This is a genomic window from Pseudomonas sp. Irchel s3f10 (assembly GCF_900187515.1).
Lineage (GTDB): Bacteria > Pseudomonadota > Gammaproteobacteria > Pseudomonadales > Pseudomonadaceae > Aquipseudomonas > Aquipseudomonas tensinigenes.
Genome location: NZ_FYDZ01000010.1, coordinates 56888 through 114558, shown reverse-complemented (window position 1 = coordinate 114558; position 57671 = coordinate 56888). Strand labels below are relative to the sequence as shown.

General features: G+C 59.5%; 48 protein-coding genes and 2 pseudogenes (2 of these 50 running past the window's edge). 26 read left to right on the top strand and 24 right to left on the bottom strand.

Annotated features, from left to right (window positions below; genetic code table 11):
• The 8 genes from gcvP to arcD (CKW17_RS20595) all read right to left on the bottom strand — a co-directional run.
• A protein-coding gene (gene gcvP, locus CKW17_RS20630) for an aminomethyl-transferring glycine dehydrogenase (protein ID WP_095121308.1) crosses the window boundary here: on the bottom strand, window positions 1-2729 show its 5' portion. Its footprint begins 124 nt before the window's first position; 2729 of the gene's 2853 nt are visible here — the first part of the coding sequence; it begins with the start codon at window positions 2727-2729; its stop codon lies off the left edge, out of view.
• Between the two features lie 11 nt (window positions 2730-2740).
• Window positions 2741-3124 (bottom strand): glycine cleavage system protein GcvH, encoded by a 384-nt coding sequence (gene gcvH, locus CKW17_RS20625; protein ID WP_095121307.1) that lies wholly within the window; start codon window positions 3122-3124, stop codon window positions 2741-2743.
• 439 nt (window positions 3125-3563) lie between these two features.
• The gene (locus CKW17_RS20620) at window positions 3564-5072 is read right to left on the bottom strand and encodes a sigma-54-dependent transcriptional regulator (RefSeq protein ID WP_095121305.1); all 1509 of its coding nucleotides are present in this window, start codon (window positions 5070-5072) and stop codon (window positions 3564-3566) included.
• A gap of 245 nt (window positions 5073-5317) precedes the next feature.
• Complete coding sequence (locus CKW17_RS20615; protein WP_095121303.1) at window positions 5318-5680, bottom strand: DUF5064 family protein; 363 nt, start codon at window positions 5678-5680, stop codon at window positions 5318-5320.
• A 62-nt stretch (window positions 5681-5742) separates the two neighbouring features.
• Window positions 5743-6672, bottom strand: a complete 930-nt coding sequence (arcC, locus tag CKW17_RS20610; RefSeq protein ID WP_034153407.1) for a carbamate kinase — start codon at window positions 6670-6672, stop codon at window positions 5743-5745.
• 142 nt (window positions 6673-6814) lie between these two features.
• Window positions 6815-7825 (bottom strand): ornithine carbamoyltransferase, encoded by a 1011-nt coding sequence (locus tag CKW17_RS20605; protein ID WP_008086805.1) that lies wholly within the window; start codon window positions 7823-7825, stop codon window positions 6815-6817.
• A 69-nt stretch (window positions 7826-7894) separates the two neighbouring features.
• Window positions 7895-9151, bottom strand: coding sequence for an arginine deiminase (arcA, locus tag CKW17_RS20600; RefSeq protein ID WP_095121301.1), 1257 nt, complete (start codon window positions 9149-9151; stop codon window positions 7895-7897).
• Between the two features lie 33 nt (window positions 9152-9184).
• Window positions 9185-10612 (bottom strand): arginine-ornithine antiporter, encoded by a 1428-nt coding sequence (arcD, locus tag CKW17_RS20595; RefSeq protein ID WP_095121300.1) that lies wholly within the window; start codon window positions 10610-10612, stop codon window positions 9185-9187.
• A 438-nt stretch (window positions 10613-11050) separates the two neighbouring features.
• Between arcD (CKW17_RS20595) and arcD (CKW17_RS20590) the strand changes: the two genes are divergently transcribed.
• Together arcD (CKW17_RS20590) and CKW17_RS20585 are read left to right on the top strand one after the other, a co-directional pair.
• A complete protein-coding gene (arcD, locus tag CKW17_RS20590) occupies window positions 11051-12478 on the top strand; it encodes an arginine-ornithine antiporter (protein WP_095121298.1) in 1428 nt (475 codons plus the stop codon).
• On the top strand, window positions 12475-13338 hold the full coding sequence (locus CKW17_RS20585) for a DNA-3-methyladenine glycosylase (protein WP_095121296.1): 864 nt from the start codon (window positions 12475-12477) through the stop codon (window positions 13336-13338). The genes arcD (CKW17_RS20590) and CKW17_RS20585 overlap by 4 nt, the downstream gene beginning before the upstream one ends.
• Before the next feature lie 989 nt (window positions 13339-14327).
• On the opposite strand, the gene CKW17_RS20580 is transcribed toward CKW17_RS20585, so the two are convergent.
• From CKW17_RS20580 to gap, 9 genes and pseudogenes are all read right to left on the bottom strand, one after another.
• Window positions 14328-15677, bottom strand: a complete 1350-nt coding sequence (locus tag CKW17_RS20580) for a CoA transferase (RefSeq protein WP_095121294.1) — start codon at window positions 15675-15677, stop codon at window positions 14328-14330.
• Window positions 15678-15868: 191 nt separating this feature from the next.
• Window positions 15869-16396, bottom strand: a pseudogene (locus tag CKW17_RS30855) (methyl-accepting chemotaxis protein); the annotation flags it as partial.
• A gap of 378 nt (window positions 16397-16774) precedes the next feature.
• Window positions 16775-17734 (bottom strand): annotated as a pseudogene (locus CKW17_RS30850) (cache domain-containing protein); the annotation flags it as partial.
• A gap of 463 nt (window positions 17735-18197) precedes the next feature.
• Entirely contained in the window at window positions 18198-18608 is a 411-nt protein-coding gene (locus CKW17_RS20570; RefSeq protein WP_095121292.1) for a YbaN family protein, read from the bottom strand.
• Between the two features lie 164 nt (window positions 18609-18772).
• A complete protein-coding gene (locus tag CKW17_RS20565) occupies window positions 18773-19369 on the bottom strand; it encodes a biliverdin-producing heme oxygenase (RefSeq protein WP_016983709.1) in 597 nt (198 codons plus the stop codon).
• Between the two features lie 111 nt (window positions 19370-19480).
• A complete protein-coding gene (locus CKW17_RS20560; RefSeq protein WP_095121290.1) occupies window positions 19481-22066 on the bottom strand; it encodes a TonB-dependent receptor in 2586 nt (861 codons plus the stop codon).
• A 121-nt stretch (window positions 22067-22187) separates the two neighbouring features.
• The gene (locus CKW17_RS20555) at window positions 22188-23153 is read right to left on the bottom strand and encodes a FecR domain-containing protein (RefSeq protein ID WP_095121289.1); all 966 of its coding nucleotides are present in this window, start codon (window positions 23151-23153) and stop codon (window positions 22188-22190) included.
• Window positions 23154-23254: 101 nt separating this feature from the next.
• On the bottom strand, window positions 23255-23782 hold the full coding sequence (locus CKW17_RS20550) for an RNA polymerase sigma factor (RefSeq protein WP_095121288.1): 528 nt from the start codon (window positions 23780-23782) through the stop codon (window positions 23255-23257).
• A gap of 190 nt (window positions 23783-23972) precedes the next feature.
• Complete coding sequence (gene gap, locus CKW17_RS20545) at window positions 23973-24974, bottom strand: type I glyceraldehyde-3-phosphate dehydrogenase (protein WP_034153396.1); 1002 nt, start codon at window positions 24972-24974, stop codon at window positions 23973-23975.
• A 220-nt stretch (window positions 24975-25194) separates the two neighbouring features.
• On the opposite strand from gap, the gene edd reads away from it, so the two are divergent.
• From edd to CKW17_RS20490, 11 genes are all read left to right on the top strand, one after another.
• The gene (edd, locus tag CKW17_RS20540) at window positions 25195-27021 is read left to right on the top strand and encodes a phosphogluconate dehydratase (protein WP_007917882.1); all 1827 of its coding nucleotides are present in this window, start codon (window positions 25195-25197) and stop codon (window positions 27019-27021) included.
• Window positions 27018-27977 (top strand): glucokinase, encoded by a 960-nt coding sequence (locus CKW17_RS20535; RefSeq protein WP_095121286.1) that lies wholly within the window; start codon window positions 27018-27020, stop codon window positions 27975-27977. Before edd ends, CKW17_RS20535 begins: the two co-directional genes overlap by 4 nt.
• Window positions 27978-28156: 179 nt before the next feature.
• Window positions 28157-28888, top strand: coding sequence for a response regulator (locus tag CKW17_RS20530; protein ID WP_003227460.1), 732 nt, complete (start codon window positions 28157-28159; stop codon window positions 28886-28888).
• Window positions 28878-30347, top strand: a complete 1470-nt coding sequence (locus CKW17_RS20525) for an ATP-binding protein (RefSeq protein WP_095121285.1) — start codon at window positions 28878-28880, stop codon at window positions 30345-30347. Before CKW17_RS20530 ends, CKW17_RS20525 begins: the two co-directional genes overlap by 11 nt.
• Before the next feature lie 293 nt (window positions 30348-30640).
• The gene (locus tag CKW17_RS20520) at window positions 30641-31900 is read left to right on the top strand and encodes an AGE family epimerase/isomerase (RefSeq protein ID WP_095121284.1); all 1260 of its coding nucleotides are present in this window, start codon (window positions 30641-30643) and stop codon (window positions 31898-31900) included.
• A 119-nt stretch (window positions 31901-32019) separates the two neighbouring features.
• The gene (locus tag CKW17_RS20515) at window positions 32020-33321 is read left to right on the top strand and encodes an ABC transporter substrate-binding protein (protein WP_095121282.1); all 1302 of its coding nucleotides are present in this window, start codon (window positions 32020-32022) and stop codon (window positions 33319-33321) included.
• A gap of 117 nt (window positions 33322-33438) precedes the next feature.
• Complete coding sequence (locus tag CKW17_RS20510) at window positions 33439-34347, top strand: carbohydrate ABC transporter permease (RefSeq protein WP_007917874.1); 909 nt, start codon at window positions 33439-33441, stop codon at window positions 34345-34347.
• The gene (locus tag CKW17_RS20505; protein ID WP_007917872.1) at window positions 34340-35185 is read left to right on the top strand and encodes a carbohydrate ABC transporter permease; all 846 of its coding nucleotides are present in this window, start codon (window positions 34340-34342) and stop codon (window positions 35183-35185) included. The genes CKW17_RS20510 and CKW17_RS20505 overlap by 8 nt, the downstream gene beginning before the upstream one ends.
• Before the next feature lie 2 nt (window positions 35186-35187).
• Window positions 35188-36348 carry an ABC transporter ATP-binding protein gene (locus CKW17_RS20500; protein ID WP_038369188.1) on the top strand — a complete coding sequence of 387 codons (1161 nt, stop codon included), beginning with the start codon at window positions 35188-35190 and terminating at the stop codon, window positions 36346-36348.
• 191 nt (window positions 36349-36539) lie between these two features.
• Window positions 36540-37889, top strand: a complete 1350-nt coding sequence (locus CKW17_RS20495; protein ID WP_095121281.1) for a carbohydrate porin — start codon at window positions 36540-36542, stop codon at window positions 37887-37889.
• 114 nt (window positions 37890-38003) lie between these two features.
• Window positions 38004-38858 (top strand): D-hexose-6-phosphate mutarotase, encoded by an 855-nt coding sequence (locus tag CKW17_RS20490; protein WP_007917868.1) that lies wholly within the window; start codon window positions 38004-38006, stop codon window positions 38856-38858.
• Window positions 38859-39068: 210 nt separating this feature from the next.
• On the opposite strand, the gene CKW17_RS20485 is transcribed toward CKW17_RS20490, so the two are convergent.
• Window positions 39069-39929, bottom strand: a complete 861-nt coding sequence (locus CKW17_RS20485) for a MurR/RpiR family transcriptional regulator (RefSeq protein WP_171057240.1) — start codon at window positions 39927-39929, stop codon at window positions 39069-39071.
• 226 nt (window positions 39930-40155) lie between these two features.
• Here CKW17_RS20485 and zwf point away from each other — a divergent pair, with 226 nt between their 5' ends.
• The 4 genes from zwf (at window position 40156) to CKW17_RS20465 (ending at window position 43864) form a co-directional block, all read left to right on the top strand.
• The gene (gene zwf / locus CKW17_RS20480) at window positions 40156-41622 is read left to right on the top strand and encodes a glucose-6-phosphate dehydrogenase (protein WP_077574250.1); all 1467 of its coding nucleotides are present in this window, start codon (window positions 40156-40158) and stop codon (window positions 41620-41622) included.
• A complete protein-coding gene (gene pgl, locus CKW17_RS20475; RefSeq protein ID WP_095121279.1) occupies window positions 41609-42322 on the top strand; it encodes a 6-phosphogluconolactonase in 714 nt (237 codons plus the stop codon). Before zwf ends, pgl begins: the two co-directional genes overlap by 14 nt.
• A 17-nt stretch (window positions 42323-42339) precedes the next feature.
• Window positions 42340-43005 carry a bifunctional 4-hydroxy-2-oxoglutarate aldolase/2-dehydro-3-deoxy-phosphogluconate aldolase gene (locus CKW17_RS20470; RefSeq protein ID WP_008082815.1) on the top strand — a complete coding sequence of 222 codons (666 nt, stop codon included), beginning with the start codon at window positions 42340-42342 and terminating at the stop codon, window positions 43003-43005.
• Window positions 43006-43285: 280 nt separating this feature from the next.
• Entirely contained in the window at window positions 43286-43864 is a 579-nt protein-coding gene (locus CKW17_RS20465; protein ID WP_095121278.1) for a hypothetical protein, read from the top strand.
• Here the strand turns inward: CKW17_RS20465 and CKW17_RS20460 are convergent.
• Both CKW17_RS20460 and CKW17_RS20455 read right to left on the bottom strand, forming a co-directional pair.
• Window positions 43861-45042: an aminotransferase class V-fold PLP-dependent enzyme gene (locus tag CKW17_RS20460; protein ID WP_095121276.1), complete on the bottom strand. Its 1182-nt coding sequence runs from the start codon at window positions 45040-45042 to the stop codon at window positions 43861-43863. The genes CKW17_RS20465 and CKW17_RS20460 overlap by 4 nt on opposite strands.
• A 29-nt stretch (window positions 45043-45071) precedes the next feature.
• A complete protein-coding gene (locus tag CKW17_RS20455) occupies window positions 45072-45308 on the bottom strand; it encodes a DUF3820 family protein (RefSeq protein ID WP_003227425.1) in 237 nt (78 codons plus the stop codon).
• Between the two features lie 205 nt (window positions 45309-45513).
• On the opposite strand from CKW17_RS20455, the gene CKW17_RS20450 reads away from it, so the two are divergent.
• Window positions 45514-45981 (top strand): PA2169 family four-helix-bundle protein, encoded by a 468-nt coding sequence (locus CKW17_RS20450; protein ID WP_016983691.1) that lies wholly within the window; start codon window positions 45514-45516, stop codon window positions 45979-45981.
• Window positions 45982-46246: 265 nt separating this feature from the next.
• Here the strand turns inward: CKW17_RS20450 and CKW17_RS20445 are convergent, their stop codons facing one another.
• Both CKW17_RS20445 and CKW17_RS20440 read right to left on the bottom strand, forming a co-directional pair.
• A complete protein-coding gene (locus tag CKW17_RS20445) occupies window positions 46247-46717 on the bottom strand; it encodes a MaoC family dehydratase (protein WP_003227420.1) in 471 nt (156 codons plus the stop codon).
• 43 nt (window positions 46718-46760) lie between these two features.
• Window positions 46761-47705, bottom strand: coding sequence for an alpha/beta hydrolase (locus tag CKW17_RS20440; RefSeq protein ID WP_095121274.1), 945 nt, complete (start codon window positions 47703-47705; stop codon window positions 46761-46763).
• 200 nt (window positions 47706-47905) lie between these two features.
• Between CKW17_RS20440 and fadD2 the strand changes: the two genes are divergently transcribed.
• Together fadD2 and fadD1 are read left to right on the top strand one after the other, a co-directional pair.
• Window positions 47906-49594: a long-chain-fatty-acid--CoA ligase FadD2 gene (fadD2, locus tag CKW17_RS20435; RefSeq protein WP_095121272.1), complete on the top strand. Its 1689-nt coding sequence runs from the start codon at window positions 47906-47908 to the stop codon at window positions 49592-49594.
• A 347-nt stretch (window positions 49595-49941) separates the two neighbouring features.
• Window positions 49942-51639 carry a long-chain-fatty-acid--CoA ligase FadD1 gene (gene fadD1 / locus CKW17_RS20430; RefSeq protein WP_095121271.1) on the top strand — a complete coding sequence of 566 codons (1698 nt, stop codon included), beginning with the start codon at window positions 49942-49944 and terminating at the stop codon, window positions 51637-51639.
• A 233-nt stretch (window positions 51640-51872) separates the two neighbouring features.
• Here the strand turns inward: fadD1 and CKW17_RS20425 are convergent, their stop codons facing one another.
• On the bottom strand, window positions 51873-52250 hold the full coding sequence (locus CKW17_RS20425; protein WP_007917843.1) for a hypothetical protein: 378 nt from the start codon (window positions 52248-52250) through the stop codon (window positions 51873-51875).
• A gap of 198 nt (window positions 52251-52448) precedes the next feature.
• Here CKW17_RS20425 and CKW17_RS20420 point away from each other — a divergent pair, with 198 nt between their 5' ends.
• The 3 genes from CKW17_RS20420 (at window position 52449) to def (ending at window position 54297) form a co-directional block, all read left to right on the top strand.
• Window positions 52449-52640 carry a CsbD family protein gene (locus tag CKW17_RS20420; RefSeq protein ID WP_053122994.1) on the top strand — a complete coding sequence of 64 codons (192 nt, stop codon included), beginning with the start codon at window positions 52449-52451 and terminating at the stop codon, window positions 52638-52640.
• A gap of 164 nt (window positions 52641-52804) precedes the next feature.
• Window positions 52805-53755, top strand: coding sequence for a YihY/virulence factor BrkB family protein (locus CKW17_RS20415; RefSeq protein WP_034153379.1), 951 nt, complete (start codon window positions 52805-52807; stop codon window positions 53753-53755).
• Between the two features lie 2 nt (window positions 53756-53757).
• Window positions 53758-54297, top strand: coding sequence for a peptide deformylase (def, locus tag CKW17_RS20410; protein WP_095121269.1), 540 nt, complete (start codon window positions 53758-53760; stop codon window positions 54295-54297).
• A gap of 122 nt (window positions 54298-54419) precedes the next feature.
• On the opposite strand, the gene CKW17_RS20405 is transcribed toward def, so the two are convergent.
• On the bottom strand, window positions 54420-54836 hold the full coding sequence (locus CKW17_RS20405; protein WP_095121268.1) for a GNAT family N-acetyltransferase: 417 nt from the start codon (window positions 54834-54836) through the stop codon (window positions 54420-54422).
• A gap of 325 nt (window positions 54837-55161) precedes the next feature.
• Between CKW17_RS20405 and CKW17_RS20400 the strand changes: the two genes are divergently transcribed.
• The 3 genes from CKW17_RS20400 to CKW17_RS20390 form a co-directional block, all read left to right on the top strand.
• A complete protein-coding gene (locus CKW17_RS20400; protein WP_095121389.1) occupies window positions 55162-56103 on the top strand; it encodes a fatty acid desaturase in 942 nt (313 codons plus the stop codon).
• A gap of 140 nt (window positions 56104-56243) precedes the next feature.
• Window positions 56244-57035 carry a phosphate/phosphite/phosphonate ABC transporter substrate-binding protein gene (locus tag CKW17_RS20395; RefSeq protein WP_095121267.1) on the top strand — a complete coding sequence of 264 codons (792 nt, stop codon included), beginning with the start codon at window positions 56244-56246 and terminating at the stop codon, window positions 57033-57035.
• 195 nt (window positions 57036-57230) lie between these two features.
• A protein-coding gene (locus tag CKW17_RS20390) for a sigma-70 family RNA polymerase sigma factor (protein ID WP_095121265.1) crosses the window boundary here: on the top strand, window positions 57231-57671 show its 5' portion. The gene runs 87 nt beyond the window's last position; 441 of the gene's 528 nt are visible here — the first part of the coding sequence; its start codon is at window positions 57231-57233; its stop codon lies beyond the right edge, outside the window.

The window sequence follows — 57671 nt, the reverse complement described above, 5'->3', positions numbered from 1 at the left end:
TGCTCGCGGCTGTACGGGTGGGTCCACTCGCCAACCAGTTCCGCAGCGGTGTGCGGCGCGTTCTTCAGTGGGTTGTCGTCCTTGTCCAGCGTGCCGTTTTCCACCGCGCGGATTTCTTCGCGGATACGGATCATGGCGTCGCAGAAGCGATCCAGTTCTTCCTTGGATTCGCTTTCGGTCGGCTCGATCATCAGCGTGCCGGCGACCGGGAACGACATGGTCGGTGCGTGGAAACCGAAGTCGATCAGGCGCTTGGCGACGTCATCAACGCTGATGCCGCTGCTGTCTTTCAACGGACGCAGATCGAGAATGCACTCGTGCGCCACCAGACCGTTGCTGCCGGTGTACAGCACTGGGTAGTGCTCTTCCAGGCGACGGGAAATGTAGTTGGCGTTGAGGATCGCCAATTGGGAAGCACGCTTCAGACCCGCGCCGCCCATCATGCGAATGTACATCCAGGTGATCGGCAAAATACTTGCGCTGCCGAACGGTGCCGCGCAGACCGCGCCTTCCTTGCGTTCCATCTGGCCGTGGCCCGGCAGGAACGGGGTCAGGTGCGACTTGACGCCAATCGGACCAACGCCCGGGCCGCCACCGCCGTGGGGGATGCAGAAGGTTTTGTGCAGGTTCAGGTGCGAGACGTCGCCGCCGAACTTGCCCGGTGCACAGAGGCCAACCATCGCGTTCATGTTGGCGCCGTCGATGTACACCTGGCCGCCGTTGTCATGAATGATCGCGCAGATTTCGCGGATGCCTTCTTCGAACACGCCGTGGGTCGACGGGTAAGTGATCATCAGCGCGGCGAGGTGCTCGCGGTGCTCGATGGCTTTGGCGCGCAGGTCTTCGATGTCGACGTTGCCGCGGGCATCGCACGCAGTCACGACAACGCGCATGCCAGCCATGTTGGCGGTGGCCGGGTTGGTGCCGTGGGCGGACGAGGGGATCAGGCAGATGTCGCGACGCTCATCGCCACGGCTCTGGTGATAGGCGCGGATCGCCAGCAGGCCAGCGTATTCACCTTGCGAACCGGCGTTCGGTTGCAGCGAGATCGCGTCGTAACCGGTGGCGGCGCAGAGCATCGCTTCCAGTTCGTCAGTCAGTTGCTGGTAACCGGCGCTTTGTGCGGCCGGGGCGAACGGGTGCAGCGCACCGAATTCAGCCCAGGTCACCGGGATCATTTCGCTGGCGGCGTTGAGTTTCATGGTGCACGAACCCAGCGGGATCATGGTGCGATCCAGTGCCAGGTCTTTGTCCGCCAGTTTGCGCAGGTAGCGCATCAGCTCGGTTTCCGAGTGATAACGGTTGAACACCGGGTGGCTGAGGATTGGCGACTGGCGTACCAGCGATGCTGGGATGGTGCTTTGCACCGAGGCGGCCAGCGCAGCGAAGTCCGGCAGGGTCTTGCCGTCGGCGAACAGGCCCCACAGGGTTTCGATGTCCGCCTGGGTGGTGGTTTCATCAACCGACAGGCCCAGACGCTGAGCGTCGATCACGCGCAGGTTGATCTGCGCAGCGTGCGCCTTGTCATGCAGCACGGCGGTTTGTGCGCCGGTGGCCACGGTCAGGGTGTCGAAGAAACTGGCTTGTTCGACTTTCGCGCCGAGCGCGGTCAGGCCCTTGGCCAGAATCGCGGTCAGGTGATGCACGCGGTTGGCGATCTTCGTCAGGCCTTTCGGGCCGTGGTAGACGGCGTACATGCTGGCGATGTTGGCCAGCAGCACCTGTGCGGTGCAGATGTTCGACGTGGCCTTCTCGCGGCGGATGTGTTGCTCGCGGGTTTGCATCGCCAGACGCAGGGCCGGCTTGCCGAAACGGTCAACCGACACGCCGACCAGACGGCCCGGCATATCGCGTTTGAACGCATCTTTGGTGGAGAAGTACGCGGCGTGCGGGCCACCGAAGCCCAGCGGCACGCCGAAACGTTGTGCCGAACCGATGGCGACGTCAGCGCCGAACTCGCCCGGCGCGGTCAGCAGGGTCAGGGCCAGCAGGTCAGCGGCCACAGCCACCAAAGCGTTGGCAGCGTGGAAGCGTTCGGTCAGTTCGCGGTAGTCGAAGACATCACCGTTGCTCGCCGGGTATTGCAGCAGCGCGCCGAAGAACGGCGTTACGTCGGTCAGTTCACGCTCGTCGCCGACGACAACGTCAATGCCCAGCGGCTCGGCACGAGTGCGCAGCACGTCGAGGGTTTGCGGGTGGCTGTGGATCGAGGCGAAGAATTGGTGGCTGCCCTTGTTCTTGCTCAGGCGTTTGCAGAAGGTCATGGCTTCGGCAGCGGCGGTGGCTTCGTCGAGCAGCGAGGCGTTGGCGATCGGCAGGCCGGTGAGGTCACTGATCATGGTCTGGAAGTTCAGCAGCGCTTCGAGACGACCCTGGGAAATTTCTGGCTGATACGGGGTGTAAGCGGTGTACCAGGCCGGGTTTTCCAGCAGGTTGCGCAGGATCGGCGACGGCGTGTGGCAGTTGTAGTAGCCCTGGCCGATGTAGGTCTTGAACAGCTGATTTTTGCCGGCGATCGATTTGATCATCGCCAGTGCATCGGCTTCGCTCAGGCCGTCGTCCATGCCGAGCACGCTGGTGCCCTTGATGCTTTCCGGGATGACGCTGGCGCTCAGCGCTTCGAGCGAGTCGAAGCCGAGGCTGTTGAGCATGGCTTGCTCGTCACCGGCGCGCGGGCCGATGTGACGGGCGATGAATTCGTTGGCGGTGCCAAGGTTTACTTGAGTCATGTCGGTATTCCTCAGGCTTCGGCTTGGGCTTTGATCAGACGGTCGTACGCGTCCTGGTCGAGCAGTTTGGCTACGGCCGAAGCGTCGCTTGGCTGGAAGCGGAAGAACCAGCCTTCACCCAGTGGATCTTCGTTGACCAGTTCCGGAGCGTCTTCGAGCGCCGGGTTGACGGCCAGTACTTCGCCATCGAGCGGCATGTACACGCCGCTGGCGGCTTTTACCGATTCCACGGTGGCGGCTTCGGCGCCTTTTTCGTAGGCCTGCAGCTCAGGCAGTTGCACGAACACCACGTCGCCCAGGGCGTTCTGCGCGAAAGCGGTGATGCCGACAGTAACGCTGCCGTCAGCTTCGGTGCGCAGCCATTCGTGATCTTCAGTAAAACGCAACTCGCTCATGGAAACTCCTCAGGGGGCCAGACTCGTCTGGTGGACGCGGTGGAATAGTCGGGCGCGAAGGCCCTTATTTATGAGGGGTTGATTAGCAAGAATGCGGCCAAGGTTTATTTATCTTTATAAATCAATAATTTAGATATTGGAGGGGGCGACACGGGAGGCATCTCTGTAGCGAAATCGCTACAGCATGGAGCGAGGATAAAAGCTGAACGGGATCAAAGCCTTGCACAGCGGTGATCGGAGGAGGGTGTATTGATATCGTTCCGCTGTAGCGCTTTCAGTACAGTTGAAGGTCGTTTTTAAACTGGGAACCCGGATTTTTTGAATTGGAAACCCGGACTGTAGGAGCTGCCGAAGGCTGCGATCTTGACCCGGGCAATACACATCCAAAGTCAAAAGATCGCAGCCTCCGGCAGCTCCTACAAGGGGATTCGTGGTGGGTTCAGGGCTTGTTGGGAATGCCGTACTTGCGCAATCGATGCGCGATGGCCGTGTGCGAAGTTTGCAGGCGGCTGGCCAGTTGGCGGGTCGAGGGGTAGCTGACGTAGAGCTTTTCCAGCAGCGTTTTTTCGAAGGACTCGACGGCTTGTTCGAGGCTGTCGACATCGCTGTCGGTTTGCCGTGCGACCGAGGTGCCAGCAATATCGAGATCGCCAATATCCACCAGACTGCTCTCGCAGATCGCCGCCGCGCGGAAGATCACGTTCTGCAATTGCCGCACGTTGCCCGGCCAGCGGTTGCCGAGCAGCGCCGGGTAAGTCCCCGGGGCGAGGCGGCAGACCGGGCGCTGAATTTGCGCACAAGCCTGCTGCATGAAATAGCGTGCCAGCAACAGAATGTCCTGGCCGCGCTCGCGCAGCGGCGGGACTTCGACGTTGAGCACGTTGAGGCGGTAGAACAGGTCTTCGCGGAACAGGCCTTCGCTGACCATTTTCTCCAGATCACGGTGGGTCGCGCTGAGGATGCGCACATTGACCTTCACTTCACGATCGCCACCGACGCGGCGGAAGCTGCCGTCGTTCAAGAAACGCAGCAGTTTGGCCTGCAAGTACGGCGACATCTCGCCGATCTCATCGAGAAACACCGTGCCCTGGTTGGCCAGTTCCATCAGCCCCGGTTTGCCACCGCGCGCTGCACCGGTGAAGGCACCGGGGGCGTAGCCGAACAGTTCGCTTTCGGCGAGGTTCTCCGGCAGCGCTGCGCAGTTGAGGGCGAGAAACGGTGCGCTGTGCCGAGTGCTGATGGCGTGGCAGGCACGGGCAACCAGTTCTTTACCGGTGCCGGTTTCGCCCTGGATCAGCAGCGGCGCATCGAGGGCGGCAACCCGTTGCGCACGAGCCTTGAGCGTGCGGATTGCCGGGGATTCGCCGAGCAATGCATCGAAACCTTCGGCGTGATCGTGGTGCAGTGCCGAGAGTTGTTCACCGATGCGGTTGGGTTGGTACAAGGTTAGCAGCGCGCCCGCGTCGGTGATCGGCGTGGCGTCGAGCAACAGGGTCTGACCGTTGACGGTGATTTCGCGCAGCGGCAGGCGGAAGCCGTGTTCGAGCAAGGTGTCGAGCAGGGCCGGATCGTTGAACAGTTCAGAGACGCTTTCACCCGCCGGCTCACGACCGTACAACGCGATCAACGCCGGGTTGGCCAGCAGCACCTTGCCGGCGCTGTCGAGCGCGAGTACCGGGTCGGTCATCGCCGCGAGCAAGGCATCGAGCTGCAAGTGCCGACGCTGGCCGGGGAGGATGTCGACCACGGTCACCGCGACCACGCCGAGCACGCGAAACAACGCATCTTTCAGTTCTTCGAGCACTTGCGGGCTCAGGGTCGGCGCGTCGATGTAGACGTTGGGCGGGATCATCTCCACCGCATCCAGATTGAGATTGCGCCCGCCGAGGATAGCCAGGACTTCCTGGGTGATGCCGACGCGGTCGATGAAGCTGACGTGGATACGCATGGGGCGGTTCAGTGATCTGCAGAGCGGAGGGTGGCAAGTATGCCTTAAATCAAAAACGCCCTCACCCCAGCCCTCTCCCGGAGGGAGAGGGAGCCGACCGAGGTGTCTGAGGTTTGACATCGACCTGAAAGAACCAGTCGATTATGGATTCGGTAAAGCGAGTTCAGGTCGGTGTAACTCTAGAGCATCCCCCAATCAGTCCCCTCTCCCTTTGGGAGAGGGCTAGGGTGAGGGGCTTTTGCGGGTTATTCGAAATGCTCAAGATTGACCGGATCCCCGGACTTCATATCAAGTTGCTTGCGGATGTCTTCAAACATCATGTCGTAATGCTTGTGAACCGAGCCGATCTGGCTGTGCGTCTTGGGAATGCCGTACTTCTCGGCGATTTTCGTCACATTGTTGGCAAAGTTGTAGGCCTCCTCTTTGGGCAGGAAGAACGTCTCTTTCATGTCCTTGCCCTGAAGGTTGCCATGCATCGTGAACTGGATGCCTTTGCCTTTTTTGGGATCGCTGAACACTTCATAGTCGAGGTGCACGTTGTAACTGACGTCATCCGGCGTCAACGCGTGTCGCTCAATATGCAAATGACCGGGTTCAAACTGGGCCATGGGTTTCTCCTTTCAAGGCATGGGAGAAGGGCAGACCCTCGGTCTGCCCCCGGAGTTTCTAATTATCGGTAAGTGATGCCCGGCTTCGCCGTGGTCACGCGAGTACCTGCAGTACCTTGGACAATCGCTTCGATATCCGCCAGCGAACCGATCACCGCGACCTTGCCAGTATGGCGCGCGAATTCGCAGGCTGCCTGCACCTTCGGCCCCATCGAGCCGGCAGCGAAACCGAGGCGTTCGAGTTCGTCCGGGTGCGCTTCGGCAATGGCTTTCTGCGTCGGTTTACCGTAGTCGATGAACGCCGCGTTGACGTCCGTGGCGATCACCAGCAGGTCGGCTTCCAGTTGCTCGGCGAGCAGCGACGAGCACAGGTCCTTGTCGATCACCGCCTCGATGCCTTTGAGGTTACGGTTCTCGTCATACATGGTCGGAATGCCGCCGCCACCGGCGCAAATCACGATGCTGCCCTTGTCCAGCAACCACTTGATCGGGCGGATTTCGAAGATGCGTTTTGGCCGTGGGCTGGCCACCACACGGCGGAACTTGTCGCCGTCCGGAGCGATTGCCCAGCCTTTTTCGGCGGCGAGTTTTTCCGCTTCGGCCTTGTCGTAGACCGGGCCGATCGGCTTGGTCGGGTTCTGGAAGGCCGGATCCTTGGCGTCGACTTCAACCTGGGTCAGGAGGGTGGCGAAGGGCACCTCGAAATCGAGCAAATTGCCCAGTTCCTGTTCGATGATGTAGCCGATCATGCCTTCGGTTTCGGCACCGAGCACGTCCAGCGGGTAAGGGGTGACGGAGGTGTAGGCCGCCGCTTGCAACGACAGCAGGCCGACTTGCGGGCCATTGCCGTGGGCGATGACCAGTTGGTTGCCGGGGTGGATCTTGGCGATTTGCTCGGTGGCGATGCGGATGTTGGCGCGCTGATTGTCAGCGGTCATCGGTTCACCACGGCGGAGCAGGGCGTTACCGCCCAGCGCTACGACGATACGCATAATGCATGTCCTTTTTCGTGTTGATCGTTCCCACGCTCTGCGTGGGAATGCCGCCACGGACGCTCCGCGTCCGCTGTGACGCAGAGCGTCACGGGATGCATTCCCACGCCGGAGCGTGGGAACGATCATGGATCAGCAGTGGTTACAGATCAGCCAGGGTCGAGACCAGAATCGCCTTGATCGTGTGCATGCGGTTTTCCGCTTGCTCGAAGGCGATGCAGGCAGGCGACTCGAACACGTCGTCGGTCACTTCGATGCCGTTTTTCAGGTGCGGATACTGCTCGGCAATCTGTTTGCCGACCTTGGTATCGCTGTTGTGGAACGCCGGCAGGCAGTGCATGAACTTGGTGCGCGGGTTGCCGGAGGCTTTCATCAGCTCGGCGTTGACCTGGTACGGCAGCAGTTGCTGGATACGCTCGGCCCAGGCTTCCACCGGCTCGCCCATCGACACCCAGACGTCGGTGTGAATAAAGTCGACGCCTTTGACCGCCGCTTTCGGGTCTTCAGTCAGGGTGATACGTGCGCCACTTTCTTCTGCATATTTGTGGCAACGCTCGACCAGATCATCCAGTGGCCACAGCGCTTTCGGTGCACAGATGCGCACGTCCATGCCGAGTTTGGCGCCGACCAGCAGCAGTGAGTTGCCCATGTTGTTGCGCGCATCGCCGAGGTAGGCGTAGCTGATTTCATGGATCGGCTTGTCGGCGTGTTCACGCATGGTCAGCACGTCGGCGATCATCTGCGTCGGGTGATATTCATCGGTCAGGCCGTTGAATACCGGCACACCGGCGAACTTGGCCAGCTCTTCGACGATTTCCTGTTTGAAGCCACGGTACTCGATGGCGTCGTACATGCGCCCCAGCACGCGGGCGGTGTCTTTCATGCTTTCTTTGTGGCCGATCTGCGACGAGTTCGGGTCGATGTAGGTGACGTTGGCGCCTTGGTCATAGGCCGCCACTTCGAACGCGCAACGGGTGCGGGTCGAGGTTTTTTCGAAGATCAGGGCGATGTTGTTGCCCTTCAGGTGTTGCTGCTCGGTGCCGGTGTACTTCGCGCGTTTGAGATCGCGGGACAGGTCGAGCAGGTAACGCAGCTCACGTGGGGTGTGGTGTTCCAGGCTGAGCAGGTTACGGTTGTGAATGTTGAACGCCATGATGATTCTCCTTGGATTCGGTAATCGGCCCGGCCGCTACGGGATGGGTGCGGCCGGGGAGATGGTCGTTTAGTAATCGATCGGGTCGCGGATGATCGGGCAGGTCATGCAGTGGCCACCGCCACGGCCTCGGCCTAGCTCACCGGCGCTGATGGTGATGACTTCCACGCCGGCCTTGCGCAGCAGGGTGTTGGTGTAGGTGTTGCGGTCGTAGCCGATGACCACGCCCGGTTCCACGGCCACCACGTTGTTGCCGTCGTCCCATTGCTCGCGTTCGGCGGCGAAGCTGTTGCCGCCGGTTTCCACCACGCGCAGCTTCGGCAGGTTGAGGGCTTTGGCCACGGTGTCGAGGAAAGTGCCTTCTTCGCGGCGGATGTCGATGCCGCCCTGCTTGCTTTCGTCAGGGCGCAGGGTGAACGCGACGATCTGATTCACTACTTCCGGGAAAATCGTCACCAGGTCGCGGTCGCAGAAGCTGAACACGGTGTCGAGGTGCATCGCGGCGCGGGACTTCGGCAGGCCGGCGACGATGACTTTTTCCACGGCTTTGTTCTTGAACAGGTTCAGCGCCAGTTGGCCGATGGCTTGGCGGGACGAGCGTTCGCCCATGCCGATCAACACCACGCCGTTGCCGATTGGCATCACGTCGCCGCCCTCAAGGGTGGAGCTGCCGTGATCCTTGTCCGGGTCGCCGTACCAGATTTCGAATTCGGCGTTGGTGAACTGCGGGTGGAATTTGTAGATGGCGGTGGTCAGCAGGGTTTCCTGACGACGCGCTGGCCAGTACATCGGGTTCAGTGTCACGCCGCCGTAGATCCAGCAAGTGGTGTCGCGGGTGAACTGGGTGTTCGGTAGCGGCGGCAGAATGAAGCTGGAGTGGCCAAGGAAGTCGCGGAACATCTGGATGGTCTTGCCGCCGAAACTGTCCGGCAGATCATCGGCGGATACGCCGCCAATCAGGAATTCGGCGATGTGCCGCGGCTCGAGGCTTTTCAGCCAGGACTTCACTTCATTGATCAGGCCCAGGCCCACCGAGTCGGCGGTGACCTTGCGCTCGAGAATCCAGTCCAGTGCCTCAGGGTTAGCGACGATGTCGGTCAGCAGGTTGTGCATTTCCAGCACATCGATACCGCGCTCACGCATCTTGGTGACGAAGTCGAAGTGGTCGCGCTTGGCCTGAGCCACCCAGAGCACGTCATCGAACAGCAGTTCATCGCAGTTGTTCGGGGTCAGCCGCTGATGGGCCAGACCTGGGGAGCACACCATGACTTTGCGCAGTTTGCCGGCTTCGGAATGGACGCCGTACTTAACTTTTTCCGTGGTCATTTCAGATCCTCCAGATAACAAATCAATCAGGGATTACAGAGTCAGGAAGCCGTCGTAGAGACCGTAGGCCGCCACCAGGGCACCCACGACCACTGCGGCGAAAATCAGCTTCTCGACGTTAGTGAAAATCGGTTGTTTGAGTTCCAGCTTGGCTTTGGCGAACAGGATCGCGCCAGGTGCGTAGAGCAGGGCCGACAGCAGCAAGTACTTGACCCCGCCGGCATACAGCAGCCACACCGCGTAGATCAGCGCGATGCCGCCGATAATCAGATCCTTGCGCCGTTCGGCCGCGAAGCCTTCGTAGCTCTCGCCGCGCACCGCCAGCAGCAGGGCGTAAGCCGCCGACCACAGGTACGGCACCAGAATCATCGAAGTGGCGAGGTAGATCAGCGACAGGTAGGTACTGGCCGAGAACAGCGTGATGATCAGGAAAATCTGCACCATCGCGTTGGTCAGCCACAGGGCGTTGACCGGTACGTGGTTGGCATTTTCCTTACGCAGGAACTCCGGCATGGTGTGGTCTTTGGCGGCGGCGAACATGATCTCCGCACACAGCAGCACCCACGACAGCAACGCCCCCAGCAAGGAGATGATCAGACCGACGCTGATCAGCACCGCGCCCCAGTGACCGACCACATGCTCAAGCACGGCGGCCATCGACGGGTTCTGCAGTTTCGCCAGTTCCGGTTGGGTCATGATGCCCAGCGACAGCACGTTCACCAGCACCAGAAACAGCAGCACGGTGATGAAGCCGATCACGGTGGCCTTACCGACGTCCGAGCGTTTTTCCGCGCGGGCCGAGAAGATGCTCGCGCCCTCGATGCCGATGAACACCCACACGGTGACCAGCATCATCTTGCGCACCTGGTTCATCACACTGCCCAGATCGGGATTTTTGATGCCCCAGATGTCGGCGGTGAAGATGTCCAGTTTGAAGGCGAACACCGCGATCAACACGAACAGCAGCAGCGGTACGACCTTGGCGACCGTGGTCACCAGGTTGATGAACGCCGCTTCCTTGATCCCGCGCAGCACCAGAAAGTGCACCGCCCACAACAGCACCGAGGCGCCAATCACCGCAGCAACGGTGTTGCCCTCACCGAAAACCGGAAAGAAATAGCCGAGGGTGCTGAACAGCAGAACGAAGTAACCGACGTTACCCAGCCAGGCGCTGATCCAGTAACCCCAAGCGGACGAGAAACCCATGTAATCGCCAAATCCGGCCTTGGCGTAGGCGTAGACGCCGCCGTCCAGGTCAGGCTTGCGATTGGCGAGGGTTTGAAAGACAAAAGCGAGGGTGAGCATGCCGACAGCGGTGATGGCCCAACCGATAAGTACCGCACCGACATCGGCGCTGGCGGCCATGTTTTGAGGCAAGGAGAATATCCCGCCACCGATCATTGAGCCGACTACCAATGCAACCAGTGCACCTAGTCGTAGTTTTCCGGGAGCTTCAGACATTTGCATGACTCCATTGCAGGAGAGAAGAGATCACAGCGTAGTTCTGTTGTCTGTTCAAACAGCTGACTTAGATCAGTGCATGGTCACATTCCATTGTTAATGAATGACTTAGGCTTCGACTGAAGGCATAAATATCCTGCCCGCAAGGCCCGTCCTAGAGGCGTTGTGGCTACATTGTTGGGAATGGCTATTATTACTTTCGAATTATGACGCTAGTTCTTTTTCAGCTTTTGGCAAATTTTCAGCCTCTGTTTTCAATACAGAATTGATTTATCAGGATCAGCGCACAAAACTGTCTTAACGTGCTAGGCGTTAGCGTCATCCGCTATATATAAACAGGCGTTAACTGGCGTTACCTGATAAACGTCATCTACCTTTATCCGTTTAGTTAATAGTTGTTACAAATGCACGCTCACCACACTTCAAAGGGAAACTGAAATGTCGCAACCGACGCAAAAGCTGCGATTAGGCGCGTTGATCGCCCTGGTGGTGGGTTCGATGATTGGCGGGGGGATTTTCTCGCTGCCGCAGAACATGGCGGCACGCGCCGATGCCGGGGCGATCCTGATCGGTTGGGGGATTACCGCGATCGGCATGCTGACTCTGGCGTTCGTCTTTCAGACCCTGGCCAATCGCAAACCCGAACTGGATTCCGGCGTGTATGCCTACGCCAAGGCCGGGTTTGGCGACTACATGGGCTTCTCGTCGGCGTGGGGTTACTGGATCAGTGCGTGGCTGGGCAACGTCGGTTATTTCGTCTTGCTGTTCAGCACCCTCGGTTACTTTTTTCCGGTGTTTGGCCAGGGCAATACGCCAATCGCCATCGGCTGCGCCTCGGTGCTGCTGTGGGCCGTGCATTTTCTGGTGATGCGCGGGATCAAGGAAGCGGCGCTGATCAATCAACTGACCACGGTGGCCAAAGTCGTACCGCTGATCATGTTCATCGTCATCGCGGCGGTGGCATTCAAGGCTGACATTTTTACCCGCGACATCTGGGGCACCAGCAACCCGAATTTCGGCGGGGTGATGGATCAGGTGCGCAACATGATGCTGGTCACGGTGTTCGTGTTCATCGGCATCGAAGGCGCCAGCGTGTACTCGGCGCGGGCGGAAAAACGCAGCGACGTCGGTCGCGCCACGGTCATCGGTTTTGTCGGCGTGCTGGCGCTGCTGGTGCTGGTCAACGTGTTGTCGCTGGGGATCATGAGCCAGCCGGAACTGGCGAATTTGCAGAACCCGTCGCTGGCGGCGGTGCTCGAGCACATCGTCGGGCCGTGGGGCGCGTTGCTGATCAGCATCGGGCTGGCGATTTCACTGCTCGGCGCGTTACTGTCCTGGGCGTTGCTGTGCGCGGAAATCCTCTTCGCCACGGCCAAGGACAAGACCATGCCGGCGTTCCTGAAAAAGGAAAACAAGAACCACGTGCCGGTCAATGCGTTGTGGCTGACCAACGCGATGATCCAGGTTTTCCTGTTGATCACGCTCTTTTCGGCGGGCACTTACACCAGCCTGATTTATCTGGCGTCGTCGATGATTTTGGTGCCGTACCTGTGGTCGGCGGCGTACGCGGTGTTGCTCAGTGGACGTGGCGAAACCTATGAGCATGCCTCGGCAGAGCGCACCAAGGATTTGCTGATCGGCGGCATCGCCCTGGGGTATGCGGTGTGGTTGCTGTACGCCGGCGGGGTGAAGTATTTGCTGTTGTCGGCGCTGTTGTATGCGCCGGGGGTGATCCTGTTTGCCAAGGCCAAGCATGAGGCGGGCGAGCCACTGTTCACCCATGTCGAGAAGGGCATTTTTACCTGCGTGGTCATCGGTGCGGGGCTGGCGGCTTATGGTTTGTACAGCGGTGTGCTGTCGTTGTGAGGTTGTCGCTTGAGTATCAGCCACCGTATGACTGGGCGGCGATGTTGGGGTTTCTCGCGGCGCGGGCGGTGGTCGGGATGGAGGTTGTGGTTGAGGGTGTGTACTCGCGCAGCATCGGGTTGAACGGTGTTCACGGTACGGTTTCGGTGTGGCTTGGGACGGCGGATGCGCTGGAGGTCGAGCTGGACTTTCCTGATCCGGCAGCCGTGCCCGAGATCGTTGTCAGGTTGCGGCGGATGTTTGATCTGGATGCTGATGTGGCGTTGATGCAAGCGCATCTGGCGAATGATCCGTTGCTGGCGCGATTGATTGCCGAGCGCGCGGGGTTGCGGATTCCCGGTGCGTGGGATGGGTTGGAGTTGGCGTTTCGCGCGGTGCTTGGGCAGCAGATTACGGTGGTGGCGGCGATTCGTCTGGCGGGGAAACTGGTGGCGCAATATGGCGCGCCGCTGGTATCCACAGTGCCCGGATTGATGCATGTGTTTCCCGAGGCACACGTGTTGGCAGCGGCAGATCTGGCGGCGCTGGGCATGCCGAAAAGTCGTGGGCGCACGCTGTCGGGCGTCGCACAGGCATTGCTGGATGAGCCTTCTTTATTTGAACCGAATCGCGAGGGCGGCGTGGCGCGGTTGTTGGCGTTGCACGGGATTGGCGAGTGGACAGCGCAGTACATTGCGTTGCGGCAGTTGCGCGATCTGGACGGGTTTCCCACCGGCGATGTCGGGTTGTTACGGGCGTTGGAAGTGCTGGAAGGGCAGCGACCAAACGCTCGGGAATTGTCTTTGCGGGCCGAGGCCTGGCGGCCTTATCGAGGGTATGCGGCGCAGCTGTTGTGGACCTCTTTGAGCCGGGCAGATTGATACATCATCGCTCGGCCTGAAATTGCAGCCCTCACCCCAGCCCTCTCCCGGAGGGAGAGGGGGCCGACCGAGGTGTCTTGTGTTGTACATCGACCTGAAAGACCGAGTCGATTATGGATTCACAGCCGATCGTTCAAGTCGGTGCATCTCTTCAATATCCCCCAATCAGTCTCTCTCCCGGAGGGAGAGGGGGCCGACCGAGGTGTATTGCGTTGTCCATCGACCTGAAAGACCGAGTCGATTATGGATTCAGCGCCAATCGTTCAAGTCGGTGAATCTCTCGAATATCCCCGAATCAGTCTCTCTCCCCGGAGGGAGAGGGGCCGACTGAGGTGTGTTGCGCTGTGCATCGACCTGCAAGACCGAGTCGATTAGGGGGGCAGCGCCAAGCGTTCAAGTCGGTGAATCTCTCGAATATCCCCCAATCAGTCTCTCTCCCGGAGTGAGAGGGGCCGACCGAGGTGTCCTGCGTTTTACATCGACCTGAAAGACCGAGTCGATTATGGATTCACAGCCGATCGTTCAAGTCGGTGCATCTCTTCAATATCCCCCAATCAGTCTCTCTCCCGGAGGGAGAGGGGGCCGTCCGAGGTGTCCTGCGTTTTACATCGACCTGAAAGACCGAGTCGATTATGGATTCAGCGCCAATCGTTCAAGTCGGTGAATCTCTCGAATATCCCCCAATCAGTCTCTCTCCCGGAGGGAGAGGGGGCCGACCGAGGTGTATTGCGTTGTCCATCGACCTGAAAGACCGAGTCGATTATGGATTCAGCGCCAATCGTTCAAGTCGGTGCATCTCTCGAATATCCCCCAATCAGTCTCTCTCCCGGAGGGAGAGGGGGGGCCGACCGAGGTGTATTGCGTTGTCCATCGACCTGAAACAGTGAGTCGATTACGGATTCACCGACATTCGTTCAAGTCGGTGAATCTCTTCAATATCCCCCAATCAGTCCCCTCTCCCTCTGGGAGAGGGTTAGGGTGAGGGGCTTTTAATTCCACTGTGGTCGATGGGAACCCAATTCTGTAGCCGGAAACGCCCACTGAATCGGCGTGCCGCTGATCTTCACCGGCACCTGCAAACGATGCGCCGGTCCCCACGGAGTCTGCTCTATTGACGTGCTCTGATCCTGTTCATCCTTGACGCGCAACGCTTGCGTTGTCCCCGGTCCATGCTCGATCAACAACTTCGCCGTCCGCGCCAGCGACAATCGCGCCGAGCCCGCTCGGCCATTCGCCAACCGCTCAGTCAGCAACCTGAGCGCACTCGCCGCCATAAGGTACCCGGTCGCATGATCCAGCGCCTGCACCGGCAACGGTGTCGGCTTTTCAGCCTGCTGCCAGCGCTGCCCGGCCTCGGCAATGCCGCTGCTCATCTGCACCAGACTGTCGAAACCGCGGCGGTTCTGCCACGGGCCGCTCCAGCCGTAAGCGTTGAGACCGACATCGATCAGGCCCGGTGCCAGTTGCCGGCGGCGTTCGGCGCCGAAACCAAGTTTCTCCAGCGCATCGGCGCGGTAACCGTGCAGCAAAATGTCGGCGTCTTTCAACAATCCTTCGAACACCGCGCGATCCGCCGGATCATGCAGGTTAAGCCGCGCGCAGCGTTTGCCGAGGGTCATTTCCGGAACGACACCAGGCTCATTCCAGGTCGGGGAATCGATGCGCAATACATCGGCGCCAAGGCCGGCGAGAAAACGGCTGGCAGTGGGGCCGGCGAGCACGCGCGTCAGATCCAGCACCTTGATCCCGGCCAACGGTTGCGTCACCGAGCCTTGCCACGCTTGGCTGTGTTCATCTTGCGAATCGAGGAAATGCACCAGCGGCTCGGCATTCACCGCGAGCCCCTGCGGATGAGTCTGCCACTGTGCCCAGCTGCGCATTTCGGCGGCGCAACCCTTGGCGTCGACCACCGCTTGCTCCAGATCCGTACTCGCCCATCGCGCGACTTTTACCGCCATCGCGGCACGGTCGGCGCAGGCACCGAGCACACGCTCAGCGGCAGCGCGGTGATGTGGGGCGTTGGTGTGCAGGCGGATCCAGCCATCGCGAGTCTGATAATCCCCTGCGACTGGATCCCACAGTGGCGGAACTTGCCAGCCGATGGGACGGATTGATGTGGCGAACCAGAACGAGGCCAATCGACGATCGACTTCAACGGCAGGTCGCTGGCCGGTCTGCTGTTCGATCAATTGGCTAACGGCCTGACCGGCAGCGGCCATGCTGGCGCAGGCAAGCTCAGTGACGGCGAACGTCGAGGGCAGAGCGCCTTGCTCGGTGAAAGTAATCGGCGTGCGGGGCAAGCCGAGTGCGGCTTGAATGGACGTGAGCAAATCAGTCATCGAAGGCCCTCCGGAGCGAGAGGGCGATGATAGTGCAAAAGAATGTCGGGTTAGATGAAAACGCCAGCGGGTGAACACTTACCCCTGTGGGAGCGAGCCTGCTCGCGAAAGCGGTGAATCAGTCACATCAGTGTTGAATGTGCTGCCGTCTTCGCGAGCAGGCTCGCTCCCACAGGTATTTTTGCGGTTTGCTAGACGCGGAACTGATCCATCAGTTTCATCTGCTGACTGGCCAGGGCATTGAGCTGGCTGCTGATCGCTGCCGACTCAGTGGCTTGCTCGGTCAGCGTCTCGGTGACGGTCCGAATCGCCGAGACATTGCGATTGACCTCTTCCGCCACCGCACTCTGCTGCTCAGCCGCGCTGGCAATCTGCAAGTTCATGTCGCTGATCACCGTCACCGCATCGCTGATCTTGCCCAGCGCATCCACCGCCTGACGAATCTGCCCGGCGTTGTTGTGCGCCTGGGTCTGGCTCGAATGCATGGTCGCGACCACGCCACGGGTGCCGGTCTGAATCTTTTCGATGACTATGCGAATTTCTTCCACCGAATCCTGCGTGCGCTTGGCGAGGTTGCGTACTTCGTCGGCAACCACGGCAAAACCACGGCCACTCTCACCGGCACGGGCGGCTTCAATCGCCGCGTTGAGGGCGAGCAGGTTGGTCTGTTCGGCGATGCTGCGGATCACCTCCAGTACCGAGCCGATCTGTTCGCTGTTGACCGCCAGTGCTTCAACCTCAGTCACTGCCTTGCTGACTTCATCGGCCAGTTGGTTGATGTCGCGGGTGCTGCGTTCGATGATCGACATGCCGTCCTTGGCCGACTGATCGGCACCTTTCGCGGCATTGGCGGCGTTCGATGCGCTGTTGGCGACGTCGTGGGCGGTGGCGCTCATTTCGTTGGAGGCAGTGGCGACCTGGTCGATCTCGCGGAACTGCACCTGCATGCCTTCGCTGGTCTGTCGGGCGATTTCCGAAGACTGGTCGGCGGTGCCGCGTGCTTCGGTGATGCTCTGCTTGATCTGCGCGATAGTCGGTTGCAGCTTGTCGAGGAAGCGGTTGAACCAGTTCACCAGTTCGCCCAGTTCATCCTGCTTGCTGTAGTTCAGACGTTGGGTCAGATCGCCTTCGCCGCTGGCGATGTTCTTCAGCATCTCGGCGACGCTGTTGATCGGGCGGGTGACGCCGGACGCGGTCAGCCAGATCAGCAACAGGCCAATCAAACCGGCGACTACAGCAACCAGCAGCGCCGTGATCACACCGGTTTCCTGAGCATCATCGAGCACCGCTTGCAGCTTGACGGAGTCAGCCAGCAGTACTTGTTTCGGCAAGTCGATGACCACGCCCCAGGCGCGCGAGTTACCAATTGGATCGACTGGGTAAACGGCGCGAATCAAATCACCTTGTTCAAGAATCTTCGGTGTGCCGGAGCTCAGCAGTTGCAGCACATCCTTGCCATCGGCGCCGAGGGTGTCGCTGATTTTCTTGCCGACCTTGGTCGCGTCGGAACTGTCGGCAGCGAGCACGCCGCTGCCGGAGACGATCAGCATATGCCCGGCGTTGTTGAACAGATTGCGCTGGGAATCCACGGCCGCCGCTTGCAGGGCATCGAGGGCAATGTCGACACCGACCACGCCGATGGCTTTACCGTCGACGATCAACGGCACGGAAATGGTCGTCATGAGCATTTCCTTGCCGCCGACGGTGTCGGCATACGGGTCGAGCAGGCAGGTGCGCTTGGCATTGCGAGGGCAGGTGTACCAGCTGTTGTAGGGCGTGCCGCTAACGCTGAGGGTGGTTTTGGTCAGGTCTTCTTCGACCATGATGGTGTTCAGCGAGGCGCCGGCGGCGCGGCTCCAGTACGTGGCGAAGCGCCCGGCTTCATTGGACTGGCGAGCGGCATCGTTGGCGAATTCGCTGTCCTTGCCGTCGAGAGCGTTCGGTTCGAAAGCGAGCCAGATGCCGAGCACTTTATCGTTGCGCTCAAAAGCGGTTTTCAGGCTCAGGTTCAACTCTTCACGCAAGGCGCCGGCGTCCAGCGAACGCTTGGCGGCCATGACGCGCATATCCTTGATCTGGTCAGCCACGGCCGTGATCACCGTCAGGCTTTCGCCGAAGGTTTTCTGCACCCGCACGGCTTGTTCGGCGGCTTTGGCTTGCAACAGATTCTGCACGCTGGCGGTGAGCAACTGGTTGCTGGAGTTGCTGACCAGTTCGTCGTTCTGGTTGGTCTGGTAGATGTTCATGCCGACGATCAGCGCAACCACACCGAGCAGGCACAGGCCGGAGAGCAGAACGATTTTCAGGCGAATGGACAGAGCGTCGAACATGGGGCGATCTCGCGAATGAATAAACGGGTGGCAGTCGGGCAGGAACTACCCGGTTCGCCAAGTCCATTCAGCGCCATTCAATGCTCATCGGCGTGGAAGCAGAGGGCATGAGGCGCGTGCCGACGGACGGTCAGCGCTAAACGTTTGCGCAGGGGAAAGTGCTGAAAAAGCGAATAATTACAGGGATGTTTCAGTGTGAAGACGGGTCAGTACAGACCCGTATGGTTTCCGGGCGCGACCAGATCCACAGATTGCCCAGGCTCATCCCGGCGATTGCCAGATAGACCGGCCAGCCGTGGTCGAGCATCACCAGCATTAAAGTCGCGCAGAGCAACATGCTCACCGTTGCACTGACCTTGGCCTTGCGCGCGATGATCTTGCCGTTGCGCCAGTTGCTCAGGATCGGCCCGAACAAGCGATGGTTTTCCAGCCAGGCACTCAAACGCGGCGAACTGCGGGTCGCGGCCCAGGCGGCGAGGAGGATGAACTCGGTGGTCGGCAGGCCGGGCACGACGATGGCGATCAGGCCGATGCCGAGGCTGACGTAGGCCAAGAGGCCGAACAGCACGCGGGCGAGTTTCGAGGAGGCGGGTTGCGGCATGGGCTACGCGGTGGCTTCTGAAGCGGAATGGAGATCTTACAGGCTTACGCAGTTCCCCTGTAGGAGTGAGCCTGCTCGCGATAGCGGTGTATCAGTCGACATTCATATTGAATGACATGACGCCATCGCGAGCAGGCTCACTCCTACAGGGTATGTGTGTTGCTTCAGGCCAGTTCGGCTTCAGTGGCGTAAGCCTGTTCCAGCAGCACGGTGAAGCGGTTGAACGCGTCGATCGCACCTTGCTCGACTTCAGCTTCTTCTTCAGCGCTGAACTGCAGCGAATCGAGGGTGCGCACGAAGCTTTTCCAGCCTTCGGCACGGCCACCTTCAGGCTCGCCGAGGTGACGGGCACCAAAGGTTTCGCTCAGCTCCAGGGCCACGGCGCGTTTGATCAGGAACGCCGCACCGAGCTTCGAACCTTCGGAAACAAAGATCCAGCCCAGCGCACGAGCCTTGCTCGGATTTTTCACCGCGCCTGCGACCGGTGCCGGCACTTCAGTGTCGAGGTCGGCAAGGTCAGCCTTGGCCGCTTCAGCGCGGCAACGCGCCGGCAGATCCGGGACGATCGCAGTCAATTCTGCATCGTTGTACAGATCGACCAGTTCCGACTGGAACAGGTACTGCGCGACGACGAAACGAGCGAAATTGGCGCGGGTCTCGAACGGCGCGTGGGCTTTGACCAGGGCGTCGAGCTTGCTGTGCGGCTCATGGGTGATCTGGTTCAGGCGTTGTGAACGCAGGGCTTTTTCCGAAGTGGTCATGACATGTCCTTGATAAAAGAGGCGCTTGATAACGAGACGAACAAGGCGACGTGCAAGCGTAAAAAAACCTCACTGCGCAGTGCCTGAAAACGCGCAGTGAGGTTGGCCGGATCAGATGTCCCAGATCAGGTTGATCGCAAAGTTGCGGCCCGGTTGGGTCAGGCGATCGAGGTTGGCCGGCTGCGTCACCGAGGCTTCGCCGACGCTGTCGTAACCGCGCACGTCATCCCACAGCCAGTATTTCTTGTCGGTCAGGTTGTAGATGCCGCCGCTGACGGTGACGTCGTCGGTGACTTTGTAATAACCGGCCAGATCCAGAATGCCGAAGCCCGGCGTCTTGAACTGGCTGCTGACGCCATCCGGCGACTTGAAGTTGCTGTCGTCGACGCGATCCTTTTTCTTCACCACAGTCCAGCTCAGCAGACCGCCGTAATTGTCCTGGTCGTAACCCAGACCGAACACGCCGGTCAGCGGGTTGACGCTGTTGATCGGCTCGCCGTTGTCGTTGTTGCGACCGTAGGCGTAGGCGATAGAACCTTGGGTGTAGAGGCCTTGCGGCGCGCCGAACGCATCCAGATTCAGACGACCTTTGACTTCCGCACCCTTGATGGTGGCGTGCTTGATGTTGGCCGACTGGAAGGTCAGCTCGTTGCGGCCCGGGGTCACGGCGTCTTCGTTAATGAAATCGCGGTACTTGTTGTAGAACACCGCTACGTCGAACGAACCGTGTTCGAAGTTGCCGCGCAGACCGGTTTCATAGCTTTTGCTTTTTTCCGGTTCGAGGTCCGGGTTCGGCGCCACGCTGTAACCAGTGGTGGTGTTTTCGAAGCGGCCGTACAGGGCTTTCGCGGTCGGGGTGCGGAAGCCTTCGGCGTACTGACCGTACCAGGTGTAGTTCTCGGTCAGGGCGTAGGTCAGGCCGAATTTCGGCGAGACTTTGTGCCAGGTCTTGTTCTCGTCGCTGACCGTGCCTTGGCCGTCCGCCGCCACGGTGTTGAGGAATTCCTGAGTGATGTGCGGCTTGAGCTGGGTGTAGTCGTAGCGCAGGCCCGGCAGGAAGGTCCAGTTGTTCCAGCTGATCTGATCCTGAGCAAACACGCTGTAGGTGTTGATGGTCGGGTCCGGGAAGTCGGTGGCCTTGGCCAGCACGTCAGCGGTGCTGGTCGCACCAATGGCGGTGCAGCCGCGACCGACGGCTAGGCAGGTGCCGTCGCCGCTGCGCGAGCCGGTGACTTTCTGCTGCTTGATGGTGGTGCCGTAAGTCAGCACGTGATCGGTGGCGCCGATGGCGAACGCCTTGTCCAGTTGCGCATCGAAGACCCACTGCTTTTCTTCGTAAATCGTGTCGCGAGTACGCAGCACTTTACGGGTGATCGGGTAGTAGAACTCGGTGGTGCTCTGGTCAGTCTTGGCGATCTGGTGGTTGAGGCTCCACTTCACGTTATCGACCAGCAGGCTGTCGAGGGCGAACGAGTGTTCGATGCCGATACGTTCACGGGTGATGGTGTCGTTACCGGTGCGCCACTGATACATGCCGCCGGGCAACACGCTGTCGGGGATGGTCGGGGCGCCGTTGAAGTACGGGCCGCCGTAGGCACTTTTCTGATCGGTGTCGCGATCATCCTTGTACTTTTCGTAGGTCAGGCCCAGACGCGAATCTTCGTTGTAGTTCCAGCCGATCTTGGCCAGCACGTTGTAGGCGTTGACATCCTCCGGGTTGGCGGCGGTGCGCTCAAGGCCAGTGCCATTGTTGCTGCCATAGGAATCGGTTTCGTGACCGTCGCGCTGGCTGTAGTGCAGCAGGCCGTCGAACTGGTCAGCGCGGCCGGCCACGGTGGCGGACTTCAGCCAGCTGTCATCGGCGGAGCTGTAACCGGTTTTCAGGCGCGCACCGACATCTTTGCCCGGCTTGATGATGTCGTCGGCATCGAGGGTGTAATAGCTGACGGCGCCGCCGATGGCGTTGCTGCCGTACAGCACCGAGGCCGGACCACGGAGGATTTCCACGCGTTTGACGATTTCCGGGTCAACGTAGTTGCGCTGGGTCTTGGCGTACGGGCCGTTGAAGAAACCGTCCGGGACTTCGACGCCGTCGACTTGCGTCAGGATGCGGTCGCCGTCGATGCCGCGAATGTTATAGCCGCTGATACCGCCACGCTGACCGGCGCCGCCGACGGAAACGCCCGGCTCGTAACGCACCAGATCCTTGATGGTGTTGACGTTGTTGCGGTCCAGATCCTGGCGGGTCTGCACGGTGACAGTGGCCGGCACGCTATTGACCGACTGCTCCTGACGGGTGGCGCTGATGGTCACCTGATCGAGGTTGAGTGTGCCGCTGTTGTTGCGCTTTTCCAGCACCACATTGTTGTTGCTGATTTTGCGGAAGCTCAGGTTGGTCCCCACCAACAGACGCTCCAGGGCTTTTTCTGGGGGCAACGAGCCACGCACACCCGGCGACGACACGCCCTGACCCAGTTCTGCCGGCAAGCCGACCTGCCAACCGGTCACGGCGGTGAAGGCATTGAGTGCCGACACCAGCGGCTGCTGGCCGATGGCGAACGAGTAATCGCCCATGTTTCGCGTCGGTTGCTCAGTGGCCGCCATCACCGGTGCAGTGCCGGCCATCAGAATGGCCGCGGTCAGCAGCGACAATACGCGGGAAGGGGAGGAAGTCTGGCGGGTAAGGCGTGAGGACATCGATAGCGCTCCGTGTCGCACGAATCTTTATAGGGCTGATTGGCTTCGCGTGTTGCGAATCAATTGCATTGGCTATAACGAGACGTACTGACGTTGGCTATCGAGTAAAAATAATTCTCATTTAGTTCAGGATGACCACGGCGGGGAATTCTTTCAGTTGCGCCGAGGTGATCTGAGCGAGGGAACGAACCACGTCGAGCGGCTGATCGAGACGGTAATTGCCGGTCACGGCAACGTCCGCCAGTTGCTCGTTGGTGTTGATGATCCAGCCTGGATAGTAGCGGCGCAATTCGGCCAGCACCTGATTAAGCGGGCAGTTCTCGAACACCAGTCGGCCCTGCACCCAGGCCAGATCGGTGTTGGCGTCGAGTTTGGCCGGGCGGTCGAAACCGTTGGGACCGATGCGGATGCTCTCGCCGGCAGTCAGACGCACGCGGGCGTCGTTGTGCGTGGCGCGCAAATCGACATCGCCGCGCTGCACATTGACCTGCGCGACGCCATCGAGATAACGCACGGCGAACGCGGTATCGCGCACGCTGGCAGTGACTGGCCCGGCATCGATTTCCAGCGGTTGACTGCGGCCACTGGCGATCTCGAAAAACGCTTCGCCCTGAAACAACCGGGCAACGCGCTGTTGATCGTTGATGGTGCTGGAGAATGCCGAATTGGTATTGAGCAGGACTTTCGAGCCGTCTTCCAATTGCAGGCGCTGACGCTCGCCAACCACCGTGAGGTGATCGGCCTGAAGGCGCATCGGCAGATTACTGAAACTGAACAAGCCAAGGATCAGCACCGCGGCGGTGGCCAGCGGTTTCCAGTGCGGACGCAGACGCTTGAGGAAGGTGACTTTCGCAGGTTTCGCCGCCAGGCTTTGTGCGCACAGGGCGACTTGCGGGCCGTCCCAGATCGCCTGGGCCTTGGCGAACGTTTCGGCATTCAACGGATCGGCCGCCAGCCAGGCATGGAACTGCCGGGTCTGCTCCTCGTCCGGGCTGCCGAGCACGATGAGCCAGTCCAAAGCCTGGTCCATTGCGTTTGCAGCGTCCTGCACCGAATCCGGCGAAGGCGAGCGGTGGGTGTCCGTCACGGTGTTTCCTCGGGCTTCTGGCGAAGCAGTTTCTAGCGTCAAGCTGCGAGCTGCAAGCCAGATGCGTGTACTGCTTTTCGTTTTTACTTGGAGCTTGAAGCTTACAGCTTGCCGCTGCTGTCGTGTCGTTCAGCGACACCGATGCAAATGCTCATGATCAGCTTCAGTTCTTTCTGTACGGTGCTGAGGGAAACATTCAGTTCGTCAGCGATTTCCTGATAACTGTTCCCGTGCAAACGGCTGAGGATGAAAATCTGCTGCTGGCGGGGGCTGAGTTGACTGAGGCTCACGTTCAAGCGCTCCAGCATCTGTTCGGCGTGGGCGGCATCTTCGGCGCTGCTGGCGGGGGCGGCGACGCTGTGCACGACATCCTGCGGCACATCATCGACCATGGTGCGCGAGTGGATCTTGCGCGCGCGCAAATGATCCAGCGCCAGATTGCGCGCGGTCTGGAAGACAAAAGGTTCGAGGTGATCGATGGCCCGCTCGCTCAACGCCCGCGTCACGCGCAGGTAGGTCTCCTGCAGCAGGTCTTCAGCGGTGCTGTGATTGTTGACCATCCGTTCCAGCGTGCGCAGCAAGGACGTGCGCTGGGTGAGGAAGACGTGGTTGAAGCGCGATTGACTCACGGGAGGACCTGATCGATTTCAAGCGAATGATAATGCTTATCATCTAGTTGAATGGTCAAGCCCTGATTTCAAATACAGCACAAAACCCCTGTAGGAGTGAGCCTGCTCGCGATAGCGGTCGATCAGCCACAACATCTGTGACTGACAGATAGCAATCGCGAGCAGGCTCACTCCTACAAAAAGCAGGGAGTTATTCGGCGTTACACAGCGCCAGGCAGTTATCCAGCATGCGGTTGGAGAAGCCCCACTCGTTGTCATACCAGGCCAGCACTTTCAGCAGTTTGCCGCTGGATTTGGTGTGGTTGGCGTCGAAGATCGACGACAGCGGGTTATGGTTGAAGTCGCTGGACACCAGCGGCAGGGTATTGAAGCCGAGAATCTTCGAGTGTTGGCTGGCGGCTTTCATCAGCGCGTTGACTTCCTCGGCGCTGGCTTCTTTTTTCAGCTGTACGGTCAGGTCCACCAGCGACACATTGATCACCGGCACCCGCACGGCCATGCCGGTCAGTTTGCCCGCCAGTTCCGGCAACACCAGGCCCACCGCTTCAGCAGCGCCGGTCTTGCTCGGGATCATGTTCTGCGTGGCCGAACGCGCGCGGTACGGGTCGGTGTGATAGACGTCAGTCAGGTTCTGATCGTTGGTGTAGGCATGAATGGTGGTCATCAAGCCGCTCTCAATGCCCAGCTCACGGTGCAGCACCTGCGCCACCGGTGCCAGGCAGTTGGTGGTGCACGAAGCGTTGGAGATGATCTGGTGCGACTGGCGCAGAATGTCGTGGTTCACACCGTAAACAACGGTGGCGTCGGCACCTTTGGCCGGAGCGGAGATGATCACTTTGCGTGCGCCGGCAGTAATATGTGCGGCCGCTTTGGCGCGATCGGTAAAGAGACCGGTGCATTCGAACACCACATCAATCTTTTCCGCCGCCCATGGCAACTCGGCCGGGTTGCGAATCGCGCTGACCGCAATGCGGTCGCCGTTGACGGTCAGACTTTCGTTGTCATGCTCGACTTGCGCGTCGAACGTGCCGTGAACGGTGTCGTATTTGAGCAGATGAGCATTGATCGAGCTGTCGCCGAGATCGTTGATGGCGACGATCTGCAAATCCTGTCGATAGCCTTGGGTATACAGTGCGCGCAGGACATTACGGCCGATGCGGCCAAAACCATTGATTGCGATTCGAAGAGTCATGGAACAGCGCCGCCGTCGTTTTGTTGTTGGAATTACAAGATTATTCGCATAAAAATAGAAAACAAGCCTTTTTAGTGGCAATATTTTGTTTTATCTACAACGAGTGACCTGAATCAACTGGTCCGAATGGTCAAAAAAGCCGTCTGTCATTCCAACAACAACGGCGTTTGATCAGCATAGACAATCAGGTCGCCACATCCGTTAGCCTGGAGTTCTACACATGCATCCCCGCGTTCTTGAGGTCACCGAACGGCTTATCGCCCGCAGCCGCGCCACGCGTCAGGCTTACCTTGCACTGATTCGCGGCGCCGCCACTGACGGGCCGATGCGCGGCAAGCTGCAATGCGCCAACTTCGCCCACGGCGTGGCCGGTTGCGGCAGCGAAGACAAGCACAGCCTGCGGATGATGAACTCGGCGAACATCGCCATTGTTTCTTCGTATAACGACATGCTCTCGGCGCATCAGCCGTATGAAGTGTTCCCGGAACAGATCAAGAACGCCCTGCGCGAAATCGGCTCGGTCGGCCAGTTCGCTGGCGGCACTCCGGCGATGTGCGACGGTGTCACCCAAGGCGAGCCGGGCATGGAACTGAGCCTGCCGAGCCGCGAAGTGATCGCCATGTCCACCGCTGTGGCGCTGTCGCACAACATGTTCGATGGTGCGCTGATGCTCGGCATCTGCGACAAGATCGTCCCGGGCCTGATGATGGGCTCGCTGCGCTTCGGTCACCTGCCGACGATTTTCGTCCCGGGCGGGCCTATGGTTTCGGGGATTTCCAACAAGGAAAAAGCCGACGTGCGCCAGAAGTACGCCGAAGGCAAAGCCACCCGCGAAGAGCTGCTGGAATCGGAGATGAAGTCCTACCACAGCCCGGGCACCTGCACCTTCTACGGCACCGCCAACACCAACCAGTTGCTGATGGAAGTCATGGGCCTGCACTTGCCGGGCGCCTCGTTCGTCAACCCGAACACGCCGCTGCGTGATGCGCTGACCCGCGAAGCCGCGCACCAAGTGACGCGCCTGACCAAGCAGAATGGCAACTTCATGCCGATCGGCGAAATCGTCGACGAGAAGTCGCTGGTCAACTCCATTGTGGCGCTACACGCCACCGGCGGTTCGACCAACCACACCCTGCACATGCCGGCCATCGCCATGGCGGCGGGCATTCAACTGACCTGGCAAGACATGGCCGACCTCTCCGAAGTCGTGCCGACCCTGAGCCACGTCTACCCGAACGGCAAAGCCGACATCAACCACTTCCAGGCAGCGGGCGGTATGTCGTTCCTGATCCGCGAACTGCTTGGCGCCGGTCTGCTGCACGAAGACGTCAACACCGTGCTTGGCCACGGCTTGAGCAAATACACCAAAGAGCCGTTCCTTGATAACGGTGAACTGGTCTGGCGTGAAGGTCCGGTCGACAGCCTCGACGAAAACATCCTGCGTCCAGTCGCCCGTGCGTTCTCGGCAGAGGGTGGTTTGCGGGTGATGGAAGGCAACCTCGGTCGCGGTGTGATGAAGGTGTCCGCTGTCGCCCTGGAGAACCAGATCGTCGAAGCGCCAGCGATGGTGTTCCAGGATCAACAAGACCTGGCCGACGCGTTCAAGGCCGGTCTGCTGGAAAAAGATTTCGTTGCCGTGATGCGCTTCCAGGGCCCGCGCTCCAACGGCATGCCCGAGCTGCACAAGATGACGCCGTTCCTCGGCGTGCTGCAGGATCGCGGCTTCAAAGTCGCCCTGGTGACTGACGGGCGGATGTCCGGCGCTTCGGGGAAAATCCCCGCAGCGATTCACGTCAGCCCGGAAGCTTATGTCGGTGGCGCTTTGGCGCGCGTGCAAGAGGGCGATATCATCCGCGTCGATGGCGTCAAAGGCACCTTGGAACTCAAGGTCGACGCCGCAGAATTTGCAGCGCGCGAACCCGCCAAAGGCCTGTTGGGCAACAACATTGGCAGCGGGCGCGAACTGTTTGGCTTTATGCGTTTGGCCTTCAGCTCGGCGGAGCAGGGCGCCAGCGCCTTCACTTCTGCCCTGGAGACGCTTAATTGAAACTGGCTTTGGTCGGTGACATCGGAGGCACCAACGCGCGGTTTGCGTTGTGGAAAAACCAGCAACTGCAATCGGTTCAGGTGCTGGCCACGGCCGACCACGCCAGCCCGGAAGAGGCGATCAGCCTCTATCTGAGCGGGCTCGGTCTGGCGCCGGGTTCGATCGGTTCGGTGTGCCTGTCGGTGGCAGGTCCGGTCAGTGGTGATCAGTTCAAGTTCACCAACAATCACTGGCGCCTGAGTCGCAGCGCGTTCTGCAAAACCTTGCAGGTCGAGCAGTTGTTGCTGGTCAACGACTTCTCGGCGATGGCGCTGGGCATGACCCGTTTGCAGCCGGGCGAATTCCGCGTGGTCTGCGAAGGCACGCCTGAGCCGTTGCGTCCGGCGGTGGTGATCGGCCCGGGCACTGGCCTTGGCGTCGGCACCTTGCTCGACCTCGGTGCAGGCCGTTTCGCGGCGTTGCCGGGCGAGGGCGGTCACGTCGATCTGCCGCTGAGCAGCCCGCGTGAAACCCAGTTGTGGCAGCACATCCACAACGAAATCGGCCATGTCAGCGCCGAAACCGCGTTGAGCGGTGGTGGCTTGCCACGGGTTTACCGGGCGATCTGCGCGGTCGATGGGCATGAGCCCAAACTCGACACGCCGGAAGCGATCACCGCAGCTGGTTTGGCCGGTGACCCGATTGCCCTGGAGGTGCTCGAGCAGTTCTGCTGCTGGCTCGGACGTGTCGCTGGCAACAACGTGCTGACCACGGGCGGACGGGGTGGGGTTTACATCGTCGGCGGTGTGATTCCGCGATTTGCCGATTTCTTCCTCGAAAGCGGTTTCGCCCGCAGCTTTGCTGACAAGGGGTGCATGAGCGATTACTTCAAAGGCATTCCGGTGTGGCTGGTGACAGCGCCGTATTCCGGCCTTGTCGGCGCTGGCGTAGCCCTGGATCAATCAATCCCAACCTGAAATGCAATCAAACTGTAGGAGTGAGCCTGCTCGCGATAGCGGTACGTCAGTCAACGAATGTGTTGAATGTAAGACCGCTATCGCGAGCAGGCTCACTCCTACAGTTGTTTTGTAGTGTTTGTAAAATCAGTGCTTAAGGCATAATCCGCCCCAATTCCAACAACAAGGATGCCTTCGAAGTGAGCTCAGTCAACAAGTCGATATTGTTGGTCGATGACGACCAGGAAATACGCGAGTTGCTGGAAACCTACCTGACCCGCGCCGGGTTTCAGGTACGGGCCACCGCCGACGGTGCCAGTTTCCGCCAGGCCCTCAACGAGGCGCCGAGCGATCTGGTGATCCTCGATGTCATGCTGCCCGACGAAGACGGCTTCAGCCTGTGCCGTTGGGTGCGTCAGCATCCGCGTCAGGCGCAGGTGCCGATCATCATGCTCACCGCCAGTTCCGACGAAGCCGACCGCGTGATCGGTCTCGAACTCGGCGCCGACGACTACCTCGGCAAACCCTTCAGCCCGCGCGAACTGCAAGCGCGCATCAAAGCCCTGCTGCGGCGTGCGCAATTCGGTCAGGAGCGCAGCGGCAGTGACGTGCTGGCCTTCGACGAGTGGCGGCTGGACATGGTCAGCCATCGGCTGTTTCACACCGACGGCGAGGAAGTGATTCTCTCCGGCGCCGACTTCGCTCTGCTGAAACTGTTTCTCGATCACCCGCAGGAAATCCTCGACCGCGACACCATCGGCAACGCCACCCGGGGCCGCGACCTGATGCCGCTCGATCGCATTGTCGACATGGCCGTCAGCCGTTTGCGCCAGCGTCTGCGCGACACCGAGAAACCGCCACGACTGATCCGTACCGTACGCGGCAGCGGCTACCAATTGGCAGCCAACGTGGTTGCCGGCAATGGTCACTGATTCGCTGCGTAAACTCGCCGCCAAGGTGCCGGTGCCGCGCTCGTTGCTCGGGCGAATGTTGCTGCTGACTTTGCTGGCGGTGCTGTTCGCGCAAACATTGTCGAGCGTGATCTGGGTCTCGCAGCTGCGCGCCACCCAGCTCGAAGGTCTGGTCACCAGCGCCCGCAGCCTCGCCCATTCAATGACCGCCAGCGTCAGTTACTTCCGCTCTCTGCCGGTGGCTTATCGACCGCTGGTGCTCGACCAATTGCGCAGCATGGGCGGTACCCGATTCGTCGTGACGCTCAACGACAAGCCGCTGGGCATGGACGTACTGCCGGTCACGCCGCGTAAAGCGGCGGTGATGAAAGCGGTCGACGAAGTGCTGCGGCAGACCTTGGGCCATGACACCGATATCTCGGTGACTTTCGTCAGCCCCGAAGACCTGCGGATCTTCAACGCCGGGCTGAAACTCGATGAGCTGCCGCGCTCGTGGGCGCATTACGCGCTGACTCTGGAACCGGTCAATCCACCCGTGCTGGTCACGCAGATTCAGATGGCCCCGGGCGAATGGTTGTACATCGCCTCGCTGCTCCCCGAACCCTACACCAGTCTTGAAGAACAAGGCCTGCCCTCGCAGCAGGTGTGGTTCATCGTTCTCACTAGCGGATTCCTGCTGCTGTTCATCGGTCTGCTGGTGCACTGGCAGAGTCGGCCGCTCAAGCGTCTGGCGCGGGCCGCACGGGATTTGTCGCTGGGCGCCGACGTCGAGCCAGTGGCCGAGGGCGGCGGCAGTGAGGTGGTCGAAGTGGGGCGTGCGTTCAACACCATGCGCGAACGTATCAGTCGCTACCTGACCGAGCGTAGCCAGTTGTTCAGCGCGATCTCCCATGACCTGCGTACGCCAATCACGCGTTTGCGTCTGCGCGTCGAATTGCTTGAAGACGAGAAGCTGCAGGCCAAATTCGGCCGCGATCTGGATGAGTTGGAGTTGTTGGTCAAAGGTGCGCTGCAGTGTGTGAAAGACACCGACATCCACGAGAACATCGAACCGGTGGATCTCAATCACGTGCTTGATTGTCTGGTCGAGCCCTATCTGGCGCCGAACGGCAATGGTCGCGTGACTCAGCATGGCCGGGCGTTGGCGGCGTATCCGGGTAAACCTTTGGCTTTGAAGCGCTGTATTGGCAACCTGATCGACAACGCGTTGAAGTATGGGCAGAACGCGCACTTGCATATCGATGACGATGACAGCGCGTTTGTCTTGCACGTTGATGATGAAGGGCCGGGTGTGCCGGAGCAGCGCCTGGAGCAGGTGTTTGAGCCGCACTTCAGATTGGCGGGGCAGCAGCAGGGGTATGGGCTTGGGTTAGGCATCGCGCGCAATATTGCCCACAGCCATGGTGGGGAAGTGACGTTGCAGAATCTGCGTGAGGGTGGGTTGCGGGTGACCCTGCAATTGCCGCGCTCGGCGGATTAGATCAAAAGAGCCCCTCACCCTAGCCCTCTCCCGGAGGGAGAGGGGACTGACCGAGTTGTCTTGCGTCATACATCGACCTGAAACACCGTGTCGATTATGGATTCGCTGAAAAACTTTCAGGTCGGCGTAACTCTTCAATACCCCGCGGTCGGCCCCCTCTCCCTCGGGGAGAGGGCTGGGGTGAGGGTAGCTCTTTGTCACCGCTCAGTGACAAAACCCGCCCCCTTCGTTACAAGCCCACCCCGGCCCGTTGTTTAGACTGCCCGCAGTCATAACAACAAAAAAGGCCACCCATGGATCTCTTCCAACCCGGCTTCAGCAGTTGGCTGAATGCCCCTGCCCACCAGCAATGGCTCGCCGCCGAAGGCCTGCGTCTGCTGGATTTCGCCAAGGCAGCAAAACTCCCACAAGGCTTCGGCAACCTCGATGAACGCGGCCGTCTGCCAGCGAACGCGCAAGCCGAAACCATGAACACCGCGCGCATGACCCACAGTTTCGCCATGGCCCACATTCAGGGCCTGCCGGGTTTCGCCGAACTGGTCGATCACGGCATCGCCGCCCTGCGCGGGCCATTGCGCGATGCCTTGCACGGTGGCTGGTTTGCCGTCGCCGAACACCGCGACGACAACACCGGCAAGAACGCCTACCTGCATGCGTTTGTCGCACTGGCCGCCAGCTCTGCGGTGGTCGCACAGCGTCCCGGTGCGCAGGCGTTGCTGGACGATGCAATCGACATCATCGACACGTATTTCTGGAGCGAAGAAGAGGGCGCGATGCGCGAATTCTTCAATCGCGACTGGAGCGAAGAAGAAGCCTATCGCGGCGCCAACAGCAACATGCACGCCACCGAAGCGTTCCTCGCACTGGCCGATGTCACGGAAGATCCGCGCTGGCTGGTGCGTGCGCAACGCATCGTCGAGCGGGTGATCCACGGTCACGCCGCCGGCAACGGTTACATGGTGATCGAGCACTTCGACCGCGACTGGCAGCCGTTGCGCGAATACAACCACGATAATCCTGCCGACGGTTTCCGCCCTTATGGCACCACACCGGGCCACGGTTTCGAATGGGCGCGGCTGCTGCTGCACCTCGAAGCGGCGCGGGTGCAGGCCGGCATGCTCACGCCCGGTTGGCTGGCGACCGATGCGCAAAAACTGTTCGAGAACAACTGCCGCAACGGTTGGGACGTCGATGGTTTGCCGGGCATCGTTTACACCCTCGACTGGGACAACAAAGCGGTAGTTCGCCACCGCTTGCATTGGACTCACGCTGAAGCCAGCGCTGCTGCGAGCGCGTTGCTAAAGCGCACCGGCGATGCGCAATACGAAACCTGGTACCGACTGTTCTGGGAATTCTGCGAAGTGAATTTCATCGACCGTTGCGACGGCAGTTGGCACCACGAACTCAACCCGCAAAACATCCCCAGCGCCGATATCTGGCCGGGCAAACCCGATCTGTATCACGCCTGGCAAGCCGTGCTGATTCCGCGTCTACCCTTGTCACCCAGTATGGCGACTGCGCTGGCACAGTTATCCCAGAGCAGTCCTGTGTAACCATGTGGTGACATTCGCGCGTCCCTTCGTTACCTGCGAAGGGAAACGTCCTGTTTAAACTCCTGTGCAGCGCAAGCACTAGACTTGCAATGCATAACAACAAGAAAGGTACATCTCAGATGAATGCGATTTCTCGCCTCGCTACTGTCATTTCTGTCGCCTCCCTGTTCCCGCTCGCAATTCTGCCTCTCAGTGTTTCCGCTGCCGAATCCAAAGGTTCGGTCGAAGTCGTGCACTGGTGGACGTCCGGTGGCGAAAAAGCTGCCGTTGATGTGCTCAAGGCGCAAGTCGAAAAAGACGGTTTCACCTGGAAAGACGGCGCTGTCGCAGGTGGTGGCGGTGCGACTGCCATGACCGTGCTGAAAAGCCGTGCCGTTGCCGGCAACCCGCCAGGCGTTGCCCAGATCAAAGGCCCGGACATCCAGGAATGGGCGTCGACCGGCCTGCTCGACACTGACGTGTTGAAAGACGTCGCCAAGTCGGAAAAGTGGGACAGCCTGCTCGACAAGAAAGTCTCCGATACCGTGAAGTACGACGGTGATTACGTGGCCGTGCCGGTGAATATTCACCGCGTGAACTGGCTGTGGATCAATCCGGAAGTGTTCAAGAAAGCCGGGATCACCAAGAACCCGACCACCCTCGAAGAATTCTATGCCGCTGGCGACAAGCTGAAGGCTGCGGGCTTCATTCCGCTGGCCCACGGCGGTCAGCCATGGCAGGACAGCACCGTGTTCGAAGCCGTGGTGCTCTCGGTCATGGGTGTCGATGGCTACAAGAAAGCCCTGGTTGACCTGGACAACGCCGCGCTGACTGGCCCGGAAATGGTCAAGGCGCTGACCGAGCTGAAGAAAGTCGCGACCTACATGGACGCCGACGGCAAAGGTCAGGACTGGAACCTCGAAGCGGCCAAGGTCATCAACGGCAAGGCCGGCATGCAGATCATGGGTGACTGGGCCAAGTCCGAATGGACTGCAGCCAAGAAAGTCGCTGGCAAGGACTACGAGTGCGTAGCCTTCCCGGGCACCGACAAAGCGTTCACCTACAACATCGACTCGCTGGCCGTGTTCAAGCAGAAGGACGCAGGTACTGCGGCTGGTCAGCAGGACATCGCCAAAGTCGTGCTGGGTGAAAACTTCCAGAAAGTCTTCAGCATCAACAAAGGCTCGATCCCGGTGCGCAACGACATGTTGAACAACATGGAGAAACTCGGTTTCGACTCCTGCGCCCAGACTGCTGCCAAGGACTTCCTGGCGGACGCCAAATCCGGCGGCCTGCAGCCAAGCATGGCGCACAACATGGCGACCACGCTGGCGGTGCAAGGCGCGTTCTTTGATGTCGTGACCAACTACATCAACGACCCGAAAGCCGACCCGGCCGACACCGCCAAGAAACTTGGCGCAGCGATCAAGTCGTCCAAATAAGCCGTAACGGCAAGCTGCGAGCTGCGAGCCGCAAGCTACAAGCTTGAGCTCTAGCGGTCTTGCAGCTTGCAGCTTGCGGCTTGTAGCTGCTCTTCACTTTTTTTGATGGATTTCCCCATGAGTTCTGTTGCTGTGTTCAGCAAGGCCTCGCCGTTCGATGCATTGCAGCGCTGGCTACCCAAACTGGTGCTGGCGCCGAGCATGTTCATCGTGCTGGTGGGCTTCTATGGCTACATCCTGTGGACGTTCGTGCTGTCGTTCACCACCTCGACGTTCCTGCCCAACTACAAGTGGGCCGGTCTGGCGCAATACGCGCGGTTGTTCGACAACGATCGCTGGTGGGTCGCGAGCAAAAACCTCGCGGTGTTCGGCGGTATGTTCATCGGCATTACGCTGGTGATCGGCGTGTTGCTGGCGGTGTTCCTCGACCAGCGCATCCGTCGCGAAGGCTTTATCCGCACCATTTACCTGTACCCGATGGCGCTCTCGATGATCGTCACCGGTACTGCGTGGAAGTGGCTGCTCAACCCGGGCATGGGCCTGGACAAATTGTTGCGTGACTGGGGTTGGGAAGGCTTCCGTCTCGACTGGCTGATCGACCCTGATCGCGTGGTCTACTGCCTGGTGATCGCTGCTGTGTGGCAAGCCTCGGGCTTCATCATGGCGATGTTCCTCGCCGGCCTGCGTGGCGTCGATCAATCGATCATCCGTGCCGCGCAGATCGATGGCGCGAGCATGCCGACGATCTACTGGAAAGTGGTGCTGCCAAGCCTGCGTCCGGTGTTCTTCAGTGCGGTGATGATTCTGGCGCACATCGCGATCAAGAGCTTCGACCTGGTCGCGGCGATGACTGCCGGTGGCCCGGGTTATTCCTCCGACCTGCCGGCGATGTTCATGTATTCCTTCACCTTCAGTCGCGGCCAGATGGGCATGGGCTCGGCCAGTGCGATTCTGATGCTCGGTGCGATCCTCGCGATCATCGTGCCTTACCTGTATTCCGAGCTGAGGACCAAGCGCAATGACTAGTCTCGCTGCCAAACCCGCTATCAGCCTGAGTCGCATCGCGATCTACGCGGTGCTGATCCTCGCCGTACTGCTTTATCTGGTACCGCTGGTGGTCATGTTGCTGACCAGCTTCAAGACCCCGGAAGACATCAGCACCGGCAACCTGCTGAGCTGGCCGACCGTGGTCAGCGGCATCGGCTGGGTCAAGGCCTGGGCCACGGTTGACGGTTACTTCTGGAACTCGATCAAGATCACCGTTCCGGCGGTAATCATCTCCACCGCCATCGGTGCGTTGAACGGTTACGTGCTGTCGTTCTGGCGCTTCCGTGGTTCGCAGTTGTTCTTCGGTCTGCTGTTGTTCGGCTGCTTCCTGCCGTTCCAGACCGTGCTGCTGCCGGCCTCGTTCACCCTCGGCAAGATGGGCCTGGCCAGCACCACCACCGGTCTGGTGTTTATCCACGTGGTTTACGGTCTGGCGTTCACCACGCTGTTTTTCCGTAACTACTACGTGAGCATTCCGGATGCGCTGGTCAAAGCTGCTCGTCTGGATGGCGCGGGTTTCTTCACGATTTTTCGGCGGATCATTCTGCCGATGTCGACGCCGATCATCATGGTCTGCCTGATCTGGCAGTTCACCCAAATCTGGAACGACTTCCTGTTCGGTGTGGTGTTCTCCAGCGGTGATTCGCAACCGATCACGGTGGCGCTGAACAACCTGGTCAACACCAGCACCGGCGCCAAGGAATACAACGTTGATATGGCAGCGGCGATGATCGCCGGCCTGCCGACCCTGCTGGTCTATGTGGTCGCAGGCAAGTATTTCGTGCGCGGGCTGACGGCCGGCGCGGTCAAGGGGTAATCATGGCAACGCTCGAACTTCGCAACGTCAACAAGACCTACGGTGCCGGCCTGCCGGACACCCTGAAGAACATCGAACTGTCGATCAAGGACGGTGAGTTCCTGATCCTCGTGGGCCCGTCGGGCTGCGGCAAGTCGACCCTGATGAACTGCATCGCCGGCCTGGAAACCATCACCGGCGGCGCGATCATGATCGGTGATCAGGACGTCAGCGGCATGAGCCCGAAGGATCGCGACATCGCCATGGTGTTCCAGTCCTACGCGCTGTACCCGACCATGAGCGTGCGCGAGAACATTGAGTTCGGCCTGAAGATCCGCAAGATGCCGCAGTCGGCGATCGACGAAGAAGTCGCGCGTGTGGCCAAGCTGTTGCAGATCGAACACCTGCTCAATCGCAAGCCGGGTCAGCTCTCCGGCGGTCAGCAACAGCGTGTGGCGATGGGCCGTGCACTGGCACGTCGACCGAAGATTTATCTGTTCGACGAACCGCTGTCCAACCTCGACGCCAAGCTGCGCGTCGAGATGCGCACCGAAATGAAACTGATGCACCAGCGCCTGAAAACCACCACGGTCTACGTGACCCACGACCAGATCGAAGCGATGACCCTGGGCGACAAGGTTGCGGTGATGAAGGACGGCATCATCCAGCAGTTCGGCACGCCAAAAGAGATCTACAACGACCCGGCCAACCTGTTCGTGGCGAGCTTCATCGGTTCGCCGCCGATGAACTTCATTCCGCTGCGTCTGCAACGCAAGGACGGTCGTCTGCTGGCGCTGCTCGACAGCGGCCAGGCGCGTTGCGAACTGCCGATGAGCATGCAGGACGCTGGTCTGGAAGATCGCGAAGTGATCCTCGGCCTGCGCCCGGAACAAATCGTTTTGGCGAACGGCGAGGGCAATGGCCTGCCGAGCATTCGTGCCGAAGTGCAGGTGACCGAGCCGACCGGTCCGGACACCCTGGTGTTCGTCAATTTGAACGACACCAAAGTCTGCTGCCGTCTGGCGCCGGACGTGGCACCGCAGGTGGGCGAGAACCTGACGCTGCAATTCGATCCGTCGAAAGTGTTGTTGTTCGATGCCAACACCGGCGAGCGCCTCGGCACTGCCGGCCAACCACAGACCGATGCGCGGTCTGCGAACGTGGCGCAATTCAAAGGCCGCTGAATAACAGTGTAGGAGTGAGCCTGCTCGCGATGACGGTGTATCAGTCGACAGAGATGTTGAATGTAAAACCGCTATCGCGAGCAGGCGAAGGCCTACAAGGAGCACGCGGTGGATTGCCTGTAATCCATCGCAATTTATGTAAACCGCGTTAGATAAAAACAGTTAATAACAATAAAGACGAGGATGTAGGGATGAAAAAGAAACACGTCAATGCCCGGTTGATCTGCCAGGTTTCAGCTGCGGCGGCATTGGTGCTGGCCGGTAACGCCATGGCGGCGGATGCCTTCAGCTCCGACTCGAAATGGATGACCGGTGACTGGGGTGGCGAGCGTACCAAGCTGATCGAGCAGGGTATCGACATCAAGGCCGACTACGTTGGGGAAGTCGGTGGCAACCTGAACGGTGGCTACAACGACGACAAGACCGCGCGTTACGCTGACCAGTTCGGTCTGGGCGTGGCACTCGATCTGCAAAAGCTGTGGGGCTGGGATAACACCCAGGCGAAGATCCAGCTGACCAACCGTAACGGCTACAACATCTCCAACGACCGCGTTGGCGATCCGCGTGCCGGCACCCTCAGCTCCTCGCAAGAAGTTTACGGTCGTGGCCACATGGTGCGTCTGACCCAGTTGTGGATTCAGCACCAGTTCCTCGACAACAAACTCGACGTCAAGGCCGGTTACTTCGGTGAAGGCGAAGACTTCAACACCTTCCCGTGCGACTTCCAGAACCTCGCGTTCTGCGGCTCCCAAGTGGGTAACTGGGCGACCAACATCTGGTACAACTGGCCCGTCAGCCAGGCCGCGATCCGCGTGAAGTACAACATCAACGACGAGCTCTACGCGCAGATCGGCGCATACAACCAGAACCCGTCGCAGTTGGAACACGGCAACGGCTTCAAGCTGAGCGGCAGCGGCACCAAAGGTACTGTGTTGCCGGTTGAATTGGTCTGGTCGCCGAAGGTCAACAGCCTGCCGGGCGAATACCGCGTCGGTTACTACAAGAGCACGGCGGATGCCGACGACGTTCGCGAAGACGTCAACGGTTTCGACGCGGCTACCACTGGCGACGCGTACAAAACCCACAGCAGCAAAAGCGGCTACTGGTTCGTGGCGCAACAGCAACTCACCAGCCACAACGGTGATGCCTCGCGCGGTCTGAACATCGCGGCCAACGCCACGTTCCACGACAAAGACACCAACTTCATCGACAACTATCAGTCGGTGATGTTTGTCTACAAAGGCCCATTCGACGCGCGTCCAAAGGATGACGTCGGTATCGGTGCGGCGCGTATCCACGTCAACGACGACGTGAAGAAAAACGCCGAACTGCTGAACGCTTCCAACGGTGTTTCGGACTACGACAATCCGGTGTTCTCGCCAATTCGTGAAACCGAATACAACTACGAGATCAACTACGGCTTCCACGTCACCAACTGGCTGACCGTACGTCCTAACCTGCAGTACATCACTCACCCGGGTGGTGTGGATGAAGTCGATAACGCTTTGGTCGCCGGCCTGAAAATTCAGTCTACGTTCTGACGCGTCTGCGATAAGCTCCTCTCTATGTGCGCATATTTGCGGACAGCCAAGGCTGTCCGCTTTTTTTTGAGGGGCGGCGCACCCCTGTGAAAGACGAGTTCAGGATCGTGGCAAATGCATGAGCATCCGCTACAACGCTTCTTCAAATCCCTGCGTGAACAACCGGTGTTCGCCTGGGAGCGCTATCAGATGCGCGACGTGTTGGTGATCGATCATCCGCTGTGTCAGGCGGTGTTCAGTCGTCAGGGCGCGCAGTTGCTGCACTTTCAGCCGCGCGGGCAAAAGCCGTGGTTGTGGTGTGCGGCGAAGTGGCCGCACGTGGGTGCCATTCGCGGTGGCGTGCCGGTTTGCTGGCCGTGGTATGGCCGTCATCCGAGCGAAAACGCCTGGCCATCGCATGGTTGGGCGCGCTTGCTCGACTGGAAGTTGCTCGACAGCAGCAGCGCCGAAGATGGCGTGCGCCTGCACTGGCAATTGCAGCTGTGCGACTGGCAGGTTGACCTGCACGCACATCTGGGTGAACGCATGGAATTACGCCTGAGCACCGAGCATCAGGACGACATGCCGTGCCAGTTGAGCCAGGCTTTGCATGCTTACTGGCGTATTGGCGATGTCGGTGAGATAGCGCTGTCTGGGCTCGAAGGGGCGCAGGGTTATGACCAGTTGAATCGCCAGGTTTGCCAGCAGGAAGGCGAGTTGCGGGTGGATGGCGGCTGTCAGCGAGTGTTCCAGCATGACGGTGAATTGCAGTTGAAAGATCACGCTTGGCAGCGCGAGTTGTGCATCGATACCGGCGACAGTGCCGACACGGTGGTCTGGCATCCTGGAGCGCGGCCGTTGTTGGGCGTGACGTGGGATGAGATTTCCGAGTTTGTCTGTGTTGAAGCGGCGGCGGGGGGGACGGACAGTCTGCATCTGGCGCCGGGGGAGAAGGCGCATTTGAGCTTGCAGGCGTGGGCGGCGGCTTGAGTGTGTCAAGTACACCGCTACCCTCACCCTAGCCCTCTCCCGGAGGGAGAGGGGACCGATCGGGGGATGCTGAAGAATTACGCCGACGTGAAAGTGCAGTGCTGAATCCATAATCGACTCGATCATCCAGGTCGATGTATAGCGCAAGACACCTCGGTCGGCCCCCTCTCCCTCCGGGAGAGGGCTGGGGTGAGGGTGTGCTTTTGATCTTTAGTTGAATTCATCCCCAACCGGATACCGGCTCGCATTCAAGCTCTCTTTGATCTTGCGCAAATGCGGCTGGAAATCCACGCCACGACGCAACGTCATTCCCGTCGCCAACACATCCAGCACCGTCAACTGAATGATCCGCGAAGTCATCGGCATATAAATGTCGGTGTCTTCCGGCAACGGAATATTCAGGCTCAAGGTACTCGCCTTGGCCAACGGCGAATTCTCCGCCGTCAAACCCAACACCGAAGCGCCGTTCTCGCGAGCAATGCGCGCCACCTCGACCAACTCACGGGTGCGACCGGTGTAGGAAATGATCACGAACAACTCACCGGTGTGCGCCACCGAGGCAATCATCCGCTGCATCAACACATCAGCATGCGCGGTGACGGCCAGGTTGAAACGGAAGAACTTGTGCTGCGCATCCAGCGCCACCGGTGCCGAAGCCCCCAGGCCGAAGAAGTGGATCTGCCGCGCCTGAATCAACAGGTCGACAGCACGGCTGATCAGGTTCGGGTCCAATGCCTGACAAGCACTGTCCAAGGATGCGATGGCGCTGCCAAAAATCTTCTGCGTGTACGCCTCAGGATTATCGTCGGCTTCGACCGCGCGGCTGACATACGCCGCGCCGCTGGCCAGGCTCTGCGCCAGTTGCAGCTTGAGCTCGGGGTAGCCGCTGACACCGAACGACCGGCAGAAACGGTTGACCGTCGGTTCGCTCACCGAGGCTGCCTGGGCGAGGGCGGCGATGCTGAAGCGGGTGGCCTGCTGCGGGTTGAGCAGGATCACCTCGGCGACTTTGCGTTCGGCCTTGTTCAGGTCTTCAAGGCGACTCTGGATCTGTTCCAGTAAATTTCGCACGCGGTCCATATGGAATTCCTAATTCACCTGCGCAAAGGTGCGCCGGGCTATGCAAATTGGGCCTTTGATATGGCCCGTAACGGTGGCCTATCCTACTGATGGCTCCGACTGACCACCACTCGGAATCTGTATTTTGCGAAAATGTTGTGGTTATTACTACATTTTCCCTTGAGTGATGCCTTGAAAAAAGGTATTTGTAGCTTAACTTGATAAAAGAACAAACATCATGCCTTCGATTACGGTTGAACCGTGCACCTTTGCCTTGTTCGGCGCGCTTGGCGATCTGGCCCTGCGCAAGCTGTTTCCTGCCCTTTATCACCTCGATGGCGCCGACCTGCTGCACGAGGACACGCGGATCATCGCGTTGGCCCGTGAAGAAGGTTCCCAACAACAGCACATGGCGTTCATCGCCGCTGAACTGCGCCGCTACGTGGGCAAAGAGCTGGACGAGGCCGTCGCCGAGCGTTTTCTCGCACGCCTGACCTACCTGCACGTCGATTTCCTCAAATCCGAAGATTATGTGGCGCTGGCCGAACTGGCCGGCAGCACGCAACGCATGATTGCCTACTTCGCCACGCCGGCCGCGGTGTACGGCGCGATCTGCGAGAACCTGGCGAAAGTCGGTCTGGCAGAAAACACCCGTGTGGTGCTGGAAAAGCCGATCGGCTCCGACCTCGAATCGTCGCGCAAGGTTAACGACGCCGTGGCGCAGTTCTTCCCGGAGAACCGCACCTACCGCATCGACCATTATCTGGGCAAAGAAACCGTTCAAAACCTGATCGCCCTGCGTTTCGCCAACAGCCTGTTCGAAACCCAGTGGAACCAGAATTACATCTCCCACGTGGAAATCACCGTGGCCGAGAAGGTCGGCATCGAAGGCCGCTGGGGCTATTTCGACAAGGCCGGCCAGCTGCGCGACATGATCCAGAATCACCTGCTGCAACTGCTCTGCCTGATCGCCATGGATCCGCCGGCTGACCTGTCCGCCGACAGCATCCGTGACGAGAAAGTAAAAGTGCTCAAGGCACTGGCGCCAATCAGCCCGGAAGGCCTCACCACTCAGGTGGTACGCGGCCAGTACATCGCCGGCCACAGCGAAGGCAAATCCGTTCCGGGTTACCTCGAAGAACCGAATTCCAACACCCAGAGCGACACTGAAACCTTCGTCGCCCTGCGTGCCGACATCCGCAACTGGCGCTGGGCCGGCGTACCGTTCTACCTGCGCACCGGCAAGCGTATGCCGCAGAAACTGTCGCAGATCGTCATCCACTTCAAGGAACCGTCGCACTACATTTTTGCGCCGGAACAACGCCTGCAGATCAGCAACAAACTGATCATCCGCCTGCAACCGGACGAAGGCATTTCCTTGCGCGTGATGACCAAAGAGCAGGGCCTGGACAAAGGCATGCAACTGCGCAGCGGCCCGCTGCAACTGAATTTCTCCGACACCTGGCGTAGCGCGCGGATCCCCGATGCCTACGAGCGGTTGTTGCTGGAAGTGATGAACGGCAATCAGAACCTGTTTGTCCGTAAAGATGAAATCGAAGCCGCGTGGAAATGGTGTGACCAGCTGATCGCCGGGTGGAAAAAATCCGGTGACGCGCCCAAGCCGTATGCGGCCGGGTCGTGGGGGCCGATGAGCTCCATTGCATTGATCACGCGGGACGGGAGGTCGTGGTATGGCGATATCTGATGTGCAACTGCCTGCGGGCGTGAACGCTCATGAATTCAAGAGCCCGGTGCTGTTGGCCGAAGGTCTGGCGCTGAACGTCGCCAAGCAATTGAGCGAGGCCATTGCGGCACGCGGCAACGCGGTGCTGGTGGTGTCGGGCGGTCGTAGCCCGGTGGCGTTTTTCCAGCACCTGGCCAAGCAGGAGCTGGACTGGTCGAAGGTCGTCGTGACCCTCGCCGACGAACGCTGGGTACCGGTTGAACACGCCGACAGCAATGCCGGCCTGCTCAAGCAGTATCTGCTCAAAGGCCCGGCGGCCAAGGCGCAGTTCCTCAGCCTTTATAGCGCGGCGGCCAACGTCGAGCAGGCTGCTGAACAGGCCGATCGTCTGCTCGCCGAGTTGCCGCCGATTGACGTACTGGTATTGGGCATGGGCGATGACGGGCACACCGCGTCGCTGTTCCCCGACAGCCCGAACCTGACCGAAGCCTTGCAAGCCGATGGCACACGCCGTTGCTGGCCGATGCTGGCGCCGAGCGTGCCGCGTCAGCGCCTGACCATGAGCCGTGCGCTGCTGGCGTCGGCGAAGCACAAGATTCTGTCGATTTCCGGTCAGTCGAAACTGACCACCCTGAATGCCGCACTGGCATCCGACGACGTCGCCGCCATGCCGGTGCGCGCGTTTCTGCAACCTACGTTAGAGATTTACTGGTGCCCATGAGCCAAGGAACAGCCGCTATGACAACCCCATCCCCGACCGTTTCCATGGCGGACAAAGTTGCCCTGATCGACAGCCTCTGCGCCAAGGCGCGGATCCTGCCGGTGATCACCATCGCTCGCGAACAGGACGTGCTGCCATTGGCCGACGCCCTGGCTGCCGGTGGTCTGACCGCGCTGGAAGTGACCCTGCGTTCGCAGTTCGGCCTCAAGGCCATCCAGATCCTGCGCGACCAGCGTCCGGAACTGATGACCGGTGCCGGTACCGTGCTCGATCGCAACATGCTCGCGGCAGCTGAAGCGGCCGGTTCGCAGTTCATCGTCACCCCGGGCATCACCCGTGATTTGCTGGAAGCCAGCGTCGACAGCCCGATTCCGCTGTTGCCGGGTATCAGCAACGCCTCCGGCATCATGGAGGGCTACGGCCTGGGTTATCGCCGCTTCAAGCTGTTCCCGGCTGAAGTCAGCGGTGGCGTGGCGGCAATCAAAGCCCTCGGCGGCCCGTTCGGCGAAGTGAAATTCTGCCCGACTGGCGGCGTCGGCCCAGCCAACATCAAGAGCTACATGGCGCTGAAAAACGTCATGTGCGTGGGCGGTAGCTGGATGCTTGATCCGGAGTGGATCAAGAACGGCGACTGGGCCCGTATTCAGGAATGCACCGCCGAGGCGTTGGCGCTGCTGGACTGATTGTTACCAGACACTTCGTTGTGTGTTCTACGGCTTTACGGTGCGCTTGGTCGGTGCACCGTTTTTTTTTGCCTGAAAATTGCTGTGTAGAAGCTATGCAGGAGCTGTCGAGTGAAACGAGGCTGCGATCTTTTGACCTTGCTCTTTAGCGCCAACATCAAAAGATCGCAGCCTTCGGCAGCTCCTGCATCGACACCGTTACGACGCGATACATAGTTACCGCACAGCTGCGTTTGCGTGGCGCTAATCTGCTTTCATCTTACGGAAGAGAGAACGCCTCATGGACGACCATCAATCAGCAGACTTGCCCCATCAGCCTCTTCGGCAACGGCAAACGCATATCCCTGGCAGCTTCGATTGGCGCAAAACCGAAGGCAAGGTGCGCAACATCAGTGGCGGCATCGAAGGCCTGCCACTGGTATTGCGTCTGGCCCTGGTCGACGCCATGACCGGTGAGCCAGTGGTTGGCGCCCATGTCCGGATCGAACAGAACATTGGCGCCGACAGCCTGTGCGGCGCCCAGTCGACCGACAGCCAAGGCATCGTGCGGTTTACCAGTATTTATCCGGATCAGCACTCTGGCGGGGCTTCGTGCATCGCCATGACCGTGTGCATCGCCAGTGATGATCAACACCCGCAGTCACATCAGGAGGCCTGGGCAGGACGGCTGCATCTTCCGGATGTCTGTAGCTGTGAAACCGCGGAGGATGATGCTTCGCGACTGGTGTTGCGACCGATTGGCGGGGAAGGTCTTGAGGACGGCTACTTCGGCAGCCTGACGATCGGCGTCGACACCTTTGCGGTGTCGTCGCAGATCGGCCTTGCTGGCTACGAGAAGTCCACAGGCGCGGTGTTTTAGCGCAGCTCGTTCAGCGCGCGGACCAGCAACTGCATGTCGCCAGCGGTGGTGGTCAGCCCCGGCGTAATGCGGATGCTCGGCCCGCTGGCTGCGCCGTTGCGCACCACGGTGAACAGGTTGTAGTCGTTGAGCAGACGCTCAGCCATCGCCTGTTGGTTGTCGTGGCGGGTGAAGCGCAGCGATGTGATGCCGCAATAAAGTCGTGGATCGTCTGGCGTCATCACTTCGATGCCCGGCAAATGCCGCACCGCGCTGACCCACAGATTGCGCAGATAATTGACGCGAGCGCCTTTGGCCGCTGCGCCGCCGAGGGAGCGATGCTCTTCGAACACCAGCGGCAAGGTCATCAGTGCTGGAATGTTGGGCGTGCTGTACGAAGTGCGCGCACGGATATCATTGGCCGGGTAATGCATTTCATCCATGTCCGGATCGATATCGGTCAAGCGTTGCGGCGCGATGTAGAGGAAGCCGAGTGTGAGCGGTGCGCCGATCCATTTGTGCAGGTTGTAACCCGCGAAAGAGATGCCCAGAGCTTCAAGATCGAACTCGATCTGGCCGAGCGCGTGGGCGCCGTCGAGGATGACATCGACGCATTGCTCTTTGGCGAGCGCGGCGATGGCTTGTACCGGCATGACCAGGCCGGTGCGGTGAGTGACGTGAGTCAGGGCCATCAGCTTGATCTTCGGGTGGCCGCTGAACGCTTCGCGGTAAGTCTCCAGCAGACTGTCGTAACTCGCTGGGTGCGCGTGGGCAATCTCGATCACCTCGGCACCACGATGTCTGGCCAGCCAGCGCATGGCGCCTTTGACCGTGTCGTATTCCAGATCACTGATCAGCACCTGATCGCCCGGTTGCAAGCGGTTGTAGTTGCGGATCAGCGATTGCAGGCCTTCGGTGGCGTTGCGGGTGAACGCGACGCTCTGTGCACGCACGCCAATCAGCTCGGCCAGTTGCGCGCGGATATCGAGGTTATCGTGCTGCTCGAAACGCTGGCGCACGTACACCGAATTGCTGGTGTTGATCAGCTCGATATTGCGCTGGTATTCCTCGATTACTGTGCGCGACATGCGCCCGAAGTAACCGTTTTCCAGGTTTACGGGGCCGGGTTGAACGTCGTAACGGTCAGCGAACGTTTGCCAAAAAGCTTCGTCACGGGCGCGGCGGGTGTTATCGGGCATGGTCGGCTGACTCTAGAGAGGAGGGCGCTTCAATGGCGCGGGGCAGGTTTGCCGTGTTTGGCGCGCAGCGGTTCGAGCAAGTCCGAGAGGCCGTTATGGTCGATCTCCTGCATCAGTGCGAGCAGGCCACCGAGTTCGCCGTGCGGGAAACCTTCACGGGCAAACCAGTTCAGGTACGGCCCCGGCAGGTCGGCAATGATCCGGCCCTTGTACTTGCCGAAGGGCATTTCGCGGGTGATCAACAGTTCGAGTTTTTCGGGATTCATCAGTGAGATCGTCTGGCTTCAAATCAGCTTGGAAAATACAGGCATTCTGCATGCAGGCCAAATGACAGATCATGCAAATAACCGTGATACAGATAGTTCACTTATCTTTAAGTTGTTGATAGATAACGAAATTTAATAAATAAAAAAGCTGGCACGCACACTGCAATATCCCTTGCATCTTCAACCAATCGCAAGGAATTGAAAAATGACCGACATGAATAAAGAAGCCATCTCTGTACTCAATGACCTGATTGAAACCAGCAAGGACGGTCAGGAAGGGTTCAAGACTTGCGCCGAAGACATCAAGCACCCAGAACTGAAAACCCTGTTCGTGACTCGCTCCGCTGATTGCGCTACCGCTGCAGCAGAACTGCAAGCCGAAGTTCGCAAGCTGGGCGGCGATCCGGAAACCTCCACCAGCGTCAGCGGTGACCTGCACCGTCGCTGGGTCGACGTCAAAGCCATGTTCACCGGCAAAGACGAAGAGGCTGTGCTGAATGAAGCCGAGCGCGGTGAAGACCATGCGCTGAAGGCTTACAAAGAAGCCCTCGAGAAAATCAGCAAGCACAATCTGGTCGGTATTCGTGACCTGGTTGAGCGCCAATATCACGGCGTGCAACGCAACCACGATCAGGTGAAAGCCCTGCGTAACCAGGCTCGCGCTCGTTCGTAAGCGTTTGCCGGTTATAAAAAACGCCAGCTAGTCTGGCGTTTTTTTGTGTCTGGGGGAAAGCCAAAGCAAGAGCCCCTCACCCTAGCCCTCTCCCGGAGGGAGAGGGGACTGACCGAGGTGGATGTTGGAGATACACCGACTTGAGCGATTTTAGGTGAACTCAGGTTTTGAAAAGCATCGAGATCGGCTCCCTTTCCCCCTCGCCCCCCTGGGGGAGAGGGTTGGGGTGAGGGGGAAAAGCTCTCACTGACACACCATAAATCAATCAGCCAATGCTGATCGCCGGCAAAGTAGGCAACGTCACCGTCTGCTGCTTACGCGGCGCCAGAATCTCCGCCTCACCATCCACCACCAACTCATCACGCTGGTTGAACACACGAGTGGCAATGCGTACACGAAACTTCGGCAGCTTCTCGAGGATTTCCAGGCGCACGGTCAACGTGTCACCAATCTTCACCGGCTTCTGAAAACTCATCTGCTGACCGATATAAATAGTGCCCGGCCCAGGCAGCTCGCACGCCACGGCAGCACTGATCAGCGCGCCACTGAACATACCGTGAGCGATACGCTCCTTGAACATGCTGGCGGCGGCAAACTCGGCGTCCAGGTGCACCGGGTTGTGGTCGCCCGACATCGCGGCAAACAGTTGAATGTCGCGCTCTTCGACGGTCTTGCTGTAGCTGGCGGTCTGGCCGACTTCGAGGGCTTCGTAAGGGATGTTGGTAACCTGGGTCATCGGTCTCGATTCCTGTGACGGATTCAGTGAATCCACTAAAAATTTATTCGCTGCGCTGAGGGCGCGGATGGCTCAGGGCCTGATCGATCCAGGCCAGCACATCCGCGATCACTTCGTCGCGGTTGGTTTCGTTGAACAATTCGTGCCGCGCCTGCGGGTAGATCTGCAGTTGCAGGTGCTGGCTGCCGGCCGAGCGCAAGGCATTGGCCAGATCTGTCAGACGCTTGCCTTCACTCACCGGATCACATTCGCCGCCGATTACCAGCAGCGGCAGGCCCGGGTCGATCTGCGCGAGATTGGACGCTTTGCTGATCTGCTGCAAGCCGCCGAGCAGGTCGATCCACAGTTGATTGGTGCAGCGAAAGCCACACAGCGGGTCGTTGGCGTACAGGTCAACCTCGGCCGGGTCGCGGCTCAACCAGTCGAACGGTGTGCGCGCCGGTTTGAATTTGTTGTTGAACGAGCCGAACGACAGCCATTCGATCAGCGCGCTACGGCCCTTGCCACCCTGACGCAGTTTTTCCAGGCGGGCGATCTGCCGCGCGGCGCCGTACAGCGCAACGGGCTGAAAGTTTGAACCACTGAGAATCGCCCCGTTCAGGCTGGCGCTGTGGTGCAGCAAATAACCTTGGGCGATGTAGCTGCCCATGCTGTGCCCCAGCAGGATGATCGGCACCCCGGGGTGTTGTTGACCGATGTGCTGATTGAGGCTGGCCAGATCGCCGAGCACTTTGCACCAGCCGTCGTCATCGGCGAAGTGGCCGAGGGTTCCGTGATTGGCGGTTTTGCCATGTCCGCGTAAATCCGGCGCGTACACGCCATATCCTTTGTCGCAAAACGTGTCGGCCAGTCGCGCGTAGCGGCCACTGTGTTCGGCCATGCCGTGGGCCAGCAGGATCACCGCTTTCAATGGCGCGGCGGGCAGCCATTGATTGACGAAGAGGCGGCTGCGGTCACTCGCGTCCAGCCATAGGGTGTCGTGGATCATGGCGATTCCTTTGCTCTGAGTCGGAACATTGTATAGCGCGTCTGATCAGCCCACGCCACGGCAGGAAGATTCACACGATCAATGACGGCTTTGTCCATATTTGCCTCAATGGCCATAGCTGCTAGTGTCCGTGAAGCTCCGCTTTTTCAGAAATGACAGAAAGCGGCCCCGGATCGGCTCAGGTAAAGAGGACAAGAACAATGCAACCTGATTTCTGGAACGACAAACGCCCGGCCGGCGTACCGCTGGACATCGACATGGGTGAGTTCAAGTCGGTGATCGAGGTGTTCGAGCGTTCCTGCAAGAAGTTCGCCGATCGCCCGGCGTTCAGCAACATGGGCATCACCCTGACCTATGCTGAACTTGAGCGTCAGAGCGCTGCCTTCGCCGGTTACTTGCAGGCGCATACCGATCTGGTCCCGGGGGATCGCATTGCGGTACAGATGCCCAACGTCCTGCATTACCCGATTGCCGTGTTCGGTGCATTGCGCGCCGGGTTGATCGTGGTCAACACCAACCCGTTGTACACCGCGCGGGAGATGCGCCACCAGTTCAAGGATTCCGGCGCGCGGGCGCTGGTGTACCTGAACATGTTCGGCCAGAAAGTCCAGGAAGTGCTGCCCGACACCGACATTCAATACCTGATCGAAGCGAAGATGGGCGACCTGATGCCCACCGCCAAGGGCTGGCTGGTGAATACCGTGGTCAGCAAAGTGAAGAAAATGGTCCCGGCGTATTCGCTGCCGCAGGCGATCTCCTTCAAAAGTGCACTGCGCATGGGCCGAGGTCTGGGAATCAAGCCGCTGAAGGTCAGCCTCGACGACATCGCCGTGCTGCAATACACCGGCGGCACTACCGGGTTGGCGAAAGGCGCGATGCTCACCCACGGCAATCTGGTGGCGAACATGCAGCAAGTGCGCGCCTGTCTCGCCCAGCTCGGCCCGGACGGCCAGCCACTGTTGCGCGAAGGCCAGGAAGTGATGATCGCGCCGCTGCCGCTGTATCACATCTATGCCTTCACCGCGAACTGCATGTGCATGATGGTTTCCGGCAACCACAACGTGCTGATCACCAACCCGCGCGACATCGCCGGCTTCATCAAGGAGCTGAAAAACTGGCGCTTCTCGGCGCTGCTGGGCTTGAACACGTTGTTCGTGGCGTTGATGGATCACCCGGATTTCAAGACCCTCGATTTTTCCAGCCTGAAACTCACCAACTCCGGTGGCACCGCACTGGTCAAGGCTACCGCCGAGCGCTGGGAGCAGATAACCGGTTGCCGCATCACCGAAGGTTACGGCCTGACCGAAACCTCACCGGTGGCCTGCACTAACCCGTACGGCGATCAATCGCGGCTGGGCACGGTCGGCCTGCCGGTGCCGGGCACGTTGCTGAAAGTCATCAATGACGATGGCGTCGAGCTGGCTATGGGCGAACGCGGCGAGCTGTGCATCAAAGGCCCGCAGATCATGAAGGGCTACTGGCACAAACCTGAGGCCACGGCCGAAGTGCTGGATGCCGAGGGCTGGTTCAAATCCGGCGATATTGCGGTGATCGATCCGGACGGTTTCGTGCGCATCGTCGATCGCAAGAAGGACATGATCATCGTCTCCGGTTTCAACGTTTATCCGAATGAAATCGAAGACGTGGTGATGGCCCATCCGAAAGTCGCCAACTGCGCGGTGATCGGCGTGCCGGACGAGCGTTCGGGCGAGGCGGTGAAGCTGTTCGTGGTGGCGCGGGAAACCGGGGTCAGCCTCGAAGAGCTCAAGGCCTACTGCAAAGAGAATTTCACTGCGTATAAGGTGCCGAAACACATCGTATTGCGTGAGTCATTGCCGATGACGCCTGTCGGGAAAATTCTGCGGCGTGAGTTGCGCGATATCGCGTAAAAGTCAAAAGCGCAAAGATCGCAGCCTTCGGCAACTCCTACCTTGGAATGCATGTCCTGTAGGAGCTGCCGAAGGCTGCGATCTTTTGCTTTGAGTCCCCGAAAACCGGGGCTTTCAAGGAGGTCTAGGATTTTTGCTCTAAAATGACTGCTAGATAGTCTTGAGTCATGAATATGACTGTAGGGGCCGCTTTTGGCTCTAGTCGACCCTTGGCAAAGCTGCTACTCTCGGCGCGCTTTGTGACTTCTCGGCCTATGTAAAAGCCAGATTCACCAATACCAAACACACACCAATAATAATCGCATCAAATGCGGTGAAGAATTCGCGTTGCTGAGGAGTGGGCTTCCATGATCGAAGACTTTTGGAAGGATAAATACCCGGCTGGAATTGCTGCCGACATCAATCCGGACGAGTATCCGAACATTCAGGCAGTGTTGAAGCAATCCTGCCAACGCTTCGCCAACAAACCGGCTTTCAGCAACCTGGGCAAGACAATCACCTACGGTGAATTGTACGAATTGTCCGGTGCGTTTGCCGCGTATCTGCAACAGCATACCGATTTGCAGCCCGGCGATCGAATCGCCGTGCAACTGCCCAACGTTCTGCAGTACCCGGTGGCCGTCTTCGGTGCGATTCGCGCCGGGCTGATCGTGGTCAACACCAACCCGCTGTACACCGCGCGGGAAATGGAACACCAATTCAACGACTCCGGTGCCAAAGCCCTTGTTTGCCTGGCGAACATGGCGCATCTGGCCGAAGCCGTGGTGCCGAAAACCGGCGTCAAACACGTCATCGTCACTGAAGTTGCCGACCTGCTGCCGCCGATCAAGCGACTGCTGATCAACAGCGTCATCAAGTACGTGAAGAAAATGGTCCCGGCCTATCACCTGCCCAAAGCCGTCAAGTTCAACGACGTGCTGAGCAAGGGCCAGGGCCAACCGGTTGCCGAAGCCAATCCGCACAGCGGCGACGTTGCCGTGCTGCAATACACCGGCGGCACCACCGGCGTGGCCAAAGGCGCGATGCTGACCCATCGCAACCTCGTCGCCAACATGCTGCAGTGCAAAGCGCTGATGGGCTCCAATCTCAATGAAGGTTGCGAGATCCTGATCACGCCGCTGCCGCTGTACCACATCTATGCGTTCACCTTTCATTGCATGGCGATGATGCTGATCGGCAACCACAACATCCTGATCAGCAACCCGCGCGACCTGCCGGCGATGGTCAAGGAATTGTCGAAGTGGAAGTTCAGTGGTTTCGTCGGCCTCAACACGTTGTTCGTGGCGCTGTGCAACAACGAAGGTTTCCGCAAGCTGGATTTCTCCGCGCTGAAAGTCACCTTGTCCGGCGGCATGGCCCTACAACTGGCCGCTGCCGAGCGCTGGAAAGCGGTCACCGGTTGCGCCATCTGCGAAGGTTACGGCATGACCGAAACCAGCCCGGTGGCCACGGTCAACCCGATCCAGCACATCCAGATCGGCACCATCGGTATTCCGGTGCCATCGACCTTGTGCAAAGTCATCGACGATAACGGTGTCGAGCAGCCGCTGGGTGAAATCGGCGAACTGTGCGTCAAAGGTCCGCAAGTGATGAAGGGCTACTGGCAGCGTCAGGAAGCCACCGATGAAATGCTCGACAGCGAAGGCTGGCTGAAGACCGGTGACATCGCGCTGATCCAGCCGGACGGCTACATGCGCATTGTCGATCGCAAGAAAGACATGATTCTGGTCTCCGGTTTCAACGTCTACCCGAACGAACTGGAAGACGTACTGGCGACCCTGCCGGGCGTGTTGCAGTGCGCGGCCATCGGCGTGCCGGACGAGAAGTCGGGTGAGGCGATCAAGATCTTCATCGTTGCCAAGCCGGGCGTGACCCTGACCAAAGAGCAGGTGATGGATCACATGCGTGCCAACGTCACGGGCTACAAGGTGCCGCGCTCGGTGGAATTCCGCGATGCGCTGCCGACCACCAACGTCGGCAAGATCCTGCGTCGCGAGTTGCGGGATGAAGAGCTGAAGAAGATCAAGGCGAAGTCCGCCGCTTAAAACACCAAGCCCCGCAGATGCGGGGCTTTTTGTTGGTGTATGCGGGGGAGTTTGCAGTGTCCGGTAAATCCTACCCCCTCACCCCAACCCTCTCCCTCAGGGGGGCGAGGGGGAAGGGAGCCGATCGGGGGGCTGTTCAGAATCTGAGTTCAACTCAGGAATCTCAGGTCGGTGTATCTCGCCCGAATACCTCGGTCAGTCCCCTCTCCCTCTGGGAGAGGGTTAGGTGAGGGCTACTGACGGAACGGCGCAAAATTCACGTTAGTCCCCGCCGGACGCATGTCCTGCAGATACGAATCCTTGTCCGCACTCAATTCCAGGCTCAACGCGGCTTTACGCTTGCCTTCATTGCGAATCACCAGCCCTTCAAGCTTCTCACGCAGGAACACCGTCGGCACTTTCAGGTGCAGCAACTCGTCAGTCGCCGGGGTGTGCATCAGCAGGTGAATCCACTCGTACTGACCGATGGCCAGGCGCGACACCGGCAGGTCGAACCACCAGATGTTGCGGTTACGGTTCAGTTCGGCGAAGTGGCAGTTGTTGGTGCCGAGCACGGCACCGCCCAGTTCCTTGTTGCGTCGGGCGATGGCCTGCGTTTTATCGAGTTTCATAACATTCCTGCGGGATCGGTTCATTGGCGCACGGCGCCCATATGTTGCGCATTCTCGGGGCTACGCACACAAACATAAAGCCCAACCTGCACGCCACGACGAAATGAACCCCTGAAAATAAATGAAACTTGGCGCAAACCCGGCCAGTCAATCATTACGTACTGACTTTTCCCCCTAATTGCACCAAGGAGAAACACCATGAGTAGCACAGGCGATAAAGTAAAAGGCATGGCCAACGAAGCGGTCGGCAACGTCAAGCAAGGCGTCGGTAAAGCCACCGACAACACCAAACTGCAGGCCGAAGGCAAAGTTCAAGAGAAAAAAGGCGAAGCCCAGCAAGCGGTCGGCAAAGCCAAGGACGCCGTCAAAAAAGGCGTCGACAAGGCGTAATCCAGCCTTGAACGAAAGACACGAACGGCCATCCAAGGATGGCCGTTTTTGTGTCAAAAGCCTGCAGCGACCCGACGAGGTTCGCCAAACAGGCTACCGTGATGTAAAAAACGGCCCCTGAGTCGCCACGACTTCAACCTGTATTGCGGCGAAAGGAGACGCGAATGATTTTTCCGGACATGAAAGGTCTGCCCCTGCACCGGGTGATGGTGCGCACGGTCACTGAATTCGTCGACGACGAGATGTCGACCTACGCCTCGGCACTGGCTTACCAGATGCTGTTCTCGCTGTTCCCGTTCATTCTGTTCCTGATCGCCCTGATCGGTTTCCTGCACCTGCCGGACTTCTTCTCCTGGCTGCGCCTGCAATCGGAACTGGTGCTGCCGCCGCAGGCGCTGGAGCAGGTCAATCCGGTGATTGACCAGTTGCAGCAGTCCAAGGGTGGCCTGCTTTCCGTCGGTATCGTCATTGCCCTGTACACCGCCTCCGCGGGCGTGCGCTTGATGATGAGCGCGATGAACGCCGCATACGACGTGGTTGAAGGGCGACCGGTCTGGAAGCGTTTCCCGCTGTCGATTTTCTACACCGTCGGCATTGCCGGCATGCTGCTGGTGGCCGCCGCGCTGATGGTGCTCGGACCGCAGGTGATGGGCTGGATCGCCGCGCAGGTGGGGCTGGAAGACTTCATCGTCACCGTGTGGACCATCGCGCGCTGGCCGGTGATCGTGATTCTGATGATGGTCGCCGTGGCACTGATCTACTACGTGATGCCGGACGTCAAACAGGAATTCCGTTTCATCACACCCGGCTCTGTGCTGGCCGTGGTGGTGTGGATCATCGCCTCACTGGGTTTCGCCTTCTACGTGAAAACCTTCGCCAACTACAACGCGATGTATGGCAGCATCGGGGCGATCATCGTGCTGTTGCTGTACTTCTACATTTCCGCGGCGGTGCTGTTGCTCGGCGCCGAGATGAATGCGGTGATCGAACACATGTCCAGCGAGGGCAAGGACGCGGGTGAAAAAGTCCCCGGCGAACTCGATGAGCATCCCAAACAACACGTCTCGGGCCTGGGCCGCGATCATTCGCTCAAGCCGGACACTGACGAAGTCTGATCATGATTCGTGAAATTCTGAAAATGGGCGACGAGCGCCTGCTGCGCATCGCCCCGCCAGTACCGGCCGAGATGTTCGACAGCCCCGAGCTGTGGCAACTGATCGACGATATGTTCCAGACCATGGAAAGCGTCGGTGGCGTTGGCCTGGCCGCGCCGCAGATCGGCGTCGATCTGCAATTGGTGATCTTTGGTTTTGAACACAGCGAACGTTACCCGGACGCTGAAGCCGTGCCGCAGACGATCCTGATCAATCCGCTGATCACGCCGTTGAGTCCGCTGACGGAGGAGGGCTTTGAAGGCTGTCTGTCGGTGCCGGGTTTGCGTGGCGCAGTGGAGCGTTATCAGCAGATTCGCTACGAAGGATTTGATCCGAAGGGCGAGCCGATTGTGCGCACTGCGTCGGGCTTCCACGCACGTGTTGTGCAGCACGAATGCGATCACCTGATTGGCCGGTTGTACCCGTCGCGGATCACCGACTTCAGCAAGTTCGGTTTCACTGAAGTGATGTTCCCGGATCTCGATCCCACCGCCGACGATTGATCCCCGAGAACACCACACCCCCCTGTAGGAGTGAGCCTGCTCGCGATAGCGGTCTGTCAGTGACATTTTCGGTGACTGACACGCCGCTATCGCGAGCAGGCTCACTCCTACAGGGTTTTGTATTAGGCGGAGGGGGCCAGCTCCATCGCAATCATCGGCTTGCTCCGCGCATACCGGCTCAATCGCTCTGCCATCGCTTGCGGCAGCGCCGGGTCGAACGTAAACCCGCGTCGCTCATAAAACTCACGCAAATCCGGATGACAGAACAGCCACACCGGCTCGCTCACATCCTGCAGCGCTGCTGCGATCAGCTGTGCGGCAACGCCCTGTTCACGACACCCCGGATCCACAAACAGCCCGGTCAACCATTGCCCGCCGGACACTGGCCGCAAGCACAACGCGCCCACAATCTCTCCGCGCCGCGCCACCCATAACTGTGCCTCGCGAACAGCTTTCATCGAAGATTGGTGGCTGCGGTAAAACTTGTTCATCAACGGCCATAACGACTCGTCGAGCAGGCTGTATTGGGTGTCGGGCATGGGATCGGACTGTCGGCGTGAAAAGCGCCGATTATAAAAGAACGCACGGCTCTGGATAGGTGTATACCTGACCTCACATCCCCTGTGAGTGGAGTACGCATCATGTCCAAAGGTATGGATTCAAAGAAAGCCGCGAAGAAGAAACCGGCCAAGACCGCGATTGAAAAACGCGCAGAGAAGAAAGCCAAGAAAGTCGACATTTTCGGTCATTGATCACGCCTTTCCGGAGCCCGGTTCTCGGGCTCCAGCCTTGACCTGAAAATAATCTGCAAGATTGCGCGGCGTCGATGCACAGAAGGGGATGAATCCCGTTCCGAGCAACGCCATGCCCCATTACTTCGACGCCGCCCATCGTCAACAGATCGAAACCCTGCGCCAACGCTTTACCGCCCGCACTGAATGGCCAACCTGGCTGTTGCTGATCGGCGTCTATGGCGGCTGGTTCGCCATTGTTCTCAATAGTCAGTGGCTCGGTCGTGGCTTGAGCACATTGCTGCTGATCCCGCTGCTGGTGCTGTGGTTGTCGGTGCAGCACGAACTGCTTCACGGACATCCGACGCGCTGGACCCTCGTCAACAAAATCCTTGGCTATGCGCCGTTCGCGGTCTGGTATCCGTACACACTGTATCGCGACAGTCATTTGCTGCATCACCGCGATGAGCATCTGACCGTGCCCGGCGTCGATCCGGAAAGCCGTTACCTGACCCGCGCGGGCTGGCAGGGCAGTTCGCTGTTCGAACGCAGCCTGCACTGGTTGAACAAAACCGTGCTCGGGCGCTTTGTGATCGGTGCTCCGCTGGCGCTGATGGCGCTGGCCAAAGAAGAGTTTCTGCGGCTGAAAAACGGCGAGCGCCAGGCCTGGTTAATGTGGCTCCCCCATGGCGTGTTCACGTTGCTGGTGCTGTGGTTTGTCGCCCGATTCAGTGTGCTGCCGGTGTGGCATTACCTGTTGCTGATCAGCGTGCCGGCGCTGTCGATCGCGATGATCCGCTCCTACTATGAACATCGCCCACATGCGCAACCGGAGCAGCGCACCGTGTTGAACGAAGCCGGTTGGCCATGGCGCTGGTTGTTCCTGAATCTGAATTTTCATCTGGTGCATCACGACTTGCCCAAGCTGGCGTGGTACGACTTGCCGACGGTTTACCGGATGCATCGCGAGCAATGGATCGCGCGCAGTGGCGGGTTTCTTGTGCAAGGGTATGGCGAGTTCTGGCGGCGCCATGTTTTGAAGCCAATCGACAGCCCCGAGCATCCCTTCCACTGACCCAAGACCACCACAAAACCCTGTAGGAGTGAGCCTGCTCGCGATAGCGGTGTGTCAGGCGCCGAAGATGTCACTGATGCACCGCTATCGCGAGCAGGCTCACTCCTACATTGGCTATTTGTAACTCGGGAAAAATGTGTATGACCCAACACCACACCGAACTCCTGATGTACGTCGCCCCCGAGCCGATCCGCGCGGCGAGTGAGCGCTGGATTGCGCGCATTCTCGAGCAACTTGGCCACACTCGCCTGAGTGCTGAAGACCTGTCATTGCCCGAACTCTGGTTATCCCCCGATCTACTGCTCACACAAACCTGCGGCTACCCGCTGATGACTGCATTGCGCGGACAAGTGCGCATCGTCGGCCGCCCACGCTACGAACTCCCCGACGCCAGCGCCGGCAATCATTGCAGCCTGATCCTCGGCCGCGCTGACGACCCACGCAAAACCTTGGCGGAGTTCCGCGACAGTCGCGGGGTGATCAACAGCGAGGACTCCAACAGCGGCATGAACCTGTTGCGTCAGTGCCTCGCGCCGCTGCATCAGAACGGACAATTCTTCGCCTCGGTCGGCATCAGCGGCGGCCATCGAGAGAGCCTGCGCTGGTTGCGCGAACACCGCGCCGATCTGGCCGCCATCGACAGCGTCACCTACGCCTATCTGTTGCAACATGCGCCGGAAGAAGTCCGTGCCTTGCAGGTGATTGCGCGCAGTGCCCTGAGCCCGACCTTGCCGTTCATTACTGTCGCCAGCGCCACGGATGAGCAGGTTGAGCAGCTCCGACAGGTAATGAATGAAACCTTGCGCGAACTCCCTGATGTCACACAGACCTTGGGATTGCCTGAGGTGTTTGCGGCCAGTGAGCGCGATTATCAAATCCTGCTCGACTATCAGCGTGAGGCTGAAGAATGGGGCTATAGTCACTTACGCTAAAAGATCGCAGCCTTCGGCAGCTCCTACATCGAATGCGTACACCTGTAGGAGCTGCCGAAGGCTGCGATCTTTAGTTTTTATATTCTCTAATAGAATATAAAAATGAAATTTAAATATTATTAAAGAATAAGGCGCCTTGTTACGATCGCGCCACCGGAACACCGGACATTCAGCGACCCCTAACCAGGAGCCCCTATGTCCGGCGCCGAGCTTTCCGATCGCAACACCGTGGACGATCTGTTTCGCGCTCACTATCGCTGGCTCTGTGCTTACCTGCGCGGTCATCTGCACGACGCGGCCGGCAGCGAAGACATCGCCGCTGAAACCTTTGCGCAATTGCTTGAAGCCCCGGCACTGAGGGCCATCCGCGAACCCCGCGCCTTGCTGACGACCATCGCCCAACGCCTGCTCTATCAACGCTGGCGGCGTGGTGATCTGGAGCGTCGTCATCGCCAGCAGCTTGCTGTCGATTACGCCGTCTCGCCTGAAGACCTCGCCACGCTATCGCAAACCCTCAACCGCCTCGATCACAGCTTGCAACGCTTGCCCGGCAAGGTTCGCACAGCGTTTCTGCTCGCCCGCATCGACGGCCTGACCTACCCGCAAATCGCTGCCGAACTGGGCATCTCCCAGCGC

What these genes read in the sequence shown, in the direction of transcription:
- CKW17_RS20510 (WP_007917874.1), top strand. Translation starts at nt 33,439, where the DNA reads ATGAGTTCTGTTGCTGTGTTCAGCAAGGCCTCGCCGTTCGATGCATTG.
- CKW17_RS20495 (WP_095121281.1), top strand. Translation starts at nt 36,540, where the DNA reads ATGAAAAAGAAACACGTCAATGCCCGGTTGATCTGCCAGGTTTCAGCT.
- CKW17_RS20400 (WP_095121389.1), top strand. Translation starts at nt 55,162, where the DNA reads ATGCCCCATTACTTCGACGCCGCCCATCGTCAACAGATCGAAACCCTG.
- CKW17_RS20605 (WP_008086805.1), bottom strand. Translation starts at nt 7,825, where the DNA reads ATGGCGTTCAACATTCACAACCGTAACCTGCTCAGCCTGGAACACCAC.
- CKW17_RS20450 (WP_016983691.1), top strand. Translation starts at nt 45,514, where the DNA reads ATGACCGACATGAATAAAGAAGCCATCTCTGTACTCAATGACCTGATT.
- CKW17_RS20395 (WP_095121267.1), top strand. Translation starts at nt 56,244, where the DNA reads ATGACCCAACACCACACCGAACTCCTGATGTACGTCGCCCCCGAGCCG.
- CKW17_RS20560 (WP_095121290.1), bottom strand. Translation starts at nt 22,066, where the DNA reads ATGTCCTCACGCCTTACCCGCCAGACTTCCTCCCCTTCCCGCGTATTG.
- CKW17_RS20465 (WP_095121278.1), top strand. Translation starts at nt 43,286, where the DNA reads ATGGACGACCATCAATCAGCAGACTTGCCCCATCAGCCTCTTCGGCAA.
- CKW17_RS20580 (WP_095121294.1), bottom strand. Translation starts at nt 15,677, where the DNA reads ATGACTGATTTGCTCACGTCCATTCAAGCCGCACTCGGCTTGCCCCGC.
- arcD (WP_095121300.1), bottom strand. Translation starts at nt 10,612, where the DNA reads ATGTCTGAAGCTCCCGGAAAACTACGACTAGGTGCACTGGTTGCATTG.
- CKW17_RS20620 (WP_095121305.1), bottom strand. Translation starts at nt 5,072, where the DNA reads ATGCGTATCCACGTCAGCTTCATCGACCGCGTCGGCATCACCCAGGAA.
- zwf (WP_077574250.1), top strand. Translation starts at nt 40,156, where the DNA reads ATGCCTTCGATTACGGTTGAACCGTGCACCTTTGCCTTGTTCGGCGCG.
- arcA (WP_095121301.1), bottom strand. Translation starts at nt 9,151, where the DNA reads ATGACCACGGAAAAAGTTAAGTACGGCGTCCATTCCGAAGCCGGCAAA.
- CKW17_RS20490 (WP_007917868.1), top strand. Translation starts at nt 38,004, where the DNA reads ATGCATGAGCATCCGCTACAACGCTTCTTCAAATCCCTGCGTGAACAA.
- CKW17_RS20500 (WP_038369188.1), top strand. Translation starts at nt 35,188, where the DNA reads ATGGCAACGCTCGAACTTCGCAACGTCAACAAGACCTACGGTGCCGGC.
- CKW17_RS20515 (WP_095121282.1), top strand. Translation starts at nt 32,020, where the DNA reads ATGAATGCGATTTCTCGCCTCGCTACTGTCATTTCTGTCGCCTCCCTG.
- CKW17_RS20570 (WP_095121292.1), bottom strand. Translation starts at nt 18,608, where the DNA reads ATGCCGCAACCCGCCTCCTCGAAACTCGCCCGCGTGCTGTTCGGCCTC.
- CKW17_RS20445 (WP_003227420.1), bottom strand. Translation starts at nt 46,717, where the DNA reads ATGACCCAGGTTACCAACATCCCTTACGAAGCCCTCGAAGTCGGCCAG.
- CKW17_RS20455 (WP_003227425.1), bottom strand. Translation starts at nt 45,308, where the DNA reads ATGAATCCCGAAAAACTCGAACTGTTGATCACCCGCGAAATGCCCTTC.
- CKW17_RS20405 (WP_095121268.1), bottom strand. Translation starts at nt 54,836, where the DNA reads ATGCCCGACACCCAATACAGCCTGCTCGACGAGTCGTTATGGCCGTTG.
- CKW17_RS20425 (WP_007917843.1), bottom strand. Translation starts at nt 52,250, where the DNA reads ATGAAACTCGATAAAACGCAGGCCATCGCCCGACGCAACAAGGAACTG.
- CKW17_RS20615 (WP_095121303.1), bottom strand. Translation starts at nt 5,680, where the DNA reads ATGGCCCAGTTTGAACCCGGTCATTTGCATATTGAGCGACACGCGTTG.
- def (WP_095121269.1), top strand. Translation starts at nt 53,758, where the DNA reads ATGATTCGTGAAATTCTGAAAATGGGCGACGAGCGCCTGCTGCGCATC.
- CKW17_RS20415 (WP_034153379.1), top strand. Translation starts at nt 52,805, where the DNA reads ATGATTTTTCCGGACATGAAAGGTCTGCCCCTGCACCGGGTGATGGTG.
- gap (WP_034153396.1), bottom strand. Translation starts at nt 24,974, where the DNA reads ATGACTCTTCGAATCGCAATCAATGGTTTTGGCCGCATCGGCCGTAAT.
- arcC (WP_034153407.1), bottom strand. Translation starts at nt 6,672, where the DNA reads ATGCGTATCGTCGTAGCGCTGGGCGGTAACGCCCTGCTCCGCCGTGGT.
- gcvH (WP_095121307.1), bottom strand. Translation starts at nt 3,124, where the DNA reads ATGAGCGAGTTGCGTTTTACTGAAGATCACGAATGGCTGCGCACCGAA.
- fadD1 (WP_095121271.1), top strand. Translation starts at nt 49,942, where the DNA reads ATGATCGAAGACTTTTGGAAGGATAAATACCCGGCTGGAATTGCTGCC.
- CKW17_RS20520 (WP_095121284.1), top strand. Translation starts at nt 30,641, where the DNA reads ATGGATCTCTTCCAACCCGGCTTCAGCAGTTGGCTGAATGCCCCTGCC.
- CKW17_RS20440 (WP_095121274.1), bottom strand. Translation starts at nt 47,705, where the DNA reads ATGATCCACGACACCCTATGGCTGGACGCGAGTGACCGCAGCCGCCTC.
- CKW17_RS20420 (WP_053122994.1), top strand. Translation starts at nt 52,449, where the DNA reads ATGAGTAGCACAGGCGATAAAGTAAAAGGCATGGCCAACGAAGCGGTC.
- CKW17_RS20565 (WP_016983709.1), bottom strand. Translation starts at nt 19,369, where the DNA reads ATGACCACTTCGGAAAAAGCCCTGCGTTCACAACGCCTGAACCAGATC.
- arcD (WP_095121298.1), top strand. Translation starts at nt 11,051, where the DNA reads ATGTCGCAACCGACGCAAAAGCTGCGATTAGGCGCGTTGATCGCCCTG.
- edd (WP_007917882.1), top strand. Translation starts at nt 25,195, where the DNA reads ATGCATCCCCGCGTTCTTGAGGTCACCGAACGGCTTATCGCCCGCAGC.
- CKW17_RS20525 (WP_095121285.1), top strand. Translation starts at nt 28,878, where the DNA reads ATGGTCACTGATTCGCTGCGTAAACTCGCCGCCAAGGTGCCGGTGCCG.
- CKW17_RS20470 (WP_008082815.1), top strand. Translation starts at nt 42,340, where the DNA reads ATGACAACCCCATCCCCGACCGTTTCCATGGCGGACAAAGTTGCCCTG.
- fadD2 (WP_095121272.1), top strand. Translation starts at nt 47,906, where the DNA reads ATGCAACCTGATTTCTGGAACGACAAACGCCCGGCCGGCGTACCGCTG.
- CKW17_RS20460 (WP_095121276.1), bottom strand. Translation starts at nt 45,042, where the DNA reads ATGCCCGATAACACCCGCCGCGCCCGTGACGAAGCTTTTTGGCAAACG.
- pgl (WP_095121279.1), top strand. Translation starts at nt 41,609, where the DNA reads ATGGCGATATCTGATGTGCAACTGCCTGCGGGCGTGAACGCTCATGAA.
- CKW17_RS20505 (WP_007917872.1), top strand. Translation starts at nt 34,340, where the DNA reads ATGACTAGTCTCGCTGCCAAACCCGCTATCAGCCTGAGTCGCATCGCG.